This is a genomic window from Paraburkholderia sp. BL23I1N1 (assembly GCF_003610295.1).
In the GTDB taxonomy this organism is placed as follows: Bacteria; Pseudomonadota; Gammaproteobacteria; order Burkholderiales; family Burkholderiaceae; genus Paraburkholderia.
This window is the reverse complement of sequence record NZ_RAPV01000001.1, coordinates 1,033,466-1,091,136: the sequence shown is the minus strand read 5'-3', so window position 1 is coordinate 1,091,136 and position 57,671 is coordinate 1,033,466. Positions and strand designations below refer to the sequence as shown.

The following is a 57,671-nucleotide window of genomic DNA, read 5'->3' as shown; positions in this document are numbered from 1 at the left end:
GGTCGATCTGATCGGCCGATATAAACGCCGGCGCATGCCCGACGCCCGCAATCTCCGTGCTCGATACCGCGCGCCCGGTCTCGATCATTTTCGCGACGGTCTCGCGAGAAAGCAGATCCGATTGCTCACCACGCACCACCAGCACCGGCCCCTGAAACGCAGCTAGTGAATGCCACAGCGCGGCCTCGCCGAGTTTGGTCGCCTCTTCGCTTGTCGCGACAAACGGCTGGGCAATGCGCGGATCGTAACGGAACAGCCACGCGCCGTCCTGCTCGTGCAAAAGCGGCGTATTGATCTCACGCCACTCCTCCGGCGTGAGCGGCCCAAAAGTTTGCGCAAGCAACGCGGCGTAATCAATGCCCTGTTGAAGCGAGTCGAAACGCACGGGCTTGCCGAGGTAATCACCGATACGCTGCACGGCCACCGGCTCCAGATGCGGACCAACGTCGTTCAACAGCATTTTACGAATCGGCGTTTCCGGCAGACCGGCCAGCGCAAGTCCGATCAGACCGCCCATCGAGGTACCGAACCAGTCGACTGTTTCGACATTCAGGCGCGCGATCAACGTGACCATGTCGGCCACGTACTGCGGCACGCTATAGAAGTTGGGGTTCGCGAGCCACGAAGACAAGCCCCGCCCCGCCACGTCCGGACACACCACGCGATAAGTACCGGCGAATTCCGCCGCGAGACGGTCGAAATCGCGCCCCGAGCGCGTCAAGCCGTGCACGCACAGCAGCACACGCGGGTTGGCCGGGTCGCCCCACTCGGTGTAAGCGATACGATGCAAGCCACCAGCGCTTGCGCACTGCACATAACGTTGGCGCGGCGCAAGCCGCCCGGCGGTGGAAGCGGACGTTTCGGTCATCTGGGTTCCTTGCAATAGCGCCGTGGGCTCGGCGCAGACCAAGCGGCGGGAAATGAACGTCGAATCTTCAAACGATTGTAAACCGCTTTGCAGCGCGGCAAGGATCGGCCAAACGGCCTAAGATTAACCAGAAAGCCTCGAGGTAAAAGCCGCAGCGCAGGCGCCCCAACACAGGCAGCGCAAAACGGCACGAAAAGACGGCACCAAAACGAAACGGGCGAGACTCGCGCCTCGCCCGTTTTTTACAGCTCGCTTCAACTCGCTTCGTAAGCCGCCCACAACCCACAAGGCAACGTACGTTACCGCCAACTGCCGTCACAAAGACAGAGTCGGGCGGCTCACAAGGCCATTCACTTCACCGCGCTGACATCCAGCGGCGCGCCCGTCTTCGCCTTGATTTCCTCGACGCTCACGCCCGGCGCCAGCTCAGTCACCTTCAGACCGTCTTCCGTGACTTCGATCACACCGAGATCGGTGATGATCTGATCGACCACGCCGACGCCCGTCAATGGCAACGTGCATTCTTCGAGGATCTTGTGCTGGTCGCCCTTCGCGACATGTTCCATCAGCACAACCACGCGCTTGACGCCCGCGACCAGATCCATCGCGCCGCCCATGCCCTTGATCATCTTGCCGGGGATCATCCAGTTGGCCAGATCGCCCTTCTTGCTGATCTGCATCGCGCCCAGAATCGCCAGGTTGATGTGCCCGCCGCGAATCATCGCGAACGAATCCGCCGACGAGAAGATCGACGAGCCCGGCAACGTGGTCACCGTCTGCTTGCCGGCGTTGATCAGGTCGGCATCCACTTCTTCTTCGGTCGGCGAGGGGCCGATGCCGAGCAGGCCGTTCTCCGACTGCAGCCACACCTCGACGCCGGCCGGCACGTGGTTCGCCACCAGCGTCGGCAAGCCGATGCCGAGGTTCACGTAGAAACCGTCCTGCAATTCCTTCGCCGCGCGTGCGGCCATTTCGTCACGAGTCCATGCCATGATCAGTCTCCTTTCGCGCGGACGATGCGTTGTTCAATGCGTTTTTCCGGATTCGCATTGAGCACAATGCGCTGCACGAAAATGCCCGGCGTGTGGATCGCATCCGGATCGAGTTCGCCCACTTCAACGATTTCCTCGACTTCCGCGACCGTGATCTTGCCGGCCATCGCGCACATCGGGTTAAAGTTGCGCGCGGTGCGGCGATAGATCAGGTTGCCCGATTTGTCGGCTTTCCACGCCTTGACGAGCGCGACGTCGGCCGTCAGCGAATGTTCGAGCACGTAGTGGTTCTCGCCGAACTGGCGGGTTTCCTTGCCCTCGGCGATCAACGTGCCGTAACCGGTGTTCGTGAAGAAGGCCGGAATGCCCGAGCCGCCGGCGCGCAGCTTTTCGGCGAGCGTGCCTTGCGGCGTGAATTCCAGTTCGAGTTCGCCGGCCAGATACTGGCGTTCGAACTCCTTGTTCTCGCCCACGTAGGACGAAATCATCTTCTTGATCTGGCGCGTTTCGAGCAACAGACCGAGGCCGAAACCGTCGACGCCCGCATTGTTGCTGATGCAGGTGACGTTCTGCACCTGCGTATCGCGCAGCGCCGCAATCAGCGCCTCGGGAATGCCGCACAACCCGAAGCCGCCGACGGCAAACGTCTGCCCGTCCTTGACGATGTCTTTCAGCGCCTCGGCGGCGCCTGGATAGACTTTGTTCATCAGTATGTCCCTTCCTTTATGGAAACCCGAATCCGGATTTGCGACTTTGATGTGACGCTCGGCGGGCAACCGCCCGACACGTCATTCTAGTCATCTGTGGCCGGCCCTGCGCTCAGCTTGCCGTGCCTCGCGCCAATGCCTGCCACGGATGCTACGCCGCGTTGTCATGTGCCCGAAAGAGTACGCTGGGCGCGCCATACGGCACAATACGCAAAAATACATAAGTACTTGCCGCCAGCCCATGTCCGCACTGGATTACCAAACCGCGTTTCACCTCGCCCCGATCGGACTCGTGCTGTCGCGCGAACGGATCATCGAAGACTGCAATGACGAGCTGGCGTCGATATTCGCCTGCCCGCGCGAGGCGCTGCTCGGCCAGTCGTTCCAGGTGCTGTACCCGTCGACGGACGAATTCGAGCGGATCGGCGCCCGGATTCCACCGATCATGACCGCGCAAGGCAGTTACGCGGACGACCGGATCATGAAGCGGGCCAACGGGGAATTGTTCTGGTGTCACGTGACAGGCCGCGCGCAGCAACGCGCCGACCCACATGCAGCGGGTGTCTGGACCTTCGAGGATTTGAGCGCGACGCGGCGCGTGGCGGTCGAATTGACGCCGCGTGAGCGGGAAATCGCCGCGCAACTGGTGACGGGCAAAACCAGCAAGCAGATTGGACGGGTGCTGGATATCAGCCCGCGCACGGTCGATGTCTACCGCGCGCGGCTGATGCGCAAATACGATACGGGAAATGCGACCGAGCTATTGCAGCGTTTGCTCGGGAATTAAAGTCCTTTACTGAACGATTGCGGCTCAGAACGCTCTTGCATCAGGCGCTCCGGCCTTGGGAACTCGGGACGGCGCCGAGGCGGCCCGCGGCGGCCGCTTGAACGGCCGCTCGTATTGCAGGGTTCAGCCAGGCTCGGCGATCAAGCCGCTTTAACCAGCGCCCCGCTCTCGATGGTCGCGCGCAACTGATCCGGAACCGGCACCGACTTGCCGGCGGCGTAGTCGATCCACACGCAGCGCGCGGCGCCACGGGCATAGACGGTGTTCGGGTCGTCGGCGCGCACGAGTTCGAACCCCGTGTCAAAACTGCTGCGCCCGGGCGTCGCCACGGACATCCGGCCGATCACGTCGCCGGGATAGTGCAACTGCTTCAGAAACTCCATCGATGCATTGACGATCACCGGTCCCTGTCCGTCGGCGTTGCTGCCGGCCAGACCCATTTGTTCGAACCAGGAAATCCGCACCTGTTCCATGTAACGGAAATAGACCGTGTTGTTCACATGGCCGAATGCGTCCATGTCGCCCCAGCGGATCGGCATCGACATCTCAAAAACTGCGTGAAAATCGCTCATCGCACTTCTTTAACAGGTTGAAACGAGGGGGAAACCGGCCAGTGAGCCGGAACAAACAGTGTGAAGCGGTGAAGCGCGGCAAGTCGCCGCGGCGGCGATGCAAAAGGTGCATCAAGCCCGCAACGGCGCCCCAAAACCATGTTCAGGCGAGCCCGAACCCATCGTCGGCGGCAATCACCGAGCCATTGATGAACTGCGATTCGTCGGCCGCCAGCAGCAGCAACAGCCCATCCAGATCCTCCGGCTTGCCGACGCGATGACGCGGCAGCATCGACACCAGCTTCTGCCCCTGCTCGGTCGACCAGTGATGATGGTTGATCTCGGTATCGATATAACCCGGGCAGATGGCGTTCACGTTAATGCCGTGCTTGCCCCATTCCAGCGCCATGGCTTTCGTCATGTGGACGACGGCGGCCTTGCTCATCGAATACAGGCCAATCTGCGGCAGCACCCGCAAACCCGCCATCGACGCGATATTAATGATCCGGTACGACGGCTTCTGCGCACTATTGCCGCGCATGATCATGCGCTTGGCGACTTCCTGGGCGACGAAAAAAGCGCCACGCGTGTTGGTGTCGAACACGTATTCGAAGTCGGCCGGCGTGACTTCCGAAAGCTTCTGCGTGGTCGACACGCCCGAATTGTTCACCAGAATGTCGATCGTGCCCGCCTCGGTTTCAGCGTGGGCGACGGCCGACTTGATGCTCTGATAATCCGTGACATCGAGCGAGACAACGTGCGCCGCGCCGCCGGCGGCCTCGATTTCGGCGCGCAACTCCTTCAGCCGCTCGGTGCGGCGGCTCGCCAGCACGACCTTGGCGCCGGCCTGCGACAACACTTGAGCAAAGCGCTTCCCCAACCCGCTCGAGGCGCCGGTAATAAGCGCGACCTTGCCTTCCAGATTGATCGAACGGCCCATAGTCGTTCCCTTGTTCGGTTGTTGTTACAGACGCGGTTGACAGACGCGGCAAGACCGTTACTGCGGGTCATACCGTATCACAGAAATAGAACGATCGTGCTAATCTCTGCTCATCGGGTTGCAGTGGCGGAGACCATCGCCCACAATACGATCCCGAAAAAAGCATTCTAACGGTAAGAAGAGGAGCATCAATGACCCCCGCAAGTCTCATTGAGCAATACGGTCCACGCGAGTCGATGGAATACGACGTCGTGATCGTCGGCGGCGGCCCGGCAGGCCTCGCCGCAGCGATCCGCCTGAAGCAGCTGGCGGCTGAACAAGGCGCTGAAACAAGCGTGTGCGTACTGGAAAAAGGCTCGGAGATCGGGGCGCATATCCTGTCGGGCGCGGTGATGGATCCGCGCGCGATCACCGAACTGATCCCCGACTGGAAGGAAAAAGGCGCGCCGCTGACGGTCGACGTGACCGAAGACAGGTTCCTCTTCCTCACCGAAACCGGCTCGAAGAGCGTGCCGACCTGGGCGTTGCCGGACAACTTCAAGAACCACGGCAACTATGTGATCAGCCTCGCAAATGTCGCGCGCTGGCTGGGTCAGCAGGCGGAAGCCCTGGGCGTCGAAATCTTCCCGGGCTTTCCGGCTGCCGAGATTCTGTACAACGACGACGGCTCGGTTAAAGGCGTCGCCACCGGCAATCTGGGTATCGGCAAGGACGGCGAGCCGACCGAAAACTTCCAGCTCGGCATGGAGTTGCACGCGAAGTACACGCTCTTCTGCGAAGGCGCGCGTGGGCACCTCGGCCGTCAACTAAACGACAGATTCAAGCTGCGCGACGGCGTCGATCCGCAGGTGTACGGCATCGGCATCAAGGAACTGTGGGAAATCGATCCGTCGAAGCACAAGCCGGGTCTGGTGATGCACACCGCCGGCTGGCCGCTGGAAAACGACACCTACGGCGGTTCGTTCCTCTATCACATGGACAACAACCAGGTGGTGGTGGGCTTCGTGGTAGGCCTCGGCTACACGAACCCGTACCTGTCGCCCTTCGAGGAATTCCAGCGCTACAAGACGCATCCGGCGATCCGCGCGGTGCTCGAAGGCGGCAAGCGGGTGTCGTACGGCGCGCGGGCGATTACCGCGGGCGGCCTGATGTCGCTGCCGAAGCTGGTGTTCCCGGGTGGCGCGCTGGTGGGCGACGATGCGGGCTTCCTGAACGCATCTCGGATCAAGGGTTCGCACGCGGCGATCAAGACCGGGATGCTGGCGGCCGAAGCGGCATTCGACGCGGTGCAGGCGGGACGCACCAGCGATGAACTCACGGCCTATCCGGAGTCGTTCAAGACCTCGTGGCTGCACACCGAACTGCATCGTGCGCGCAATTTCAAGCAGTGGATGAGCAAGGGTCTGTACCTCGGCACGCTGATGGTGGGCATTGAGCAGAAGCTGCTGGGCGGCAACGTGCCCTGGACGCTGCATCACCAGCATTCCGATCACGAGATGCTGAAACCCGCTTCGCAGAGCAAACAGATTGTCTATCCGAAGCCGGATGGCAAGCTGACGTTTGACCGGCTCTCCTCCGTGTTCATCTCGAACACCAACCATGAAGAGAATCAGCCGGCTCATCTGACGCTGAAAGATCCGTCGGTGCCGGTGAGCGTGAACTGGCAGACGTACGCCGGTCCGGAGTCACGCTATTGCCCGGCTGCGGTGTACGAGTTCGTGAAGAACGACGACGGCAGCGAGCGGCTGGTGATCAACGCGCAGAACTGCGTGCATTGCAAGACCTGCGATATCAAGGATCCGACGCAGAACATCGTGTGGGTGACGCCTGAGGGCGGTGGTGGGCCGAACTATTCAAACATGTGATTCGGTGTTTGTTTGCCGTGCGCGGAGCTCGTTTGTCTGTCCGCGTGCGGTACGTCGTCAGTCGCGCTGAGCAAACAATAAATCCGCTGCAGGCCTATTACGGGCGCCACCGCATCGCAAAAGCTCAAACACTCCGCATCATTTCAATCCGCTCTCGCACGTTAGCCAGCACCGGCGCCCACGCGCCAATCTCAGGCTGTCGAAAGAGCTCAATAGAATCGTACCAGGGCGTGGTGCGCGATTCGTCGCCCCAAAACCATGCCGACACATGATCGATCATCAAACACGTCGGCACGCCGAGCGCCCCCGCCAGATGCGCGGGCCCGCTATCAATCGTGACGACGAGATCCAGATTCGCCAGCAACGCGGCGACGTCGTCGAATCCGGACTGAAAATGGTGGGTCAAGTCGACCACATCGAGACCTTGGGCCCGCCACTGCGCGACCGTCTCGCTGCGCCCGGGCGACAACGCAAACCAGGTCACGCCCTGCACGTTCAATAGCGGCTCGAGTTGCTCGACGGGCACTGAGCGCCGCCGATCGCGGATATGGTCGGGATTCCCGTTCCACACTAAACCGACGTTGCGATTACCCGGCTTGCCGGCCGCGTGCGCATGAACCCGCTCGCGCCATGCCTGCACACGCGCGGGCTCGGCATTCAGATACGGCGCACCCCACGCCGCTGGATCGAAGACGCCAAGCCGCAACGGCAAGCTCATTAACCCGCAATGGAAATCAGGCTGTGTTTTCAAGGCTCGTTTCGAGCGGCAAGTCGGCAGGCAGCATCCGTTCGAATAGATGCCGCAATGGCCCGTCGTGACCGAAAATCACCTGGCCGCCCTCGCGGCGCGCCCGCTCGGCCAGCAGCGGCAAAAAACGCACCGCCCAAAGACAATCGCCGTTGCCTTGCTCGCCGTACACGATCAGCGTTTTGCCTTCCAGCGATTCGCCCTGCCAATGCGCGCTGATGGACGCAAGCGCATGCTGTGCGTTGTTCAACTCATCCGCGAACGCAACGCGTGACTCGTAACGCGGCCAGCCTTCGGCGAAACGCCCGGTGCGAATTTCGAGTTCCGACAGATCGAACAGCGCATGCGCATTGTTCGGCGACAACACCAGCACCTGCCTGAGCAGGGCTTCCGCTTCCTGGAAACGCGCCTGCACCTTGACGCACAATGCGAGCTTGTGAAGCGCCACCGGATTCCCGGGCACGATACGCACCGCCTCGCGCAACAGCCTCTCGGCCGCGTCGAAATCGTTGCGTTGTTGCACAGCGGCGGCGCGCCAGATCAGCGCATTGGCATCTTCGGCGTTCTGTTCGAGAAGCAGCGTAGTGGCCGAGTCGACGAGTGCCCAGTCGCGTACGATGAACGCCGTCTGCGCGATCGTGTGAAGCAGTGTGGGTTCACAGGAAGGATCGAGCTGATACGCGCGCACGAGCGCTGCAAGCGCTTCGCGCTGGCCGGCTTTGTCGCGGCCGGCGTGCTGCAGCAGCGTGTGTCCGAACGCCAGGCAATCGGCCGCGCGCGCAGGTCCGCGAGTGGGTTTTCCGCCGGTGCGATGTTCGTATTGGTCATCAGGACGACGCGACGCGCGCAGAACGAAGACGTTCAGAGCACGCTAAAGCGCACCCCGAGCGTCCCCTTTAAGGCGCGCTCGCCGCGATCTTCGGCGTGCTGACGGCGACGTCGCCGCATTGCGCACGATGGCGCAGCGCGTGGTCGATCAGCACCAGCGCGAGCATGGATTCGGCGATCGGCGTGGCCCGGATGCCGACGCAAGGGTCATGCCGTCCGAATGTTTCGACGATCGCCGGCTGCCCGGCCTTGTCGATCGAACGGCGCGGAGTCCGGATGCTCGAAGTCGGCTTGATCGCGATGGAAACCGTGATGTCCTGCCCGGTCGAAATACCGCCGAGCACACCACCCGCGTGATTGCCGACGAAGCCCTCCGGCGTCAATTCGTCGCCATGCACCGAGCCGCGTTGCGCGACGCTGGCGAAGCCCGCGCCGATTTCGACGCCCTTCACCGCATTGATGCCCATCATGGCGTGCGCGATGTCCGCATCAAGACGGTCGAACAACGGTTCGCCAAGCCCGACCGGCACGCCGGAAGCCACGACGTTGATACGCGCGCCGATCGAATCGCCGTCTTTGCGCAGCGCGTCCATGTAGTTTTCGAGTTCCGGCACGATCTCAGCATTCGGCACGAAGAACGGGTTCTCGCGAACGTGCGCCCAGTCGACGAACGGCACGTCGATCTCGCCGAGCGCCGCCATGTAGCCGCGGATCTCGGTACCGAATTTTTCTCGCAACCATTTCTTCGCCACCGCGCCGGCCGCCACCGTAGGCGCAGTAAGACGAGCCGACGAACGGCCGCCGCCGCGATAGTCGCGAATGCCGTATTTTTGCCAGTAGGTGTAATCGGCGTGACCCGGCCGGAAGGTGTCGGCGATATTGCCGTAATCCTTGCTGCGCTGGTCTGTATTGCGGATCAGCAGCGCGATTGGCGCGCCGGTGGTCTTACCTTCGAACACGCCCGACAGGATCTCGACCTTGTCTTCTTCCTGACGCTGCGTGACGTGGCGCGACGTGCCCGGCTTGCGACGGTCGAGTTCGAGCTGGATGTCGGCTTCGTCAAGCGCCATGCCCGGCGGGCAGCCGTCAATCACGCAGCCGATAGCGGGGCCGTGCGATTCGCCGAAGGTCGTGACAGTGAAAAGCGTACCGAGCGTGTTGCCGGACATGGGCGTCGTCCAAAGAAATGCGGGGAAGGCACTATTATGCCAGCCCGCAAGGGGCTAGGGCCGCCGCGCGCGCCGGTCTATGCCTTCTGACGCTCTACTTGCGCGCCCCGCGCAACTCGGTGACGATCTGCTGCAGCAATTCCGGCGTCGCCTCGGCTGGCTCGATCGGCTCGCCTACGGCCAGCGTCAACCGGCTCATCACGCCCTTCTGGATCGGCCGCGGCCAGCGAGTATCGTTGGCGCGCGAAAACACGCTGCCCCACAATCCGCGCAGCGCCATGGGTATGACCGGCGCCGGCGTGCGGTGGATGATCTCGCTCACGCCGTGGCGGAACGGATTCATCTCGCCGGTTTTTGTAATCTTGCCTTCCGGGAAGATGCAGACCAGATCGCCCTCGGCGAGCGCCTCGGCGCAGCGCTCATAGGCGCGCGCCAGCAACGCCGGATCCTGATGGGCGGGCGCAATCGGAATAGCTTTCGCGTGACGGAACACCCAGCCGGCAAACGGCGACTTGAAGATCTGATGGTCCATCACGAAGCGGATCGGCCGCGGGCTCTCGGCCATGATGACGATCGCGTCGACGAAGCTCACGTGGTTGCACACCAGCACGGCCGCGCCCTCTTCCGGAATCCGTTCGGCATGCACCAGACGAATCCGGTAGAACGTGTGCACCAGCACCCAGGCGATAAAGCGCAGCAAAAACTCGGGCACGAGCGAATAGATGTACGTCGCGACGACAATGTTCAGCAGCGCGGTCACGAGGAAAATCGCCGGAATGCTGAAACCCGCCGCGGTCAGCCCCATCGCCATCAAGGCCGAAACGATCATGAACAGCGAATTCAGAATATTGTTTGCCGCGATGATGCGCGCGCGGTGGCTGGGCTGGCTGCGGCTCTGGATCAGGGCGTAGAGCGGCACGCTATAAAAGCCGCCGAACATGGCCAGCAGAAACAGATCGGCCAGCACGCGCCAATGGGCCGGCCGCACGAGAAATTCGCCGACGCTCAGCAGATGCCCGGCGGCCGGCAGCGCGTGACTCGCGAAGAATAGATCGATCGCGAACACGCTCATGCCGATCGAGCCGAGCGGCACGAGGCCGATTTCGATGCGCCGCTTGGAGAGCTTTTCACACAGTAGCGAGCCGATGCCGATGCCGATCGAGAACGTACCGAGGAGCACGGTAACGACATCGGGATCGGCGGACAGCACGTTTTTTGCGAAACTGAAAAACGAGGAGAGAAAGGTCGCGCCCACGAACCACAGCCAGGAAATACCTAGCAGGCTCAGAAACACCGTGCGGTTTTCGCGGGCGAGCTTCAGGTTGCGCCACGTCTCGCTGACCGGATTCCAGTTGATGCGCAGATCGGGCTGCGGCGCCGCCGTGACCGGTACGTAGTTCGACACCAGCCGCCCCACCAGCGCCATCCCGACGCATGCGCAGGCCAGCACCACGGCGCCATGCTCGACGAAACCCGCGCCCACGCCACCGACGATCGTGCCGATCAGGATCGCGACGAAGGTGCCCATCTCGACCATGCCGTTACCGCCGACCAGTTCCGACTTCGACAGATGCTGCGGAAGGTACGAATACTTGACCGGTCCAAACACCGTCGAATGGACGCCCATCAAAAACGTGCACAGATACAGCAGCGGCGCGCTATGGAGCCAGAAACCCGCGCCGCCGATCAGCATCACGACGATTTCGAAGGTTTTGACGAAGCGCGTGAGCATCGCCTTGTCGTACTTGTCCGCGATCTGGCCGGAGGTGGCCGACAGCAGCACAAACGGCAGAATGAAAATCGCTGAAATCAGGAACGCGGCCGTTTTCGGATCGACCCCGGAAAAGCGCGCCCCCTGATACGTCACGAGCGACGTGAAGCCGATCTTGAACACGTTGTCGTTCATCGCGCCGAGGAACTGGGTCCAGAAAAACGGTGCGAAACGGCGCTGGCCCAGCAGGCGGACCTGCGACTCGTGCGCTTCTTGAGGGCGCGCGGCACGGCGGGCAGCAGGTATTGGACGATCGCTCATGAAGTTCGGAAATGGGCTAAAAGCGGCCTAAAAGAGCAACAAAGGGGCAAGAGCCGGGCACAAAAAAAGCGCACGCTTTCGCGCGCGCCTTGATCGCATTTTCACACTCACGGCAACGGCGCGAGCGCCGCGGTGAGCCACGCGCGTTAGCGCGTCTGTTGCTGTTCCTGCTGTTCTTCCGGCCAGTCGCGGATGTAGGCCTTGAGCATGCGGTTCTCGAAACCCTGCTCTTCGACCACCGCCTTCGCAACGTCGTAGAAGGAGATCACGCCCATCAGCGTGCGGCTTTCCAGCACCGGCAAATAGCGCACATGATGCTCGAGCATCATGCGGCGAACTTCGTTGACGTCCGTTTCCGGCGTACAGGTGAGCGGATGGTCGTCCATCAGCTTGCGGATCGTGGAGGTGCCGAGGCTGCCGCCGTGCTTGCTCAGGGTCAGAATAATTTCGCGAAACGTCAGCATGCCGACGAGGTCGCCGTATTCCATCACAACCAGCGAGCCGATATCGTGCTCGGCCATGGTGTTCACTGCGTCGTGCAGCGTTGTATCTGGCGTGACCGTAAAAAGGGTGTTGCCTTTGACTTTAAGAATGTCGCTGACTCGCATGATCTGTCTCCGTGATGCCCGCCAGGCTGATAGTGCCTGATTGACTTTCGATCCTAGCGGAAAGGCTCATAAAAGGAAAGCGGCCCGGCCACCAAGGCGCAACGGGCGTTTGCAAGCCGGCTTCGGCGCCGTCCGGTGCGCGCGCATCGGGAAAACCGCGCTTGAAGCGATCCATGCCGGTGATAGGATGGCCGCCACTTTCACCTTTCGCGAGGCCGTCCGTGGCCTCGCCGCCCAGGATGTCCGCCAACCGTTTCGATACGCTTGCGCTGCACGCCGGCGCAGCGCCCGACCCGACCACCGGCGCGCGCGCCACGCCCATCTACCAGACTACCTCGTTTTCGTTCCGCGACTCGGACCACGCCGCGGCGCTCTTCAATATGGAGCGTGCCGGCCACGTCTATTCACGCATCTCGAACCCGACCGTGGCTGTGTTCGAGGAGCGCGTGGCCGCGCTTGAAAACGGCGCGGGCGCGATCGGCACAGCCAGCGGCCAGGCCGCGCTCCATCTGGCGATCGCCACGTTGATGGGCGCAGGCTCTCATATTGTCGCCTCCAGCGCGCTGTACGGCGGCTCGCACAACCTGCTGCACTACACGCTGCGGCGCTTCGGTATCGAGACGACCTTCGTCAAACCGGGTGATGCCGACGCGTGGCGCGCGGCGCTGCGCCCGAACACCCGCCTGCTGTTCGGCGAAACGCTCGGCAACCCGGGCCTCGACGTGCTCGATATCGCCGCGGTGGCGCAGCTCGCGCACGAGCACGGCGTGCCGCTGCTGGTCGACTCGACCTTCACCACGCCTTATCTGCTCAAGCCGTTCGAGCACGGCGCCGATTTCGTCTATCACTCGGCGACCAAATTCCTCGGTGGTCACGGCACCACGATCGGTGGCGTACTCGTGGATGGCGGTACTTTCGACTTCAACGCATCCGGCCTTTTCCCCGAATTTACCGAACCGTACGAGGGCTTTCACGGCATGGTCTTCGCCGAGGAAAGCACGGTCGCGCCGTTCCTCCTGCGTGCGCGCCGCGAGGGCTTGCGCGACTTCGGCGCGTGCCTGCATCCTCAGGCCGCCTGGCAACTGCTGCAAGGCATCGAAACACTGCCGCTGCGGATGGAACGGCACGTCGCGAATACCCGCAAGGTGGTCGAGTTCCTGTGCGCGCATCCTGCCGTCGAAGCGGTCGCCTACCCGGAACTGCCGTCGCATCCGGACCATGCACTCGCAAAGCGTCTGCTGCCACGCGGCGCGGGCGCGGTGTTCAGCTTCAATCTGCGCGGCGACCGCGCCGCCGGACGCAGCTTCATCGAAGCGCTTTCGCTGTTCTCGCATCTCGCGAACGTCGGCGACGCGCGCTCGCTGGTCATCCATCCCGCCTCGACGACGCACTTCCGCATGGACGCCACCGCGCTTGCCGCAGCCGGCATCGCGGAAGGTACGATCCGCCTGTCGATCGGCCTCGAGGACCCCGACGATCTGATCGACGACCTCAAGCGCGCGCTGAAAGCCGCACAGAAAGCGAGCGGGACGACCGCGCCTCGGAGTGGACCATCTGGTCCGTCCAGTGCGGCAACAAACAGCCCTTCCGGGTCACCCGCTGCTTCGGCGCAAGGCAGCCCTTCCAACTCTTCCGCTGCTTCTACTCAAGGCAGCGTCTCCGGTTCATCCGTTGCTCCAGCTCACGGCAGCGCATCCGCCCCATCCGCCGATGCGGGCACCCCCCGCCCGGAGTCCGCATGATCCTCACCGTTCAAGGCAAGCCCGCCTACGCGTACACCGGCGGCAAACCATTCGACCCCAGCCTGCCGACTGCCGTGTTCATCCACGGCGCCGAGCATGATCATAGCGTGTGGGCGTTGCAAACGCGTTACTTCGCCCACCACGGTTTCGGTGTACTTGCCGTCGATCTGCCTGGACACTGCCGCAGCGCTGGCCCGGCGCTCACCACAGTGACGGCAATGGCCGACTGGCTGGCAGACCTGCTCGACGCCGCCGGCGCACAGCGTGCCTTCGTGGCCGGTCACAGCATGGGCTCGTTGATCGCGCTCGACTTCGCCGGCCGCTATCCGGAGCGCGTGACGCAGCTGGCGCTGCTCGCCTCCGCCGTGCCGATGGCCGTATCCGACACGTTGCTCGACGCGGCCCTGCATCGCGAGCCCGATGCAATCGACATGGTCAATCAATGGTCGCATTCGACGTTCGCCGCCAAACCTTCGTGCCCAGGCCCAGGCTTCTGGCTGCACGGCATGAACCAGCGGCTGATGGAGCGTGTTTCGGCGAGCGGCGAGCCGCACCTGTTCCACACCGACTTCACCGCCTGCAATAGCTATGCGGATGGCCTTGCACGCGCCGCCGAGGTGCGTTGCCCGACGCGATTGCTCGTGGGCCGGCGCGATGCGATGACGCCGCCGCGCGCGGCCAAAGCGCTCGCCCACGCGCTCTTGCAAGCCGGCGTCCCAGTCGACACGGTCACGCTCGAAGCCGGCCATGCCCTGATGACCGAGCAACCGGATGCCACGCTCGACGCGCTGTTCAGCTTCGCCTCGAAGGCCGCAAGCGCCGTTCAATGAACCGCTCATTGAACCGTTCAACGAGCCGTCTAATAGATGCTGGGAATAAGCACGATAACCGCACGGGTTGAAGCGCGCCATCGGCCGAATGGCCAGGTTGCGCGCATGGCCCGATAGCCGCACAATGGGTCAAGCCTGTCCTGTTTCAAGCGCGTTCCGGGCATGTCGGCGCGCGGCGAAACAACCTGGGAGCGACGGGCACGGAACCGAGTAGCGTCGACATCCGGAGGCTATGATGGCTCAAACCGCGCACACCGAACACTTCGCGAGTTTCGGGGAGTTTTATCCGTACTACCTGAGCGAGCATCGCAATACGGTATCGCGGCGGCTGCATTTCGTGGGTTCGCTCGGCGTGATCGGCTGCCTCGCCATGGCGCTCGCCACCGGTGACTGGCCATGGCTGCCGGCTGCTGTAGTCTGCGGATATGGCTTTGCCTGGGTCGGGCATTTCTTCTTCGAGAAGAACCGGCCGGCTACCTTCCGGCATCCGCTTTATAGCCTGATGGGCGATTGGGTGATGTTCAAGGACATCTGCGTAGGGAAGATATCGCTGTAGGATTGCCACCGCTTCAGGTGGCTTGCTCAGGCAGCCTGCTCAGGCAGCCTGATGAGGCATTGAAGAAGTACCCTGCTCGCTTTCCTGGGCACGTGCTGCCCGCGCGGCCGCTCGCGCCGCCAGCAGTGTAGCGAGCGTCACTTTCAGCTTGTCGTTTTCCAGCGCCGCCAGAAGCGTCGGGCCATCCACGCGCGTCGAGTTCAGTTCAAGCTGATATTCGAGTTCCGCGCGGTCGATCACGAACAGGTCGAACAAGCGCTCGACCGTAACCTGTGCCGGATTGGCCAGCAGCAGGAAGTGCGGGCGCGTGCCGTCTTCCCGCAAGCTCACGATCCACTCGATCTCCTCGAGCTTTTGCAGCAGGTTGATGGTGGTGTCCATCTCGCGACGAAGCATGCGCGAAAGCTCCTGCAACGTGTAGCCGCGCTTGCCCGCGTCGCGCGCTTCCGAGAGCCGCGCGAGGAGTTCCAGCGAATCGAACAGATTGCTGCCATCGAAAGTCGGCCGGTGAAACTGGCCAATGCGAATCGCCGGCAACGCCGACGCGATCATTGCGCCGGCCAGCGCGATGAACCAGCACAGGTACATCCACAGCAGGAATAAAGGCACCGCGGCAAAAGCACCGTACACCGCGGTGTAGGTCGGAATCCGCCGCACGTAATAGCCAAAGCCACGCTTGGCGAGTTCGAAGGCGATTGCGGCAGCAACCCCGCCGATCACCGCGTCGCGCCACTCCACCCGGCAGTTCGGCAGAAACACGTAAAGCATCGTGAAGGCGAGCGCCGTCAACGGCAGCGCCGCGCCGGTCAACGCCCAGTCGATCATTGCGGGAAAATGCTGGGTGGCCGTCAACGCCACGGACCGCGTGAACAGATAGGAGGAAATCGACAGGCTCACGCCGATCAGAATCGGACCCAGCGTAATGATCGCCCAGTAGACCAGGATGCGCTGCGCGATCGGCCGCGCCTTACGCACCCGCCAGATCACGTTGAAAGCGGATTCCACGGTCATCATCGTCATGACGGCGGTGACGAACAGAATAATCATGCCGATGGTCGTGAGGCCCTTGGCCTTCGACGCGAACTGGTTCAGATAATCGAAGATCTGACTGTTGAGCTGCGCAGGCATCAGATGGTCGGCGAGGAAAATCTGCAGCGACATCTGAAACGAGCTGAACAGCGGAAACGCGGTGAACAGCGCGAACGCGACCGTGGCGAGCGGCACGAGCGCAAGCATGGTGGTGAACGTGAGGCTGCCGGCCACCTGCGGAATGCGGTCTTCGCTGCTGCGCTTCGCGGCAAACTGCGCGAGCCGTTTGAGCACGTCGAGATCGAAACGCACCCTGGACAACAAACCCACCTTCTTACCTCCCGGCATCATAAAACGGCGTTTCAGGACCGTGCGCGAAGCCTGGCCGAATGGCTACGGGTGGCCTGTACAGCGGACCCAGCCCCTATAATACCCGTTCACCGATGAGGCCTATGAAAGACATTCTCGTGCTCTATTACAGCCGTCACGGCGCCACGCGCGAGCTTGCGCTGGCGATCGCGCACGGCGTCGACAGCGTCCCCGGCATGCAGGCGCGCGTGCGCACCGTGCCGGCAGTTTCCACCGTCTGCGAAGCGACCCAGCCGGATATTCCCGCTGAAGGACCGCCCTACGTCGAACTGCGCGATCTCGAAGAATGCGCCGGTCTCGCGCTCGGTTCCCCCACTCGCTTCGGCAACATGGCCGCGTCGCTGAAATATTTTCTCGACGGCACCACGCCGCAGTGGCTTTCGGGTGCGCTGTCCGGCAAACCGGCGTGCGTGTTTACGTCCACCGGCAGCTTGCACGGCGGCCAGGAGTCCACGCTGCTGTCCATGATGCTGCCGCTTTTGCATCACGGCATGCTGATCGTCGGCATTCCGTACACCGAGAGCGCGCTCTCCACCACGCAAACCGGCGGCACGCCTTATGGCGCCTCGCATTTCGCACGTGCCGGCACGTGCGAACAGGGCATCTCCGCCGACGAAAAGACGCTCGCAATTGCCCTCGGGGCGCGCGTTGCCCGCACGGCGGCGTTCATGAGCGAACGGCCGTGAACGAGCCGAACGCACCAAGGGCCGCGAACGACATCGATACCACGCTGTCCGTGAGCGATCGCCACGTGCAACAAACCGGCTCGTCCGCAGAGCAATCCGCAACGAACGCGCGCACGAACGCAACCGCCATGCCCGTGCAGCAAAAACGCGCCGCCGCTTTCGGCGCGACCGCCGCCCTGCTCGCGCTGATCGTTTTATCCGTCGCGTGGGAATGGTGGCTCGCGCCATTGCGTCCGGGCGGCTCGGCGCTGGTGCTCAAAGCCATGCCGCTCCTGCTCGCCCTGCCCGGCGTGTGGCGGCACCGGATTTACACGCTGCAATGGGCGTCGATGCTGATCCTCCTGTATTTTGCCGAGGGCATCGTCCGCGGCTGGAGCGATCGCGGTCTGAGCGCCCGCCTCGGCTGGCTCGAAGTCGCCCTCTCCGTCGTTTTCTTCGTTTGCGCGCTCGCGTATGTCGCACCGTTCAAGCGCGCGGCGAAACGGGCAGCAAAGCAGGCGGCAAAACGGGTGGCAAACGAAAACGCCCAACAGAACGCCGAGCAGGCCAAGGGAAGCGCACCATGAGAACCACGCTCGCCACCTAAGCTATCCGCCGAACACCCTGACCGACCAACATGACCCAAGCCGCTTTTCTCACCGCCTGCCGCGACGCCATCGGCGCCACTCAGGTGCTGACTGACCCGCACGATACCGCTCCCTACTTCACCGACTGGCGCCGCCGCTACACCGGCGCGGCCTGCGCGGTGCTCTGCCCGGCCACGCCGGAGGAAGTCGCGGCGCTCGTCAAACTTGCCGTCGAGCATCGCATTGCCCTGGTGCCGCAAGGCGGCAACACCGGCTTGGCCGGCGGCGCCACGCCCGATGCAAGCGGCGCGCAGGCGGTCATCAGTCTGCGGCGTCTGAACCGCGTGCGCGACATCGATCCGCACAACAACACGATCACCGTGGAGGCCGGCGTCATCCTCGCCGAAGTGCAGAAGCACGCCGAAAAGGCCGGTCGCCTGTTCCCGTTGAGCCTCGCTGCCGAAGGCAGTTGCACGATCGGCGGCAATCTTGCCACCAACGCGGGCGGCACCGGCGTACTGCGCTACGGCAACACGCGCGAGCTATGCCTCGGCCTGGAAGTGGTCACGCCGCAAGGCGAACTGTGGGACGGCCTGCGCGGACTGCGCAAGGACAACACCGGTTACGATTTGCGCGATCTGTTCATCGGCGCGGAAGGCACGCTCGGCATCATCACCGCCGCCGTGCTCAAGCTACATCCGCAGCCGGCCGCGCGCGTCACGGCGCTCGCCGCACTCACGTCGCCGCATGCAGCGCTCGATTTCCTGTCGCTCACGCAACGCGTCGCCGGGCCGCTTCTGACCGGCTTCGAACTGATGTCGGATTTCTGTCTGCGGCTGGTGGGCCGGCATTTCGAGCAGATGCGCTACCCGTTCGCCGAGCCGCATGCGCAAGTCGTGCTGCTGGAACTGTCGGACAGCGAGAGCGAGGCGCACGCGCGCGGACTGTTCGAACGCCTGATGGAAACCGCGCTCGAAGAAGGCCTGGTGGAAGACGCGGTGGTCGCGGAAAACCTCGGGCAGTCGCGGGCATTCTGGAATCTGCGCGAACACATCCCGCTCGCGCAGGCTGAGGAAGGCCTGAACATCAAGCACGATATCGCGGTGCCGGTTTCGCGCATTGGCCACTTCATCGAGGAAAGCGACGCGGCAATCGCGCAAGCCGTGCCGGGCGCGCGCATGGTCACGTTCGGCCATCTCGGCGACGGCAATCTGCACTACAACGTGCAGGCGCCCGAGGGCGTCGACGCGAAGGCGTTCCTCGATAAGTGGCAAAGTGCGATCAACCAGCTCGTCTACGACAGCGTGCATCGCCATCGCGGCAGCATCAGCGCGGAACACGGTCTGGGCCAATTGAAGATCGACGAGGCGATGCACTACAAGCAGGACGTCGAGGTGCAGTTAATGCGCGCCGTCAAACGCGCGCTCGATCCGCTCAACCTGATGAATCCGGGCAAGGTGCTACGCTAGGGTTAGAAGCCTTCGCCGTTTGGTGCGAGGCCCATTGCAGGAGTCGTTGTCGTGAAGATTCGAGTGCTGTCCGATTTGCATCTTGAGAACGACGAGCCCGAGCTGATCCCGCATGCGCATGCGGATCTGATCGTGCTGGCTGGCGACATCCACAATCATGCGGCCGGCCCGCGCTGGGCCGCGCAAACCTTCGACGGCGCCGTGCCGGTGGTCTACGTGCCCGGCAATCACGAGTATTACGACGGCGAATTCGGCGCGCTCGATACGGCCCTCTACGACGCAGCCGCGCAAGTCGACAACGTGCATGTGCTGAACAATGCCGCGCTGGTCGACCCGCAAGGCCGCTGGCGCGTGCTCGGCACCACTTTGTGGACCGACTTCGCGTTATTCGGCGCGGATCCCGAGACGATTGCCGATTCCATCGACGCAGCGCGCCGGGTGATGCTCGACTTCCGCGGGCTGATCCAGATGAACTGGCCGCACGACACCCAGGACTCGCCGCGCGACTTCACCCCTGACGATTCCCTCGCGCTGCACCGCCGGGCGCGCGCCTGGCTCGAAAGCGAACTCGCAAAGCCGTTCGACGGCAAGACGATCGTCGTCACGCATCACGCGCCGCATCGACTGAGTCTGGCCGAGCGCTATGCGGAAGACCTCGTGTCGGCCGGTTTCGTCAATCATTTGCCGGAGCTGGTGCGCTCGCCCGTGGCACTGTGGATTCACGGGCATACGCATACACCGTTCGATTACACCGTGAACGGCACGCGCGTGGTCTGCAATCCACGCGGCTATCTCGACCGGCGCACGCGTCAGCTGGAGAATCCGCAGTTCGCGTGGGACAAGGTCGTCGAAATATAGCGAGCGTCGGCTTGGGGCCAATCTGGGTAGCGCGGCCAGGCGCCGCGCACTACGCTGTGGTTGTCGTTGGGTTCGGGTTCGAATCGGTCAAACCCGCCAAGCCGGTGATCTCCGGAGGTCGCTCATGTGCGGTCGAATCAGCCAGTATCGCGATCCCCATCTGTACGCACGGCACCTCGGCCTCACCGATCCGCTGATGCTGTTCGACGCCGCCGATCGCCGCCCCGGCTACAACCTCGCACCGGGCACCCATCCGCTAGCGATCTACCCGGACCAAACGCTGCACGCGATCCACTGGGGCTATTGCCCGGATTGGGCACGCGCGCAGCATCTGCCGCAGACAATCAACGCGCGCGCCGAAACCGCGCCGCATACGCGCTATTTCGAAGACCTGTGGAAAACCGGACGGGTATTGGTGCCGGCGGACGGCTGGTTCGAATGGCGCATGGAAGCAGCGCCCGGAACATCAAAGGGGGATTACGCGGCGAAATCGGAAACGGAAGCTGAAGCCGACGCAACGATCCGCCAGCCCTACTTCGTGCATCTGAAAAGCGACCTACCGATGTACCTCGCGGCGCTATCGAGCGTACGCGGCACGGAACCGCAAACGGAAGGCATGGGATTGGTGATCGTGACGGCTACCGCCGACGCGGGTCTGATCGACGTACACGGCCGGCGCCCGCTGGTGTTCGCCCCGGAGGCGGCGCGCCGCTGGCTGGATCCGGCCCTGCAATTCGACGAACTCGAACAGCTTGCACGCAGCGCCTGCCTACCCGCCGCGCGGTTCCGCTGGCATCGGGTGAGTCCCGAGGTGGACCGCACGCTCAACGACGAACCGGGTCTGATCGAAGCGCTGCCCTGAACCTGCGGAGCGCGCGCGAGCTTCAGACCCTCAGCGATCGCCCCGTTGCCCCTGCGAATCGGCGCTCTCGACCTTGATCGGCACCAATTGCGGCTGCTGGTCACGCAGACGGCGCAGCAGATCACGCGATGCGGCGATTCCGATCAGTCCCAGCATGACGGCCACGCCGATCATCAGATGCGTATCCATGAGTTCCTCGTCCTTCAAGTATTGCGGTTGGTGCGATGTGCCGAACGGCGGCAAATTGAACGCGTCCGGCTGAATGCGGCAGCCCATGAACCACACGTTAACAAATCGACCGCGGTGCAGAAGTAAGGAAATGTTGCGGCGCGGTAGTTATGTAACAGGCTGTCACGCCATCCCGGCCTGAAACCGTCAACAATGGTCAACCGCGCGCGCGGTGCTGCCTCAGGTGCGTGCGAACTGGCGCAACTCTTCGTGATCGACGGCCAGCGTGACGGGCAGTTCTTCGCGCAGGAATTCGACCCAGGTCCGAATTTTCGCGTCCAGATACTGCCGGGACGGATACAGCGCATACAGATTCATTTCCTGCGATGTGTATTCCGGCAACAGCCAAACGAGTTCACCGCTACGCAAGCCGCTGATCGCCGAGTAGATCGGAATCAGTCCGATCCCCATGCCACTGCACGCCGCGACCGCCATGGCTTCGGCGACGTTCACCTGGAAGGTGGCTGGGCCGAGCGCGATGGTTTCTTCGCCATTCGGGCCGTCGAATACCCATTTGTCGGTCGGAAACACCGGCGTGACCATCTGCAGGCAGGTGTGGTGCGCGAGGTCCGCGGGCGTTTGGGGCACGCCGTGCCGCTCCAGATAAGTTGGCGACGCGCACGCGATGCTGAACGCGCTGCCCAGCCGCTGCGACACCAGCCCCGAATCCGGGAGACCGGTTGCCAGTGTCAGCGACACGTCAAAGCCTTCGTCGAGCAGATCGGGCATGCGCTGCGCGAGCGTCAGTTCGATATGCACGTCTGGATAGCGCTCCTGATAGCGGCCCACCGCCGGCACCACATAGTGCTGGCCGAAACTCGTCATGGCGTGGACCTTGAGCTTGCCGGACGGACGCGCATGGGCGTCGCCGGCCTCCGCTTCCGCCTGATCCACGTACGCGAGGATCTGCTCGCAGCGCTGCAGATAGCGCTCACCCGCCTCGGTCAAGGCGATCCGGCGCGTGGTGCGGTTCAAAAGACGCGTGCGCAGATGCGCTTCCAGGTCGGAAACCGCGCGCGACGCGTACGCCGTGGTCGTGTTCAGATGCTGCGCGGCACCCGTAAAGCTGCCCGCTTCGACGACTCGGACAAATACGCGCATGTTTTGAAGCGTATCCATACTTTTCCCTTGTGATCGGTAGCGATTGTTACACGATTCGCAAAGGCGATTGTCTCATATCCCGTAAAAAATGCCTTGCATCTTTACCGGTTATTCCCCAATCAATCAAAAAATATAATGACACACATGCTTCTATAGCCAATTTTGGAGGAAATCGTGCAGTCTCCGGTACAAAAAGGGATCGCCGCGACCGCGGTTCTTACGATCCTATTAACAATCGCCGGCTGTGCCAGTACCGGAGGCATCGCGCCGCAAGAGCGCGGAATCGAGCCCTCCTCGCTCGATGCAGGCAACGCCATCCGGGCCGCCAATGCGGACGCCCAATGGCCGGCCGCCGACTGGTGGCGCGCCTATAACGATCCGCAGCTCAATGAGTGGGTCGAAGCCGCACAGGCGGGCAATCCGAGTCTCGCGGTCGCTCAGGCGCGGGTGCGCGAAGCCGTGTCGATGGCGGGCGTGGCTCGCTCGGCACTCTCGCCGCAAGTCAACGGCAGCCTGTCGATCCAGCGTCAGAAATGGGCGGACAACCTCTATTACGGCCCGGGCCCGCTCGCGGGCGAGCAGTCGTGGAACAACACCGGCACGCTGGGCCTGTCGTACAACCTCGATCTGTGGGGCAAGGACAAGAACGCCGCCGAGCGCGCGCTCGACGCCGCCCATGCGAGCGCCGCTGACTTCCGCGCCGCCCAGCTCGAACTGGAAGGCAACGTGGTGCGCACGTACATCGAACTGTCGCTGAACTACGCGCTGCTCGATATCGCCAAATCCACGTTGCAGCAACAGCAGCAGATCGCCGACCTCGCGAACCGGCGTCTGAAAGGCGGCATCGGCACCCAGCTCGAAGTGAGCCAGGCCGAAACGCCGCTGCCGGAATACGAACGCCAGATCGACGCGATCGAAGAAAAGATCGCGCTCGGCCGCAATCAGATGGCCGCACTGGCCGGCAAGGGTCCGGGCGCCGGCGACGCGATCCAGCGTCCGACGCTCTCGCTCGACACCACGCCCGCCGGCCTGCCGAGCGCACTGCCCGCGGATCTGATCGGCCATCGGCCGGACGTGGTCGCGGCGCGCTGGACGGTCGCGGCGCAAGCGCGCGGCATCGACGTCGCCAAGGCCAACTTCTATCCGGACATCAACCTGCTGGCGTCGATCGGCGGCTATGCCGCGATGGGGCCGCTGTTCCAGTTCATGAAGGATCCGTCGCATAGCTGGAGCGCGGGTCCCGCGCTGTCGCTGCCGATCTTCGATGGCGGACGGCTGCGCTCGCAGCTCGGCGCGGCGTCGGCCGGGTATGACGAGGCGGTGGATCGCTATAACCAGTCGATCGTCGGCGCGCTGAAGGACATCTCCGATCAAGTGATCCGGATCCGTTCGCTCGCCACCCAGGCGCAAGACGCCGACCGTTCGGTCGCAGCGGCGCGCAAGAACTACGATCTGGCGCGCGAAGGGTATCGGCGCGGTTTGACCGACTATCTGAATGTGCTGATCGCGCAAAGCCAGTTGCTGCGCGCGCAGGAAGGCGTCGCGAAGATTCAGGCCGAACGGCTGGGCGCGCATGCGTCGCTGGTCACGGCACTGGGCGGCGGACTCGACGAACCCGCCAATGGTCCGCAGGCAAACGAGACGTTGCCGGCGCATGGGAAGGGCAAAGGCCAGCCGGCTGCGGCTGCGTCGGGCGCGTTGGCGCACACGGCCTCGGCTGACCGCGCCGGGACCACCGCACCGGCACCGGCCCAGTCCGGCACCACGCACGCCCAGGGGTCGTCCACCAACGCGCCCGCGGCTGAGTAAGGAAGCCGGCCATGTCAGCCTCTCCTTCTCCCACCCCGCGCCTGGCATCGTTTGCCGCGCTCTACTCGGCCGCCGCCGACTGGGCGCGCACCGACGGCCTCACGTGGATCTATCTGTTCAAAGCGCTCGCCGCCTGCTTCCTCGCGCTCGGCATCGCGATGAAGCTCGACCTGCCGCAACCGCGCACCGCGATGACCACCGTGTTCATCGTGATGCAGCCGCAAAGCGGGATGGTGTTCGCCAAGAGCTTCTACCGGATCTGCGGCACGCTGGTCGGTCTCGTCGTGATGCTTGCGTTGATCGGCCTGTTCGCGCAGCAGCCTGAACTGTTCATCGTCACGACCGCGATCTGGGTTGGCATCTGCACCGCCGGGGCCGCGCGCAATCGCAACTTCAAGTCGTACGGTTTCGTGCTGGCCGGCTACACCGCCGCGTTGATCGGCATTCCGGCCTCGCAGCATCCGGATGGCGCGTTTCTGAGCGCGCTCACGCGGGTGGCCGAGGTGGTGGTCGGCATCATCTGCGCGGGCGCGGTCAGCGGGCTGGTGTTTCCGCAATTCGCCGGCTTGCAGATGCGCGGCACCGTGCGCGCGCGGTTCTCGGCGTTCGTCGAGTATGTGTCGGCCTCCTTGGGCGGCCGCAACGACCGCGCGCAGATCGAAGCGACGAACGCACGCTTTGTCGCCGACATCGTCGGATTCGAAGCGGCGCGCAGTGTTGCCGTATTCGAAGGTCCCGATTCGCGGATGCGCGGTGGCCGTCTCGCGCGTCTGAACAGCGAGTTCATGACCGCTTCGACGCGCTTTCACGCGCTGCATCAGTTGATGAACCGGCTTCGCGATACGAATACAAGCGGTGCGCTCATCGCGATCGACGCGCTGGAGCCGTACTTCAAGGAAATCGCCCCGCTGCTCGCGAAATCCGGCGAACCGGTGCTGAGCGCGACAGATGCCGCCCACGCCGCCGCGCAACTCGACGCGTACAAGGCGGAGCTGCCCAAGCGGGTGCGCGCAACACGCGACGCGCTGGAAACGCAGCCGGACGCGCCGCTGCTCGACTTCGATACCGGCGCCGAACTGCTGTACCGCTTCATCGAAGATCTGCACGCGTACGTGGCCACCTATGCGTCGCTTGCGGTCGACACGCACGAACGCGAGCGCTGGATCGAGCGCTACGAGCCGAAGACGAACGGGATCGCGGCGGGCGTCGCCGGTGTGCGTGCGGCCATCGTCATGATGGTGCTCGGCGCATTCTGGATCGCGACCGCGTGGCCGAGCGGCTCGACTCTGACGTTGGACGCCGCGGCGGTGTGCGCGCTGGCGTCGTCCTCGCCGGATCCGAAGCGCACGGCATTCCAGATGGCGGGCGGCACGCTGGTCGCCTCGGTGATGGGCATGTTCGCGGTGTACGGCGTATATCCGCACATCGACGGCTTTCCGCTGCTGTGCACCGCGCTCACGCCGTTCCTGCTGCTCGGCGTGTTCATGACGACGCGGCCCGCGCTGGCCGGCTACGGCGTCGGCTACTGCATCTTCTTCTGCTTCCTCGCCGGCCCGGACAACCTGATTCACTACGACCCGAGCGGCACCATTAACGACGCGATTGCGCTGGTGCTGTCGATGCTGGTGTGCGCAATTGCCTTTGCCGTGCTGCTGCCGCCTTCGACGCCGTGGATGCGCAACCGTCTGCTGATGGACCTGCGCCGTCAGGTGGCGCTGGCAAGCCGTGCGGGGATGCGCCGGGTACGTTCACGCTTCGAGAGCGGCGCACGCGATCTGATGTCCCAGATCAACGCGCTCGCGCAGAACGAACCGGAGCTCAAACGTGACACCTTGCGCTGGCTCTTCTCGGTGCTCGAAGTGGGCAACGCGATGATCGATCTGCGCCGCGAGTTGGCGGCGCTGCCCGCCGACGCGCGCTACGCGAAGTCGATGCCGTGGCGCGTCACATTGCGTGCGATGCGCGATGCGGTGGCCGCACTTTTCGAACGGCCGCGCGCGGACCGCTTTGACCGCGCACTCGCCGCCACCACCGACGCGATTGCCGCGGTTCAACTGATGCTGGCCACCTTCACGCCACCACGTGAGGAACGGCATCAACTGCAACGCATTTTGAGTCAACTGCATTTCATTCGTACCGCGCTGCTCGATCCGCAATCGCCGCTTGAACCGCTGATGAGCGGACGGGCCGACGCGCCAGAAGGAGTTCGTCATGCCACGTGATATCGCCGTTTTCGACGCCTACGTGCCGGCCATTGTGCTGCTGTTCATCGCGGGCGCCGCGCTTACCTGGGTGTTGGACCGCGTGATTGCCTATACGGGCATCTATCGCGTGGTGTGGCATCCGTCCTTGTTCCGGGCCAGCTTGCTCGTGTGTGTGTGCGGCGTGCTGGGTCTCGCCGTTTATCGTTGATCAGAGTCGAAACATGACCATCCGAAATATTGTTGGCTTCGTCGCGACAGCCATTATTTTTATCGTCGCGATTTTGATTGGGCGCGCGTTGTGGGTTCATTACATGGATGAACCATGGACGCGCGATGGGCGCGTGCGCGCTGAGATTGTGAATGTGGCGCCTGATGTTTCCGGTGCGGTTGTGGATTTGCCTGTTAAGGATAACCAACTGGTTAAGAAGGGGGATCTGTTAATGCAGATCGATCCTTCGCATTATCAGATTGCTGTTGAGCAGGCTGAAGCTGCTGTTGCTGCGCGTAAGGCTGAGTTGCAGATGAAGCGGGATGATGCGCAGCGGCGGGCGGATATGGATGCTTTGGTTGTGTCCAAAGAGAGTCGTGAGAATGCTACTCATACTGCGTCTGCTGCTGAGGCTTCTTATCAGCAGGCTTTGGCTGCGCTTGATGCTGCCAAGTTGAATCTTGAGCGGACTCGGGTTGTTGCGCCGGTTGATGGGTATGTTACTAATCTGAATGTTTTTCGAGGGGATTATGCGACTGCTGGTTCAGCTAAGCTGGCGATTGTTGATAGTCATTCATTCTGGGTTTATGGGTATTTTGAGGAGACTAAGCTTCCTCATGTTCGGGTCGGTGATAAGGCTGAGGTTCGGTTGATGAGTGGGGGCACCTTGCAGGGGCATGTCGAGAGCATCTCTCGGGGAATCTATGATCGGGATAATCCCGAGAGCCGCGAACTGCTGGCTGATGTGAATCCCACCTTTAATTGGGTTCGGTTGGCGCAGCGCGTGCCCGTGCGGGTGAGGATTGATTCTGTGCCCGAGGGCGTCGTGCTGGCTGCTGGGATTACTTGTACTGTTGTTGTTACGCCAAGCTAAGTAATTTGCCTGCGCGGCGCTTGTTCCTGTGTGTGCCTGCGGTGTTGGCCTTTCCTTGTTTTGTTAGTGGTCTATTCGCGTTGCCCCTGTGCGGGGCGGCACTCACTTCTCTTAGCCGGCCGCAAAGAGAAGTAAGCAAGAGAAAGCGGCTCACACCGCTAACTCTTAAGCGGGTCCCCCGCGCAGCCACGGTAGTGGTGCATCTGGAATCCGTGCCCCCGCACATTCACCGTTAGTGACTAAGGGCTCATTCGCTCCCCCTCCGCACTGCGTGCGTCGCGGATGGATTTGCCTGGGAAACCTAAGGTTTAGATTGCGCGTAGCGGGTGCCATCGGCTTCGCCTCGGCAGCGCGGTGCGCGCCGAGGTGTTGCGTTAGTTGCGAAGCTTCAAGCGCAGGGCTTAATTTGCGGGTCCTCATCCGCGGCCCGTCATTTCCCGCGCTTCGCTGTTTATAGCCTGAACTTTCCAACCATCTGCTTCAGGCCGCGGGCCTGGTCGTCCAGCGATCTGGCGGCCGCTGTTGCCTGTTCCACCAACGCCGCGTTCTGCTGTGTGCCGGAATCCATTTGCGTTACCGCAAGATTGATCTCTTCAATCCCCGCGCTCTGTTCCGATGACGCCGCCGAAATCTCGCCCATGATGTCAGTCACACGCTTCACCGCCTTCACCACTTCGTCCATGGTCTGACCGGCATCCTGCGCCAATGTCGAGCCGTTGCTCACGCGCTCCACCGACGTGCTGATCAACCCCTTGATCTCCTTCGCGGCAGCCGCGCTGCGCTGGGCGAGATTGCGCACTTCCGCGGCGACCACCGAAAATCCTCGGCCCTCCTCGCCCGCTCGCGCAGCTTCCACCGCGGCGTTCAACGCAAGAATGTTGGTCTGGAATGCAATCCCTCAATCACGCCGATGATGTCGCCAATGCTGCGCGCGCTGTCATTAATCTCGTTCATCGTCGCAACCACGCGGCTCACCACGTCGCCGCCCTTCTCCGCAATCTCCGAAGCATTGTTGGCCAGCGTGCTCGCCTGCTTCGCGTTGTCAGCGTTCTGACGCACCGTGGAAGTCAATTGCTCCATGCTGCTAGCCGTCCGCTCGAGTGCCATCGCCTGCTGCTCGGTGCGCTGCGAGAGGTCGAGATTGCCCATCGAAATTTCGCCCGACGCAGTAGCAATCGCGTCCGCGCTGGACGCAATGTCGGAAACCGTCGTCGCGAGCCCGCTTTGCATGTCGTGTAGCGCGTACAGCATGCTCGACTTGTCCTTGCGGCCCAACGCGATCTGGTTCGACAGGTCGCCCGCGGCAATCCGGCTGGCAATTTCCTTCGCGTAAGCGGGCTCTCCGCCGAGCTGGCCGGCAAGGCGCCGCACCACCCACTCGCTAATGCCAAACGCCAGCGCGATCAGCGCCACGGTCATCACCGCAATCATCACGAACGACGAATGGAAGATGAAACCCGACGCTTCGATGGTCGCCTTCGCCGCGGTTCCGCGCTGCGCTACGAGTTCGTCAACGAGTTTTTCAAGCTTGCCGGTCTCGACCAGCAGCGAAACGTCCTGTGTGCCAACCTGCCAGTTCATCTGCGAAAGATCGAGCGGCTGTGCTTTCACAAGCGTCACAAAATCACGCAAGTGGCCGCTCCACACGGCAACGGCAGTGGCAAATTTCTTCTGCTGATCGACAGCCTTCGCGTCGGATGTGTCGACGTACTGCTGCAGCGTGCCGAGTTCCGTGGCGAGACCGCTCAAGCCCTTGTCGATGTCGGCGCCGAGGTCATCGCGCTCCTTGGCGGTGGTCGCGGTAAGCAGCATCTTTTGCGCGCGGCTTGCGCGCAGCATGTGGCCACGCGCTTCTTCAGCAGCGCGGCTCGCCACGTGGCCCTGGTCGTAGATCGATTGCGCGGAAGCATTCAGGCGGCTGATCTGGGTCAGCGAAAACACGCCAATCGCGAGCGTGCCAATCAGCAGCACGGCAAACGCAAGCCGCAGCATCGCCTTCACCGACAAACCCTTCAGCCGCACGGCACGCGAGCGGCCGCCCTGCCCATGCGACGGCGACGGCTTGCCCGTCGCTTCCCCTTCCGGTACGAACCCCGCGCCCGACTGACCGCCCAGCGAAACTGCTTTCATATTCCTCGTCCCCACGTATCGCACTGCCAGAAAGGTCGGTTCCGGCATTGATGCTTATCTCTCCGGGTCTACGGCATAAACGTCTGCGATCTTTAACGCCGCTTGCGTCATGCCGACCGTCGTGCCCGGTCCTCGACGCATCGCTTTGTAAGCTTCGCGCCCGCGACCGTTTTATACACGGCCAAAAATCCCCAAACCGCATTTATCCAATGACTTGCCAAAGACCCGTGGTAATGGCGACACACTCATCACGAGCACCGCCACGGTGCACCAGACATCCGCTTTCCGCGCAGCCGTGGTGCCCAGATAGATCCACAAATGTCCGATTCTCGACAAAACTTGTCCTTACATTTCGGATAGGCCACATTAAACTTCGACAATTGGCTGACAAAACCGGGCGCCGCGTCGAAATGCCGCACCATTCGAGCGGGCACGTGAACAGGCAGAACGACGCCGCACCGGCACCCCGAAATCGTTACTTTTCATCCTCTCCTCTCTCTCATCTAGCGTATGGAAACGAGCCTCGATAAAAGCGCCCTCGCCGGCGCCGCAGCTTCTCCCGCGGGTTCCACCAATCCCGCTACCCCTGCCGCCGCGCAGCCGGCCGCTAAAGTTCAGCGCACGGTCTACTCCGTGCTGGGCGCGATCAGCTTTTCGCACCTGCTCAACGACATGATCCAGTCGTTGATTCTGGCGATCTACCCGATGCTGAAAGACAACTTTTCGCTGTCGTTCGGGCAGATCGGGCTGATTACGCTGACCTACCAGATCACCGCGTCGCTGCTGCAACCGCTGGTCGGCAGCTATACGGACAAGCATCCGAAGCCGTATTCGCTGCCCGTCGGCATGGGCTTCACGCTCTGCGGCCTGCTGCTGATGTCGGTCGCGCCGAGTTTCGGCGTGCTGCTGGTCGCAGCGGCGCTGGTCGGCTGCGGCTCGTCGGTGTTCCATCCGGAATCGTCTCGGGTGGCGCGCATGGCCTCGGGCGGCCGCCACGGTCTGGCGCAGTCGCTGTTCCAGGTGGGCGGCAATGCGGGTTCGTCGCTCGGACCGTTGCTCGCCGCGTTGATCGTGATTCCGCACGGCCAGCGCAGCATCGCGTGGTTCTCGGTGGCGGCGCTGGTCGCGATCGTCGTGCTCACGCAGATCGGCCGCTGGTACAAGCAGCATCCGTCGGTGAAGAAGGTGCATGCGCAGACCGCTCACGCCACGCTCTCGCGCAACCAGGTCATGCTCGCGATGGGCGTGCTGATCCTGCTCGTGTTCTCGAAGTACTTCTACCTCGCCAGCATCAACAGCTATTTCACGTTCTATCTGATCGACAAGTTCCATCTGCCGGTACAGGCCGCGCAAATCCACCTGTTCGTGTTCCTCGCGGCGGTCGCGGCGGGCACGGTGATCGGCGGTCCGATCGGCGACAGGATCGGCCGCAAGTATGTGATCTGGGTGTCGATCCTCGGCGTTGCACCGTTCACGCTGCTGCTACCGTACGCCAACCTGTTCTGGACCGGCGTGCTGACGGTGATCATCGGTATCGTGCTGGCCTCGGCGTTCTCGGCGATCCTCGTCTATGCGCAGGAACTGATCCCCGGCAAGGTGGGGATGGTGGCGGGCCTCTTCTTCGGGTTCGCGTTCGGCATGGGCGGAGTCGGCGCTGCCGTGCTCGGGCAGTTGGCCGACGCCACCAGCATCGCCTATGTCTACAAGGTCTGCTCCTTCCTGCCGCTGATCGGCGTGCTGACGGTATTTCTGCCGAATGTCGAAGGCAAGCGCGCGAAAGCGTAGTGATGCTTCACGGGAAGTGAATGAGGGAAAGGCGCTTCGGCGCCTTTTTTCTTTCCCTCGCGCTTATGGTGAACCCGCGTTGTCCGCACGGCCGCGCGTGCTCTATGCTTGTGCGGAAGTACGCACCGCTTTCTCGCCAAATCCAACAGCCGTACGACTCGCCAACCGCTCACTCACGCAGCAGAAGGATCGCCGCCGATGACCACCTACCGCGACTTCCACCGCCGTTCGATCGAGAACCCCGAAGACTTTTGGCGTGAACAGGCGCAGCGGATTCATTGGCAAACGCCGTTCGATGCGGTGCTCGACCGCTCGAATCCGCCGTTCGCGCGCTGGTTCGTCGGCGGCCGCACGAATCTTTGTCATAACGCGGTGGACCGGCATCTGGCCGAGCGCGCACAGCAGAACGCGCTGGTGTACGTGTCGACGGAAACCGGTATCGAGCGGCGCTACACCTACGCCGAGCTGCACGCGGAAATCAACCGCATGGCCGCGGTGATGCGCTCGCTAGGCGTGAAGCGCGGCGATGTGGTGCTGCTCTATCTGCCGATGATCCCCGAAGCGCTGTTCGCGATGCTCGCGTGCGCGCGGCTCGGCGCGATTCACTCGGTGGTGTTCGGCGGCTTCGCGGCGCCCAATCTGGCGGCGCGCATCGACGATGCGAAACCGGTGCTGATCGTGACTGCCGACGCCGGCGCACGCGGCGGCAAGGTGATCGACTACACGCCGCTGGTGGACGAGGCGCTTGCGCGTGCAACCCACAAGACGCCGCACGTGCAGCTGATCGACCGACAGCTCGCGCCCGAGCGCCTGAACGCAAGCTACCTCGTCGCCTACGAGCCGTTGCGCGAACAGTTTTTCGACGCGCATGTGTCATGCGAATGGCTCGAATCGAACGAGCCTTCGTATGTGCTGTACACCTCGGGCACCACCGGCAAGCCGAAGGGCGTCCAGCGCGACGTCGGTGGCTATGCGGTGGCGCTGGCGGCGTCGATGGAACACATCTTTCAGGGCAAGCCCGGCGACACGATGTTCACCGCGTCGGACGTGGGCTGGGTGGTCGGCCACAGCTACATCGTCTATGCACCGCTGATCGCGGGCCTCACGACGGTGATGTACGAAGGCACGCCGATTCGTCCGGACGGCGGCATCTGGTGGCGCCTCGTCGAACAGCACAAGATCAATCTGATGTTCACCGCGCCGACCGCGCTACGGGTGCTGAAAAAGCAGGATCCAGCGCTGCTGAAAAAATCCGATCTGTCGAGCCTGCGCGCACTGTTCCTGGCCGGCGAGCCGCTCGACGAACCAACCGCGACATGGATCGCCGATGCGCTCGGCAAACCTGTGATCGACAACTACTGGCAGACCGAAACCGGCTGGCCGATGCTGGCGATTCCACGCGGCGTCGAAGCGCTGCCCACCAAGCTCGGCTCGCCGGGCGTGCCGTCGGCCGGGTTCAATCTGACCTTGCGTAACGAACTGACGGGTGAGCCCTGCCCGACCGGCGAAAAAGGCGTGCTCACGCTGGAATATCCGCTGCCGCCGGGCTGCATGTCGACGGTGTGGGGCGACGACACGCGCTTCATCAGCACTTACTGGTCGAGCATTCCCAACCAGGAGGTCTACTCGACCTTCGACTGGGGCATTCAGGATGAAGACGGTTACGTGACGATCCTCGGCCGCACCGACGACGTGATCAACGTCGCCGGCCATCGGCTCGGCACGCGCGAAATCGAAGAAGCGTTATCGAGCCACGCGGCGGTCGCGGAAGTGGCCGTGGTCGGCGTGACCGATGCGCTGAAGGGTCAGGCGGCCATGGCCTTCGTCGTGCTGCGCGACGCGCAAGCCTACGCGGACGACAAGGCGCGCGCCAAGCTCGAAGCCGAACTCACCGCCACCGTCGATCGCCGGCTCGGCGCGATTGCGCGGCCGGCGCGTGTGGTGGTGGTATCGATGCTGCCGAAGACCCGCTCGGGCAAGCTGCTGCGCCGCGCGATTGCCGCGCTCGCGGAAGGACGCGAACCGGGCGATTTGCCGACGATCGAGGATCCGTCGGCGTTGCAGCAGGTGCGCGAGGCGTTGGGAGACTCAACGAAACACTAGTCAGCGCCAAAGCGGCGAGCAGGTCACGCCACCCGGCGCGCCGCTAAAAACCGCGTCAGAATCGCATTCGAATACGTCCCCGCGATCTCTGTGAGAAACGACACGAACGATTGCGGCGCGTGATCGTCAGCGGTGTCGGAGATGGTGCGCACCACTGCGCACGGCACGCCGTACTCGTAACAAACCTGCGCGATCGCCGCGCCTTCCATCTCGACCGCGAGCGCGTCCGGCAGCGCATCGCGCAAGGCTTTGACGCCTGTTGCACTCGCGACGAACTGATCTCCGCTGATGATCAAGCCGCGATGCACGCGCGGCTCGCGCGTGCCGAGGCGCGCAGCCGACGCGGCACCCTCTTCAGCGACAAAACGCTCGCAGGCCGCGGCCAGTTGATCGGCGAGCGCCCCATCGGCTGCGAAGCGCGATACGCCGAGCAGCGGCACCTCGAATCGCGGAAACAACGGCGACGCGTCGAGATCGTGCTGCATCAGCACGTTGGCAACGACGATATCGCCGACCCGCACCTCGGTCCCCACTCCGCCCGCGACACCTGTAAACACGATCGCTTCGACATCGAACGCATGAATCAAGGCACTGACCGTGGCCGCCGCCGCGACCTTGCCGACGCGCGCCAGTGTCACAACGCAAGGCGCGCCGTGCACGGTGCCGAGGTGATAGTCACGCTGACCGTGAGTGATGGTGCGTACGCCGGATTCGGCGCGCATCGCTTCGATCAGATCGCCGAGTTCCTGCGGCAAGGCCGCCAGAATCCCGAGCGGACGATGGGAGACCGGCGCGCCGCTGCGCGCTGGATCGATGCCGGTTGTAGCCGCAGCCGCACCTGTCACGCGTGCACCGTCCGCCCCTGCTCCGTGTATCCCGCCCGTGCTCATTCGACCGCCTGCAATTTGGCGACCGCGAGTGCCAACCATTTCTCGCCGTGCCGTTTGAATTTGACCTGGGCCTTGGCATCCGTGCCGCCACCTTCCAGCGCCGTGATCGTGCCTTCCCCAAACTTGGTGTGGAACACCTGCTGCCCCACGCGAAAACCTGTTTCCGCTGCGCGCTGTTCGTTCGCGAAGGCCGGCAACGGCGCCGGCGTCGACGACGAAGGCCCCGTGTAACCCGGCCGCGCGAACCAGTCGCGACCGTAGCCGGCGTTATCCGAACGGCCGCCCCAACGCGCGCCCGCCTCGACCTTCGGCGTGAGCCACTTGAGGGTTTCCTGCGGCAGTTCGTCGAAGAAGCGCGAGCGGATGTTATAGCGCGTCTGGCCATGCAGCATCCGGCTCTGCGCAAACGACAGATACAACCGCTCCTTGGCCCGCGTGATCGCCACGTACATCAGACGGCGCTCTTCTTCCAGGCCGTCCGACTCCATCGCGCTGTTTTCATGCGGGAACAGCCCTTCTTCGAGCCCGGTGATGAACACCGCCGTGAACTCCAGGCCCTTGGCCGCGTGCACCGTCATCAATTGCACGGCCTCCTGACCGGCTTGCGCCTGGTTGTCGCCCGCTTCAAGCGAGGCGTGCGACAGGAAACCGGCGAGCGGTGTCATCGTGTCCGGGTTTTGCGCCGGATCGGCGATGCCGGGGGCATCCAGCACGACGATATTCGGATCGTCGGTAGCGACAGCCAACTCGGGCGCCGCGGTTGTGCCCGGGCGCAGCGGAATCGAGCGCGCCGGCGTATCCATGCCGTAGCCTTCTTCGCTGACGAAAGCCGCCGCCGCGTTGACCAGTTCCTGCAAATTCTCGAGCCGATCCTGGCCTTCGCGTTCGTTCTGATAGAACTCCGTGAGACCACTCGTGCTAACCACGTATTCGACCGTTTCCGGCAGGCTCATCTGCTGCGTTTCCGCGCGCATCCTGCCGATCAGGTTCGCGAAACTCGCCAGGCTCGACCCCGCCTTGCCCGCGACATACGGAATTGCCGCAGCCATCGAGCAGTTGTACAGACGCGCCGCATCGGCCAGTTGCTCGATCGAGCGCGCGCCGATGCCGCGCGTGGGGAAATTGACGACGCGGGCGAACGCGGTGTCGTCGTTCGGATTGTCGATCAGGCGCAAATAGGCGAGCGCGTGCTTGACTTCCTGACGTTCGAAAAAGCGCAGACCGCCGTACACCCGGTACGCGATGCCCGCGTTGACCAGCGTGTGTTCGATGGTGCGCGACTGCGCGTTGCTGCGATACAGGATGGCGACTTCGCTGCGCGACGTGCCGGTGCTGATCAGCGCCTTGATTTCCTCGACGATCCAGCCGGCTTCTTGTGTATCGGTGGCGGACTCGTAGACGCGTACCGGTTCGCCGTGACCCGCGTCGGTACGCAGATTCTTGCCCAGACGCCGCGAGTTGTTGGCGATCAGTTGATTGGCCGCGTCGAGGATATGGCCGTGCGAGCGGTAGTTCTGTTCCAGCTTGATCATGTGCCGGACGTTGAACTCGTGTTCGAAGTCGCGCATGTTGCCGACGTTCGCGCCGCGAAACGCGTAGATCGACTGGTCGTCGTCGCCGACGGCGAAGATCGAGTTGGTCTGCCCGGCCAGCAACTTCAGCCACGCATATTGCAGCTTGTTGGTGTCCTGGAACTCGTCGACGAGGATGTGCCTGAAGCGCGCCTGATAGTGGGCGCGCAGCGGCGGGTTGTGCGCGAGCAGTTCAAAGCAGCGCAGCAGCAGTTCCGGAAAGTCGACGACGCCTTCGCGCTGGCATTGCTGGTCGTAGGCTTCGTAGAGTTCGACGAATTTGCGGTTGAAGTTATCCGTGGCGTCGACGTCTTTCGGCCGCAGGCCTTGTTCTTTGGAATTGTTGATGAAGTACTGGAGGTTTTTCGCCGGGTACTTTTCATCGTCGATGTTGAGGCCCTTCATGAGGCGCTTGATCGCGGAGAGCTGGTCCGCGGTATCGAGGATCTGGAAGGTGGCGGGCAGGCCTGCGTCGCGATGGTGCGCGCGGAGCATGCGGTTGCACAGGCCGTGGAAGGTCCCAATCCACATGCCGCGTGTGTCGATGGGCAAGAGTGCCGACAGACGCGACATCATTTCGCGGGCGGCTTTATTGGTGAAGGTCACCGCCAGGATGGTGGCGGGTGACGCGAGGCCGTGCTGGATGAGCCACGCGATCCGCGTGATGAGGACGCGGGTTTTGCCGCTGCCCGCGCCTGCAAGGATGAGCGCTGGCTCGTTGGGGAGCGTGACGGCAGCGTGTTGTTCGGGGTTTAGATTGGCTAGCAGATCGGGCATTTTTTGGGAGGACGGCGAGGGCGTTCGATATTATATGCCCCTGCGGGGTTAGGGTTTTTTTGCGGTTTTTGCCTGTGCGGCGCTTTTTGGTTGTTCGCCTGCGGGGTTGGCCTTTCCTTGTTTTCTTATTGGTTTATTAGCGTTGCCCCTGTGCGGGGCAACCTACTTTTCTTTGCCTGCCTGCCGCAAAGAGAAGCAAGAGAAAGCGGCTCAAACCGCTAACCCTTAAGCGGGTCCCCCGCGCAGCCACGGTAGTGGTGCATCTGGAATCTGTGTTCTCGCACACTCCGCGTGAGTGACAAGGCAGTCATTCTTCCGGCGGCGCTGCGCGCGCCGACGCGGTAGTTCATCAAACCGTGGGCTATCGGCTATTGCCGATGCCTCGCCCCGCGCCGTCAAGCCGCAGGTGTTGCCGGCCCTTAGCGGAAATTCGGCAACCACCAGCTATCACGCGCTTACCGCAACTTCTTTGGGCCGATGGCCGCTTCGGGTGTTAGGGGTGCGCAAGTGGCCGCTAGCCGCTCGGACACCCGGCGGTACTCCCGCGGCCATCCGACGTTTTCAGCGCGTGGCCGAAGGCCCCCACCCAAGCCAATCGAATCCGGCGGTTCGGAGCGGCCCCTTCCGGCGAGCACGTAGTGCGAGGCGGGAAGTATGACTGCCTTGTCACTACCGCGGAATGTGCGAGAACACAGATTCCAGATGCACCACTACCGCATCTGCGCGGGGGACCCGCTTAAGAATTAGCGGTTTGAGCCGCTTTCTCTTGCCTCTCTTTGCGGCAGGCAAAGAGAAGTGAGTGCCGCCCCGCACAGGGGCGACGCTAATAAACCAATATCAAATCAAGGAAAGGCCAACGCCGCGGGCATGTAGACAAAAAGCACCGAGTAGGCAACCAATTCAAGAAAAGGCCAAACCGGACCGCTCCCGGCGCCACCCCCCCGCCTGCTGTAGAATTTGACCCTCTGTCCGGCGTCGCGCAACGACGCCCCCTCCCGAAGGTCATCGTCGATGCAAATTCAGATTCACAAGGAAGTCGATGCGCGCGGGCTGATGTGCCCGCTCCCCATTTTGCGCGCCAAGAAAGCGCTCGCCGACATGGAAAGCGGCCAGATTCTCAAAGTGCTTGCCACCGATCCCGGCTCGCAGCGCGATTTCGCCGCGTTCGCCAAGCAAACCGGCAACGAAATCGTCGAAAGCTCAGTACACGACAAGATTTTCACGTTTCTGATGAAGCGACGCTGAAATACGCGTATCAAAGCTCGCGTGTGAAGAAAACCTCACGCACCGAGTCACGCGCGACAAGAGGCGTCCCCGGTGAGAGACGCCCCTGGCCAACCACTCCTGGCCGCGCGCCCCGTAGGCAGGCTCCACTAAACGGTGTTCCTCGGCCCCCCAAAACAAAAGGCGCTGTACCCGCAAATCCGGGACACAGCGCCTTTTTAACGTCTGACTGACGTGTATCAACGAGAGGCTAACAGCGCAAGGAATTCTGCGCGACTACCCAGTTGCTCAGCCTTCCAGCACCGGCGAACGGGTACGCAAATACTCTTCGAAATCCGCTGCCACTTCCGGGTGACGCAGCGCGAACTCGACCGTCGCCTTCAGATAACCCAGCTTGCTGCCGCAGTCGAACCGCGTGCCGTGGTACTTGTACGCCAGCACCTGTTCATCGGCGAGCAGCGATTGAATCGCGTCCGTCAGCTGCAATTCGCCACCCGCGCCCGGCTTCAGCGCGCGCAGATGTTCGAAGATCCGCGGCTTCAGCACATAGCGGCCCACCACGCCGAGATTCGACGGCGCAACAGTCGGCTCCGGCTTTTCGACGATGCCCGACATCTTGATGATCGAGTCTTCCCACTCCTTGCCGTCGACGATGCCGTACGACTTGGTCTCCGCCGCCGGGATCTCTTCCACGCCGATCACCGAGCTGTGATAGTGGTCGAACACCTCGATCATTTGCGTCATCACGGGCGGCGTGCCGTACAGCAAGTCGTCCGCGAGGATGACGGCGAACGGGTTGTCGCCCACCAGCTTTTCGGCGCACATCACCGCATGGCCGAGGCCGAGCGCTTCCGGCTGACGCACGTAGAAGCAATCCACATGACTCGGCTTGATGCTGCGCACCAGTTCCAGCAACTTTTGCTTGCCACGCGCCTCGAGTTCCGCCTCGATTTCGTATGACTTATCGAAATGGTCCTCGATCGCGCGCTTGCTGCGGCCCGTGACAAAGATCATTTCAGTGATGCCGGCCGCCATTGCCTCTTCCACCGCGTATTGAATCAGCGGCTTGTCGACGATCGGCAGCATCTCCTTCGGGCTCGCCTTCGTGGCAGGGAGGAACCGGGTGCCAAGACCTGCTACTGGAAAGACTGCCTTTGTAACTTTTAGCATGTGATTACCCTGAATCCTCTGGTTTAGCATTTGATCCGCGCCAGCCCACAATGGGGCGGACACGGAGCGTCGATCAGGCTGGCAAACGAGCCAATTGGGCCTTCAGCTTGCCGATAGTCATTTCGAATTCTGCCAGTCTTTTCTGCTCCTGCTCAACGACCGTCGGCGGGGCCTTTGCAACAAAGCTTTCATTCTGCAACTTGGCATTGCACTTGGTGACCTCGATGCCAAGCCGCGTAATCTCTTTCGACAGACGCTCGCGCTCCACAGCGACGTCGATTTCCACCTTCAGCACTAGCTTGTCGTTGCCTACGATAGCAATTGGCGCGCCATCTGCTTGCGCATCCAGAGTTGCCTCGTCGGTCATGATCCGGACCTCCGACAAACGCGCCAATGCCTGAGCGTACGCAGCGAAGGTGCGCAAGCGCTCCGCGTTGCCAGTAGCGAGCAACGGCACCTTGACCGCCGGCGACAGATTCATCTCGCCGCGCAGATTCCGGCACGCATCGATCACTGCCTTCAGGTCGGCCGCCCATTGCTCCGCGTCTTCGTCGATCTTCGACGGTTCTGCAATGGGGTAGGGCTGCACCATAATGGACGCCTCGCCCTCGGCTTTGCCTTCGGGGTAACGGGCCGCCAATGGCGCAACTTTTTGCCACAACGCTTCGGTAATGAACGGAATCACCGGATGCGCGAGGCGCAACACCGTCTCGAGTACGCGCAGCAGCGTGCGGCGTGTTGCGCGCTGCTGGTTCGGCAGACCCGTCTGGATCTGAACCTTGGCGAGTTCGAGATACCAGTCACAGTATTCGTCCCACACGAACTTGTATAGGGCGTTGGCCACATTGTCAAAACGATAGTCGGCGAAACCCTTGGCGATTTCGGCTTCCACGCGTTGCAGGCGCGACACGATCCAGCGGTCGGCCGCCGAGAAATTCAGGTGGCCGTCCGGGCCGCACTCGCCGCATTGCTCGGGTTTGCCGAAACCGCAATCGTGGCCTTCGCAATTCATCAGCACGAAACGGGTCGCATTCCACAGCTTGTTGCAGAAGTTGCGATAGCCTTCGCAGCGCGCGAGGTCGAAGTTGACGTTGCGGCCGAGCGTGGCCATCGACGCCATGGTGAAGCGCAGCGCATCCGTACCGAACGCCGGAATGCCGTCCGGGAATTCCTTGCGGGTTTTCTTTTCGATCGACGCAGCCTGCTTCGGATTCATCAGACCGGTGGTGCGCTTGGCAACCAGCGCGTCGAGGTCGATGCCGTCGACGATATCGATCGGATCGAGCGTATTACCCTTGCTCTTCGACATCTTCTGGCCTTCGGCGTCGCGCACGAGACCGTGCACGTAGACCGTGTCGAACGGCACCTTGCCCGTGAAGTGCGTGGTCATCATGACCATGCGTGCGACCCAGAAGAAAATGATGTCGAAGCCAGTGACCAGCACCGACGAGGGCATGAAGTGTTTCAGCTCAGGCGTTTCGGCTGGCCAGCCGAGCGACGAGAACGGCACCAGTGCCGATGAGAACCACGTGTCGAGCACGTCTTCGTCGCGCTTGAGCGAGCCCGTGTAACCGGCCTCGGCGGCCTTCTCGCGCGCGCCTTCTTCGGTCTTGGCGACGAAGATTTCACCGTTTTCGCCGTACCACGCCGGGATCTGATGGCCCCACCAGAGTTGGCGCGAGATACACCAGTCCTGGATGTTTTCGAGCCACTGGTAGTACGTGGTGCTCCAGTTCTCCGGCACGAATTTGATTTCGCCGCTGCGAACCACGTCCAGTGCGGTTTCAGCGATCGATTTGCCCGGATTGAAGGTGCCTTCCGGCGCCGGCTTGCTCATCGCGACGAACCACTGGTCCGTCAGCATCGGCTCGATCACGACGCCCGTGCGGTCGCCGCGCGGCACCATCAGCTTGTGCGGCTTGACCGATTCGAGTGCGCCGAGCGCTTCGAGGTCCATCACGACCTGCTTGCGGGCTTCGAAACGGTCCAGACCCCGGTATGTTCCCGGCGCGTTGTCGTTGATCTTCGCGGCGAGCGTGAGGATTTCGATCATCGGCAGCTTGTGGCGCAGGCCGACCTGATAGTCGTTGAAATCGTGTGCGGGCGTAACTTTGACCACGCCGGTGCCGAATTCGCGATCGACGTAGCCGTCGGCGATGATCGGGACTTCGCGGCCGGAGAGCGGCAGCGTGACGGTTTTGCCGATCAGGTGCGCGTAGCGTTCGTCTTCCGGATGAACCATCACGGCGGTGTCGCCGAGCATGGTTTCCGGGCGCGTGGTGGCGACCGTCAGATGGCCGGAGCCGTCCGTGAGCGGATACTGGATGTGCCAGAGGTGGCCGTTTTCTTCTTCGCTGACCACTTCGAGGTCGGAGACGGCGGTAAGCAACACCGGGTCCCAGTTCACGAGGCGCTTGCCGCGATAGATCAGACCCTGTTCATACAGGCGTACGAACACGTCGCGCACGGCGGCCGACATTTTGTCGTCCATCGTGAAATATTCGCGCGACCAGTCGATCGACGCGCCCAGTCGGCGCACCTGATTCGTGATGGTCGAGCCGGATTGCTGCTTCCATTCCCAGACGCGTTCGGTGAATTTTTCGCGGCCGAGATCGTGGCGCGAGACGCCTTGGGCGTCCAGCTGGCGTTCGACGACGATTTGCGTGGCGATGCCCGCGTGGTCCGTGCCCGGCACCCACAGGGTGTTTTCGCCGAGCATGCGGTGATAGCGGGTGAGGCCGTCCATGACCGTCTGGTTGAACGCGTGGCCCATGTGCAGGGTGCCAGTGACGTTCGGCGGCGGGAGCTGGATCGAGAAGTCTTTTTTGTTCTCGTCGAAGCTTGGCGCCGCGTAGGCGCGCTTTTCCCATTCGGGGCCCCAGTGGGCTTCGATGGTGTGGGGCTCGAAGCTTTTGGCAAGCGTAGAGGTGGTGTCGCTCGGGGTCTCGCTCATTTGTCGGTCTGCTGGTGGATGCGGAGAATGCTCGATTATAAGGGGCGCTGCGCGCGGGGGGCTTTGGGGGGCGGTTTTTGCCTTCGCGGCGCTTGTCTGTGTTTTTATGGTGTTGGCCTTTCCTTGATTTGTTAGTGGTTTATTAGTGTTGCCCCTGTGCGGGGCAATGCTCTCAACTGAAATGACTTTCCGTGTCAATCGGGATCGGTTTTCGTTTTCCATCCATAGGTGCGTGAATTTCCTGAGGGCGACGTAGCAGTAAGTCTCGACGGTGGATCACACTTCTATGAAGCGAGGCCCTCGACAAGCTGAGGCCTAAAATTAGCGTGCTGAGGTTTGTTCACAGGAGAACATCATGCGTACCGATCAGGCATATACGGGTAGTGGCGACGTACCGGTGCTGGCAGTGTCGCTGGAACTCGCGGCGGCCAAATGGAAAGTCGCGCTTCACGACGGCCGGCGCGAGAAGCCGGCCGTGCACACGGTCGCACAACCGCAGGCCGCGGCGCGTCTGCAGGCGGTGCTGGACCTGATCGAGGCACACAAGGAGAAGTGGTCATTGCCGGCAGACGTGCGAGTCGTCGTGAGCTATGAGGCAGGGCAGGATGCGTTCTGGATCTGTCGCGCGCTGCAGCGTCGACACATCGAGTGCTATGTTGTCGATCCGGCAAGCATTCCGGTCGAACGCCATCAGCGGCGCGCCAAGACCGACCGGCTCGATGTGATCAAGCTCGTCATCAACCTGCGCGCGTGGCTGCGCGGCGAGCGCGACCCCATGCACGTGGTGCACGTGGTGCACGTGCCGTCACCGGAGGACGAGGCATCGCGCCAGTTGATGCGCGAGCGCGGGCAACTGCAGAAGGAAGTCCTGCAGCACCGCGACCGGATGCGCAAGCTGCCGGCCACGCTCGGCTGCTGGGATGCGGTCGATCACCGGACCTTCGCCGGCCGGCTCGAGCGCGAGGAGGTGCGCTGCCACGACGGTGCGCCGTTACCGTGCGAGATGCGTGAGCGGTTACTGCGCGAGTGCGAACGGCTGGCACTCGTCGAACAGCAACTTGCGGCGCTGGAGAAGACGCGACAGACAAACGTACCGGCACACGCGCGCCAGCGTTGCGATGCGCTGGCGCGCCTGCAGGGGATTGGCGAAGTAGGCGCTTCACGCCTTGCCCTCGAACTGTTCTGGCGGGACTTCAACAACCGCCGCGAAGTCGGCGCGTGCGTCGGGCTGGTGCCGCAGCCCTACGACAGCGGCGAAAGCCAGGTCGACCAGGGGATCAGCAAACAGGGAAACCGGCGGGTACGCGCGCTGCTGATCGAGATCGCATGGACCTGGCTGCGCTACCAGCCTGGCAGCGCATTAACGAAATGGTTTGGCCAGCGCACACAGGGCACGGGGCCGAATCGACGCGCGCGACGCATCGCCATCGTCGCGGTAGCGCGACGTCTTGCCATTGCGCTGTGGCGTTATCTGAAAGACGGAGTCATTCCCGAAGGCGCGCACCTTAAGTCAACCTAAGTCGCCTTCAGGTTCGCAGCATGGACGTACAGGCTTGGCCAGGCAGAGACGTAGCAAACACGGTTGGAGTGAACATGCCCGTGATCACGCTGGGTTGCAGAAGCAACCGAATATTTTCAGATGGGGCATGTTCCCGGAAATGACTCCGGCGTAACGCGCATGCAGGATGAGGCTGGTGACACGCCAGCGGATAGAAGGTGGTGAGATGCTGGTTATTCTCACGAGCGCAACGGCGACTTCAGTCCAAACACGGAGACATGTTATGAAAATTTCGGCGAAGTAATCTTGACAGAATTTCGCTCATAGAAGTGTGATCCACCGTCGAGACTTACTGCTACGTCGCCCTCAGGAAATTCACGCACCTATGGATGGAAAACGAAAACCGATCCCGATTGACACGGAAAGTCATATCAGTTGAGAGCATTGCCCCGCACAGGGGCAACGCTAATAAACCAATAAGAAATCAAGGAAAGGCCAACACCATAAAAACACAGACAAGCGCCGCGAAGGCAAAAAAACCTAAGACCTCTCTTAACTACAAAACAACAGCCTCCCCACTCTGCAGCGACTGCCGCAACGCCATCCCAATACGAGTCGCTTCAAGCGCATCGGCCATCGTGGCGCCTGCTTGCGCATTCGATGCCGCACCGCCCTGCACCGCCGCGACGAAGGCCCTCGCCTCATACAAAAACGCGTCCTCAAACCGATCAAAGAACGTCGGCGTACATTCATTCCGAACGCCTGTGGCATCATAAATCTCAACGCGATTCGCCCGCGGATTATGGCCTATGGCCAACGCCCCAGAAGTCCCAATCACTTCGCTATTCGTATCATTCCCATGCGCCTGCGTCCTCGACGCATAAAACATAGCAAGCTTCCCGTCCTCGAACTCGCAGATTGCCACGCCATTATCGACGTCGCCGAATTCACACAGCCCCTCGTGCAATGCAACCGCGCCCGCCGCAAACACGCGTTTGGCTCGTGGCTTCCCAAGCAACCATCGCGCGACATCGATATCGTGCACGGTGCAGTCCAGAAAAATGCCACCCGAGGTTGCCGCGAAACGCACGAAAAAACCATCGGCATCGTTTTGGTCAGTAGTCTGCGAGCGCACAAGAAAAGGCCGGCCGATCACACCAGACTGAATCTTGTCGAACGCATCCTTATAGCTCGGATCAAAACGCCGCATAAAACCGATAGTCGCCTGCAAATGCGGATAACGTGCGGCCTCGGCCAATACCCGCTCGCACTCGGCAAGATCCAACGACAACGGCTTCTCGCAGAACACATGTTTGCCCGCACGCAACGCGTCAATAATCTGCTGCGCGTGCAACGACGACGGCGTGACGAGCCACACCGCATCCACATCGCGATCGGCGAGCAGATCCGCGTAATCGTCGTAAAGACGCGGTTCGGGCAGCGCCTCGCGCGCCCACGCCCGCTCCTCGTCCACCGGACTGCAAGCGGCCACGAGCGCCGCCCCCGGCACGCGATACGCCAGATTCTCCGCGTGACGCTTGCCCAAACGCCCCAAGCCCACCACGCCCAAACGAAGCCGCCCAGCCGTCGCCTTCATCACAATGCCTCACCCAATTTCACCGCGCGGCCCTCGCGCCACGAGCGCGTCGCGGCATCGGCGAGTTCGAGCGCTTTCAGGCCGTCGGCGACGGTGGTTCGCACCGGCTTGCCGCGCGTCACCGCGTCGAAGAAATGCGCGATTTCCAATGCGTACGCCGCGCGATAACGCTCGAGGAAAAACGCCTCGGGCACGTCGCTCGATACTTCGGTTTTCGAATATGCAGTGACTTCGGTGGGCCGGACGTTGCCCGCCTGCAGCATGCCGGTGCTGCCAAGTACCTCGAAGCGCTGGTCGTACCCATAGGCCGCACGCCGCGCGGTGTTGATCTGGCACAGACGGCCGCGCTTCGTGCGAATCGTCACCGCGGTCGAATCGATATCGCCCGCTTCGGCAATCACCGGATCGGAAAGACAACTGCCAGTGGCGTGCAGCGTGTCGGCCTCGTCGTCGAGAATCCAGCGGAAAATGTCGAAGTCGTGAATCAGCATGTCCTTGAAAATGCCGCCCGAGTGCTTGATGTACTCGACCGGCGGTGCGCCCGGATCGCGGCTCGTCACCACGAGCATTTCAGGCGTGCCGATTTCACCCGCGTCGATGCGTGCTTTCAACGCGGAAAAGGTCGGATCAAAGCGACGCTGAAATCCGATCATGCAAACCACGCCCGCACATTCCACCGCCTCGGCACAGGCACGCGCCCGCTCCAAAGTCAGATCGACCGGTTTTTCACAGAACACATGTTTCTGCTGCGCGGCCGATTTCACGATCAGATCCGCGTGCGTGTCCGTGCTCGAACAGATCACCGTCGCGCCGATCGACGCATCGCCCATCGCGCCATCGATATCCGCAACCTGCGCGCCATGCTCGACCGCCAGCGCCGCGGCCGCCTCGCGATTCACGTCGACCACATACTTGAGCCGCACGCCCGGTTGCCGCGCCAGATTCGCCGCATGAATCTTGCCGATGCGTCCCGCGCCGAATACGGCTACGTCAATCGTCTTTACTGCATCAGTCATCGTATCCTCCAGTGTCTTTGGATTCTTCAACGTTCAGTTCGAGCTTGTACGCAAGCGCGATGAACAACGCCTGGCACAAACAGATCGTGCTGGTCAGCGAGCGGAACGCAAACGCGCTGCCCTCTTTCACATACAGTTGGGTGGTGGCATAACGCGCCAGCGGAGATAGTTGGCTATCCGTAATAACCAGTGTCTTCGCCTGGTGATGATGCGCGACACGAAGGCAATACTGCGTTTCCTTGCCATACGGCGCAAAGCTGATCGCGATCACAACGTCGCCCTTCTTCACGCTGCGAATCTGTTCGCGGTACATGCCGCCGAAACCGGACACCAGATGCACGCGCTTCGGCGTGTGCTGCAAAGCGTAGACGATGTAGCTCGCCACCGGAAACGAACGCCGCACGCCGATCACGTAGATGTTGTCGGCCTGCTGCAGCATCTTCACGGCGGCGTCGAATTGCGCGTCGTCGAGCCCGGCTTCGAGTTCTTCCAGCCCACCTCGTGAGGCCGCGATGAATTCACGTGCCACCGCGCCGCCGGATAACGCACCCGGTTTCTCGTCGATCAGCTTGCGAATCCGCTGCTGATAACTCGGCGACGAAGTGCCCTGGCCCGTATAAGCCTGGCGGAACACGGCCTGCAGATCGGAGAAGCCGGAAAAACCGAAGCGCTGCGCAAAGCGCACCACCGCGGACGGATGCACGCCGCAGCTTGTGGCGATGTCGCTGGTGCGATCCACCATCACGCTCGATCGATGCTGCTCGATATACGTCGCGACGTTTTTCAACTGACGCGGCAACGCTTCGTAGTTTTCCGCGATGCGTTGCATCAATTCTTCGACGCTCGGCAAGTCTTCTGTGCTCTCTTCCGCCATGGCTCTCTCTTCGTTGCTTTATTGCAGTGCGCAAAGCGTTTTCAGCGCGTGCCGCACAGTGTCCTGACGTTGCCGATTATAGGCAGGCGCCCCAGCAAATGGAATGTATTTTCCATTTTTATTTGCCATGAAATTTTCATTGCAACGCTAGAGAAGATGGCCTAATCTTGTTCGTGAGCGATGGTGCATCGGCTGACGTATGCCGCAACGCACGCAATCGGAAGGCCGCCCGCCAGACGCTCCCTTCAATAACGACAGACCGAGAAAGGTGGAGACAATGAGACTTTGCAAGGGCAAGGCTACGCTCAGGATTCTGGTGACGGCATTGACGTTGGCGACGGGATTCGGTGCGGCGTCGACCGCCCGCGCGGCTGACGCGCACTTCGTGCTGATCAGCCACGCGCCGGATTCCGATTCGTGGTGGAACACCATCAAGAACGCCATCAAACAGGCCGACGAAGATTTCAACGTCGAGACCGACTATCGCAATCCGCCGAATGGCGACATCGCCGATATGGCACGCCTCGTCGAACAGGCGGCGGCGCGCAACTACGACGGCGTGATCGTCTCGATCGCCGACTTCGACGTGCTCAAGAGCGCGATCGCCAAGGTCACCGAGAAACACATCCCGCTCGTCACGATCAATTCCGGCACTGAGGCGCAAAGCGCGCAGCTTGGCGCACTCATGCACGTCGGCCAGCCTGAATACACCGCGGGCAAGGCAGCGGGCGAAAAGGCGAAGGCAGCGGGCATCAAATCGTTCCTGTGCGTCAACCATTACGCGACCAACCCGGCTTCGTTCGAACGCTGCCGCGGCTTTGCCGAGGCGATCGGCGTCGACTTCAAGTCCTCCACGCTCGACGCAGGCCAGGACCCGACCGGCGTGCAATCGAAAGTGAGCGCGTATCTGCGCAATCACCCGAACACCCAGGCGGTGCTCACCCTCGGTCCGTTGTCGGCAGCGCCGACGATCAAGGCGCTGCAGCAGATGGGCCTCGCCGGCAAGGTCTGGTTCGCGACCTTCGACTTCGACAGTGACATTGCGAAGGGCATCCAGGACGGCACGATCCAGTTCGCGATCGATCAGCAGCCCTACCTGCAAGGCTATATCCCGGTCGCCGTGCTGGCCATCGTGAAGAAGGAACACACCACGGATCCGGCGAAGATCCGCCAGATCCTGGAGGCCAATCCGAAGTTCCAGCAACGCCTCGCCACCTATGGCCTGGCACCCGCCTATGGGCCGCGCAATATCGGTTCCGGCCCGGGCTTCATCACCAAGGCCAATATCGACAAGGTGGTCAAATACGCCGGGCAGTATCGCTAACGCATTTCGCTGGAAGTGCGGATACGGGAAATCCGTTCCGGCAGGTATGAAGAAAGTGGAAGCGGCCGGCCGCCACCGGCTCGGCCGCCCCACGCCTGCGTTCGTCACGTTTTACGTGCATTACGCGCTATAGGGGCCGATTGCGGTCCGCTCGCGGTCCAGTTCCGGGCCGCGATAGCAACCGCCACCAACCGCCACCTCAAGGCGCATCAAGGAGAGCTTCAATGGGCGTAGCCAACCCCTTTCATCCCCATCCCCGCAAGCAGCCCGCTTCCGACACTCCGGCGGCATCAGCGTCGACGTCCAGCGGTGCGCCCGCAGCGGCCGATGAGCGCGTGCGCCAGGAATCGTGGTTCCGGCATCTGCTGAACCGTCCGGAATTCGCCGCCCTCGCCGGCACGGTGATGGTGTTCCTCGTGTTCGGCATTGCGGCCGGCAACTCCGGCATGTTCAACCTCGACGGGGTGATGAACTGGTCGCAAGTGGCTGCCTATCTTGGCCTGATCGCAGTCGGCGCATGCCTGCTGATGATTGCCGGCGAATTCGATCTGTCGATCGGTTCGATGATCGGTTTTTCGGGGATGATGGTCGCGCTGCCCACAATGTACTTTCATTGGCCGATTGCCTTGTCGATCGTGTTTGCGTTTGCCGGATCGATGCTGCTCGGCGCACTCAACGGCTATCTGGTGATGCGCACGCGCCTGCCGTCATTCATCGTGACGCTGGCATTTCTGTTCATCCTGCGCGGGCTCACGCTGGCCCTGTCGGTCATGTTCGCCGACCGCACGATCATCTCCGGCGTGGGCGACGTCGCCGCTCACGACTGGCTCGCCCATACGCTGTTCCAGGGTGTCGCGTTCAAGGGCCTGTTCGTCTGGCTCGGCCACATTGGTGTCGTCAAGTTGCTCGACAACGGCAATCCGCTCGTGCCGGGCATTCCGAAAGTTCTCCTCTGGTGGTTCGCGCTTGCCGCGGTCTGCGCGTTCACCCTCGCCAAGACCCGCTTCGGCAACTGGATTTTCGCGGTCGGCGGCGACGCCAATGCGGCGAAGAACGTCGGTGTGCCGGTGCGTCGCGTGAAGATTTCGCTGTTCGTGCTGACCGCGTTCTGCGCGTGCCTGTTCGCCGTGCTACAGGTGTGCGACATCGGTTCGGCCGCGGCCGACCGCGGCCTTCAAGCGGAATTCGAAGCCATCATCGCGGCGGTGATCGGCGGCACGCTGCTGACCGGCGGCTACGGCTCGGTGATCGGCGCCTGCTTCGGCGCACTGATCTTCGGCGTCGTGCAGATCGGCATCACTTACACGAACGTCGACTCCGACTGGTTCCGCGTGTTCCTCGGCGTAATGCTGCTGATCGCCGTGCTGTTCAATCACTATGTGCGCCGTCGCGTCGCGCAGTCGTAACGAGGAGACGACCATGTCCGATACGAATACCGTCAACACCGCGGCTGAGGCGCAGGACGATCTGATCCTGTCGCTCGAAAACGTCAGCAAGTACTTCGGCCAGGTCATCGCACTGAGCGGCGTGACCTTGCATCTGAAGCGCGGTGAAGTGCATTGCCTGCTCGGCGATAACGGCGCGGGCAAATCGACGCTGATCAAAACGTTGGCCGGAGTGCATCAACCCTCTTCCGGCCAGTATCTGGTCGACGGCAAACCCGTGCTGTTCGACTCGCCGAAAGACGCGCTCGATCTCGGTATCGCTACCGTCTATCAGGATCTCGCGCTCGTGCCGCTGCTCTCCGTGGCGCGTAATTTCTTTATGGGCCGCGAGCCGCAAAAGAAACTGTTCGGTTTCCTGACCGTGATGGATCTCGAAACCAGCGCGACCACCGCACGCGAAAAGCTCGCCGAAATGGGCATCAACGTGCGCGACCCGCATCAGCCGATCGGCACCATGTCCGGCGGCGAGAAGCAATGTCTGGCGATCGCGCGGGCGATTCACTTCGGCGCGCGCGTGCTGATTCTCGACGAACCGACCGCCGCCCTCGGCGTCAAGCAGAGCTTCAACGTCCTGAAGCTGATCCACACGGCCCGCGCGAAAGGCATCTCGGTGATCTTCATCACGCACAACGTGCATCACGCGTATCCAATCGGCGATTCGTTCACGCTGCTCAATCGCGGCAAATCGCTCGGCACGTTCACGAAGGACACCATCAGCAAGGATGAAGTGCTCGACATGATGGCCGGCGGCGCCGAAATGCAGAAGATGATCGGCGAACTCGAAGGCGCGACGATCTGATTCATTCGCGCGGGTCGGCGGCGCTTCGCTGCGCCTCACGCCCGCGCTCAGTCATTCAGGAATATTCATGGATCATTCCAGCACATCAAGCGGAACTGAGAACGCGAACGGCAACAGTCCCGCGTCGGCTTCAGCGGCAAGCGCCAGCCGTTTCGCGCCGGGCCGCAGCCGCGACATCGTCTGTCTTGGCCGTCTTGCCGTCGATCTGTACGCGCAGCAAGTCGGCGCTCGGCTCGAAGACGTGTCGAGCTTCGCGAAGTATCTCGGCGGGTCGTCGGCGAATATCGCGTTCGGTTGTGCGCGGCTCGGGCTTGCCTCGGCGATGCTGGCGCGCGTCGGCAACGATCACATGGGCCGTTTTCTCACCGAGACCTTGACGAAGGAAGGCTGCGACGTCAGTCATGTCCGCGTCGATCAGGGGCAGCTGACCGCGCTCGTTCTGCTCGGCCTGAAAGATCGCGATACGTTTCCACTGATCTTCTATCGTGAGAACTGCGCGGATATGGCGGTGGATGAAGCGGATTTCGACGAGGCGTACATCGCGTCCTCGAAAGCACTGCTGATTACCGGCACGCACTTTTCGACCGAGCAGGTGAATCGCACGAGCCGCCGCGCACTGGATTACGCGCGGCGCAATAACGTGCGCACCGTGCTCGATATCGATTATCGCCCTGTGTTGTGGGGTCTCACGGGCAAGGCGGATGGCGAAACCCGCTTCGTCGCGAGCGAAGGCGTGACCGCGCATCTGCAGCGCATTCTGCCTTTGTTCGATCTCGTGATCGGCACCGAAGAGGAGTTCCGCATCGCCGGCGGCAAACCCGAACTCGTTGACGCACTCGCGATGGTGCGTGCCGTAACGCCGGCCACGCTGGTCCTGAAGCGCGGACCGATGGGCTGCCAGATCATCGACGGCAAAGTGCCCGCCACGCTCGACTATGTGCCGGTTCACGGCGGAGTCGAAGTGGAAGTGTTGAACGTGCTCGGCGCGGGCGACGCCTTCGCCTCGGGCTTTCTCTCCGGATGGTTGCACGATCAATCGCTCGAAGCGTGCGCGCGCGCGGCCAATGCGAGCGGCGCGCTGGTCGTCTCGCGTCACGGCTGCGCGCCCGCGATGCCGACGCCCGCCGAACTCGACTACTTCCTGCGCGAAGCGAAAGCCGATCCGCAGCGCATGCGCCGCCCCGACCGTGACGCGACACTCGCCCGCCTGCATCGCGTCTCCGCTGCCCGCAAACAATGGGACGAAGTACTCGGATTCGCGTTCGACCACCGCAACCAGTTCTTCGAACTCGCCCAGCAGACCGGCGCCGACGAAGCACGCATCGCGCACCTGAAGGGATTGTTCGTCGAAGCTGTCGCGCAGACGGAAACCGCCTTAGGCTTGCAAGGCCGCATCGGCATATTGAGCGATGACCGCTACGGTCAGGACGCCTTGAACGCCGCCACCGGCCGCGGCTGGTGGATCGGCCGGCCGGTCGAGCTGCCGGGCTCCGTGCCGCTCGTGTTCGACCACGGCCGCTCGATCGGCACGACGCTGATCGCGTGGCCGCAGGAACACATCGCCAAGTGCCTCGTGCAATTTCATCCCGACGAACCGGTCGAACAACGCCTCGAACAGGAAGCACAATTGCGTGCGCTTTACGACGCGACACAAGCGAGCGGCCACGAATTGCTGCTCGAAGTGATTCCGCCGAAGCACGCAAATCTCCCGCAGGCGCCGGACGTCGTCTATCGCGCGTTGAAGCGCTTGTACAACATCGGCATCTATCCGGAATGGTGGAAGCTCGAACCGATGGACGCCGCCCAATGGCAAGCCGTCGATGCGCTGATCGCCGAGCGCGATCCGTACTGCCGGGGTGTGGTGCTGCTCGGTTTGTCGGCGGCAGTCGAGCAATTGGACGAGGGCTTTCGCGCGGCTGCACAATCGGCGACGTGCCGGGGCTTTACCGTGGGCCGCACGATTTTTCACGAGCCGAGCCATGCCTGGCTCGCCGGTGAAATCGGCGACGACGAACTGATCGCGCGCGTGCGCCGCACGTTCGAAACGCTGATCGCGTCGTGGCGTGCGACGCGTGGAGCAGCGAGCGTGCAACCCACCACGGCGAGTCATGCACATCAGGAGCAGGCGGCATGAACCAGCGCGTATTGCATCATGACGCGGCGTCCGCCAACGACGCCACTCAGGCACACGCACCATCCGGCACCGTCCGCTTGACGACCGCGCAGGCGCTCGTTCGTTACCTCGCGGCACAACGCGTCGCGACCGAAGACGGCAGCGGCACCGAGGCGCTCTTTGGCGGCGTGTTCGCGATCTTCGGGCACGGCAACGTGGCCGGCATGGGCGAAGCCTTGTATCAGCATCGCGAAGCGTTGCCCACCCTGCGGGCGCACAACGAACAGGCGATGGCGCACAGCGCGATCGCCTACGCGAAGGCACATTTCCGTCGCCGCATGATGGCCGTTACGACATCGATCGGACCCGGCGCGACCAACCTGATCACCGCCGCTGCGCTCGCGCATGTGAACCGTCTACCCGTGTTGCTGCTGCCCGGCGATGTGTTCATCTCGCGCGCGCCCGATCCGGTGTTGCAGCAGGTGGAAGATTTCCATGACGGCGCAGTCTCCGCCAACGACGCGTTCAAGCCGGTGTCGCGCTACTTCGATCGGATCGTGCATCCGGCGCAGTTGCTCAATGCGTTGCCGCGCGCGTTGCGTGTGATCACCGATGCGGCGCTATGCGGTCCCGTCACGCTCGCATTGCCTCAGGACGTGCAAACGCAGGCATGGGATTTCCCGGTTGATTTCTTCGCGCCGCGCGTCGTCACGTTTCACTCGCCTGCACCGCGCGCCGAAGAGATCGACGCGGCGGTTGCCCATCTGCGCCGCGCGAAGCGTCCGCTGATCGTCGCGGGCGGCGGCGTGCTCTATGGCCGCGCGACCGATGCGCTGCACCGCTTCGCCGCCGCGCATGGTATTCCGGTGGCGGAAACGCAGGCCGGCAAGGGGTCGCTCGCTTGGAACGATCCGTTGAACGCCGGCGCGTTGGGCGTAACCGGCTCGCCGGCCGCCAACGCGCTCGCGCACGATGCAGACTGCGTGCTGGCGATCGGCACACGCTTGCAGGACTTCACCACCGGGTCGAACACGTTGTTCACGCAGGCCAACGTGATCGGCATCAACGCGAATCCGTTCGACGGCATCAAGCATCGCGCGCTGGCGGTTGAAGCCGACGCACGTCTTGCACTGGATGCGCTCGCCGAACCGCTACAAGGCTGGCACGCGGAGCGCGCATGGACCGCGCGCGCGCACAAACTCGCGGCGAGCTGGCGCGATACCGTGAGCACCCTCACGCATGCGCCGCAACGCGACACCGTGCTGCCGTATGAAGGCGACGTGATTGGCGCGGTGCAGCGTTCGAGCGCACGTTCCGCGATGGACGACATCGTCGTATGCGCAGCGGGCACCTTGCCGGCCGAATTGCACAAGCTATGGCGCGCCGGCAAACCGGGCGCGTATCACGTCGAATACGGCTACTCGTGCATGGGCTACGAAATCGCCGGCGGCCTCGGCGTCAAACTCGCTCGGCCCGCGCGTGAAGTGATCGTGATGCTCGGCGACGGCGGCTATCTGATGATGAACAGCGAGATCGCGACCTCGGTGATGATCGGCGCGAAGCTGATCGTGGTGGTGCTCGACAATCGCGGCTACGGCTGCATCAACCGCTTGCAGCAGGCTTGCGGTGGCGCGCCGTTCAACAACCTGCTCGAGGACTGCATGCAGGGCCCGCTCGGCGCACCGAAGATCGACTTCGCCGCGCATGCACGTGCGCTCGGCGCGCAAGCCGAGCACGTTGCGAATATCGCCGAACTTGAAAGCGCGCTGCAACGTGCGCGCGCGGCCGATCGCACCTACGTGATCAGTATCGACACCGACCCTGCCCGCACCACGGACGACGGTGGCTGGTGGTGGGAAGTCGCCGTGCCCGAAGTATCCGCGCGCGACACCGTGCGCGCCGCCCGTTTGCAATACGACGCGCAACTCGCAGCCCGTGCGGCGCCCGCCGAACCTGGCGAGCGCGCCGGTCACATCGACAACGAATGAGAGGATGCCCGCATGACTGCTTTCGACGTACGTATCGGCATCAACCCTTTATCGTGGATGAACGACGATCTGCCTTCGCTCGGCGGTGAAACGCCGCTTGAGGTCGCGCTGACCGAAGGACGCCAGATCGGCTATCAGGGCTTCGAGCTCGGCAACAAGTTTCCGCGCGAGCCGCAGGCGCTGAAGACGCTGCTCGCTCAATACGATCTGGCGTTGGTATCTGGTTGGTACTCCGGACGACTCGCGCGACGCAGCGTGGAAGAGGAAATCGCCTCGGTCGGCCCGCATCTCGACCTGCTCGCGCAAAACGGCGCGACGGCGATGGTCTACGGCGAAGTCGCCGATTCGATTCAGGGCGCACCGCAACCGCTCTATCAACGACCGCGTTTTTTCAGCGACGCGCAGTGGGCCGCGTATGCGGCGCGCGTCGACGAATTCGCTCGCTATACGTTAAGCCGCGGCGTGCGGCTTGCGTACCACCATCACATGGGCGCGTATGTCGAAACGCCCGCTGACGTCGATCAATTGATGTCGCGCACGAGCGACGCCGTCGGCCTATTATTTGACGCAGGGCACATCACGTTTGCGGGTGGCGATCCGCTCGCGGTGCTCGACAAACACATTGGCCGCGTATGCCACGTGCACTGCAAGGACGTTCGACCCGCGGTGATGAAGCTGGCTCGTAATCGGAACTGGAGTTTTCTCGACGCGGTGATCAACGGTGCATTCACGGTACCGGGCGATGGCGCGGTGAACTTCCCGGCGATCATCGATCGATTGAAGCGGCATGGTTATCGTGGCTGGCTCGTGGTTGAAGCGGAACAGGACCCGGTGGTGGCGCCATCGTACGACTATGCGCAAAAAGGATTCCGGACGTTGCGAGCATTGGTCGATGCACCGCTCGATGCCGGAGACAAGATTGGGCAGGAGGCAGCATGAGTTTATTGGTGAAGGGACAGCGCGAAGGCCAGACGATCGCGCGGGTGACGCCTGAGTCGGCGTGCTGGCGGTATGTGGGATTCGCCGCTTACCGGCTGGGCGCGGATGAAGTCGTTCATGTGTTTGAGCCCTCGCGAGAGGTGTGTATTGTGGTGCTCACAGGCGCGGTGGATATTGAAACGGCTGACACCACGTGGCGTTCATTGGGTTCGCGCGATAGCGTGTTCGAGGATTCCGCGCCGTATGCGGTGTATTTGCCGCCTGGCGTGCGGACGACGGTTCGCGCCTGTCGCGATGCGGAGGTTGGTGTGGCGAGTGCGCCTGCCAAGGGCGCGTACCCCGCGAGGTTGATCGAGCCTTCCTCTATGAAGCGTTCCACGCGCGGGAAAGGGCTGAATACGCGATATGTATGCGATATTCTTCCGCAGACTGAGCTTGCGGAGTCTTTGCTGGTTGTTGAGGTGAGGACGCCCGGTGGGCATGCTTCAAGCTATCCGCCGCATAAGCATGATACGGATAACGTGCCTCATGAGAGTTCGCTTGAGGAGACTTACTATCATCGGCTCGATCCGCCGCAAGGGTTTGCTTTTCAGCGTGTGTATACGGATATGCGCGATATCGATGAGTCGATGGCTGTTGAGGATCACGATGTTGTGATGGTGCCGCGTGGGTATCATCCTGTGGTTGTTCCCTATGGGTATGAGTCTTATTATTTGAATGTTATGGCGGGAGGACAACGCGTCTGGCATTTTCGTAATGATCCGGCGCATGAGTGGATTATTAATAAGGATAGTTAAGGGGTTTTCCTGCGGAGGGCTTGTTCGTTTTGTGTGCCTGCGGCGGTGGGGTTTTCTTGATTTGGCTGCCTGCGGGGCGCTTTTGCGTCTGTATGCCTGCGGTGTTGGCCTTTCCTTGCTTTGTTAGTGGTCTATTCGCGTCGCCCCTGTGCGGGGCGGCACCTACTTCTCTTTGCCGGCCGTGTATAGACCGGAGACATGGCTGACAGGTGTGCGGGGACATGGTTGACACTTCCGGGTATTAAAACGCCCGGTCCCAACCATGCCCTGGAACGCAAGAGACACCATGAGCCTCCGAGAGGAATTTGTTCATCTGGCCAGTCAGGACACGCTGACGATCACCGAGCTGTGCCAGCGCTTTAACATCAGCCGGCAGACCGGCTACAAATGGCTCAGGCGCGGCGAGAATGCGCTGTCAGATCAATCCCGACGCCCTGCCAGCAGTCCCTCGAAGACACCCGCTGCGATGGAGCAGGAAGTGGTGCGGCTGCGTCAGGCACATCCGCGTTGGGGTGGGCGCAAGATCAGCCGACGCCTGCGGGATCTGGGCTTTGAGGCGGCGCCACAGCCCAGCACCGTGACCGACATCCTGCACCGGCACAACCTGATCCTGCCGGCCGATTCCGCGATGAGCGAACCCTGGAAGCGCTTTGAGCACGAGCAGCCCAACGTACTCTGGCAGATGGATTTCAAGGGACACTTCGAGACCCTTCAGGAAGGGCGTTGAAATCCCCTGACCGTGCTCGACGACCACTCGCGCTTCAGCATCCTGCTGCGCGCCTGTGGGCCAACCGATACCGCAACCGTGCAGGCGGGGTTACGGGAAGCGTTCGGGCACTACGGTTTGCCGTTGCGCATCAACACCGATAACGGCTCGCCGTGGGGTTCGCCCGGCAGTCCGGGGCAACTCACCGAGCTGGCCGTCTGGCCGTCTGGCTGATCCGGCTGGGTATCCGCATCAGTTACAGCCGGCCTTACCACCCGCAGACCAACGGCAAGGACGAGCGGTTTCACCGTACGCTGAAGGCTGAAGTACTGAACGAACGAAGCTTCGCCACCCAGCAGCACGTGCAACACGAACTGGACCGCTGGCGCACCGTCTATAGCTGCGAGCGCCCGCATGAGGCGATCGGTATGGACACGCCGATCAGTCGCTACCGGCCGAGCCCCCGGGCGTATCCCTCGATCCTGC

Annotated in this window: 44 protein-coding genes and 3 pseudogenes (2 of these 47 running past the window's edge); 26 read left to right on the top strand and 21 right to left on the bottom strand. The window is 62.5% G+C overall.

Going from position 1 to position 57,671, the window contains the following annotated elements; all coding sequences use genetic code 11:
* From B0G76_RS05165 to B0G76_RS05155, 3 genes are all read right to left on the bottom strand, one after another.
* On the bottom strand, window positions 1-868 hold the 5' portion of the coding sequence (locus tag B0G76_RS05165) for an alpha/beta fold hydrolase (protein ID WP_120290618.1). It extends 44 nt beyond the left edge of the window; 868 of the gene's 912 nt are visible here — the first part of the coding sequence; its start codon is at window positions 866-868; the stop codon falls past the left edge of the window.
* Window positions 869-1,218: 350 nt separating this feature from the next.
* Window positions 1,219-1,860, bottom strand: a complete 642-nt coding sequence (locus B0G76_RS05160; RefSeq protein WP_120290616.1) for a CoA transferase subunit B — start codon at window positions 1,858-1,860, stop codon at window positions 1,219-1,221.
* Window positions 1,861-1,862: 2 nt separating this feature from the next.
* Window positions 1,863-2,567: a CoA transferase subunit A gene (locus B0G76_RS05155; protein WP_120290614.1), complete on the bottom strand. Its 705-nt coding sequence runs from the start codon at window positions 2,565-2,567 to the stop codon at window positions 1,863-1,865.
* 241 nt (window positions 2,568-2,808) lie between these two features.
* Between B0G76_RS05155 and B0G76_RS05150 the strand changes: the two genes are divergently transcribed.
* Window positions 2,809-3,354 carry a LuxR C-terminal-related transcriptional regulator gene (locus B0G76_RS05150; protein ID WP_120290612.1) on the top strand — a complete coding sequence of 182 codons (546 nt, stop codon included), beginning with the start codon at window positions 2,809-2,811 and terminating at the stop codon, window positions 3,352-3,354.
* A gap of 140 nt (window positions 3,355-3,494) precedes the next feature.
* Here the strand turns inward: B0G76_RS05150 and B0G76_RS05145 are convergent, their stop codons facing one another.
* Window positions 3,495-3,926, bottom strand: coding sequence for a thioesterase family protein (locus B0G76_RS05145; RefSeq protein WP_120290610.1), 432 nt, complete (start codon window positions 3,924-3,926; stop codon window positions 3,495-3,497).
* A gap of 142 nt (window positions 3,927-4,068) precedes the next feature.
* Window positions 4,069-4,845 carry an SDR family oxidoreductase gene (locus B0G76_RS05140; RefSeq protein ID WP_030101420.1) on the bottom strand — a complete coding sequence of 259 codons (777 nt, stop codon included), beginning with the start codon at window positions 4,843-4,845 and terminating at the stop codon, window positions 4,069-4,071.
* A 191-nt stretch (window positions 4,846-5,036) separates the two neighbouring features.
* On the opposite strand from B0G76_RS05140, the gene B0G76_RS05135 reads away from it, so the two are divergent.
* The gene (locus tag B0G76_RS05135) at window positions 5,037-6,710 is read left to right on the top strand and encodes an electron transfer flavoprotein-ubiquinone oxidoreductase (protein WP_120290608.1); all 1,674 of its coding nucleotides are present in this window, start codon (window positions 5,037-5,039) and stop codon (window positions 6,708-6,710) included.
* Between the two features lie 124 nt (window positions 6,711-6,834).
* Here B0G76_RS05135 and B0G76_RS44505 read toward each other — a convergent pair.
* The 5 genes and pseudogenes from B0G76_RS44505 to B0G76_RS42740 form a co-directional block, all read right to left on the bottom strand.
* Window positions 6,835-8,239, bottom strand: a pseudogene (locus tag B0G76_RS44505) (glycosyltransferase family 9 protein); the annotation flags it as partial.
* A 115-nt stretch (window positions 8,240-8,354) separates the two neighbouring features.
* Entirely contained in the window at window positions 8,355-9,455 is a 1,101-nt protein-coding gene (aroC, locus tag B0G76_RS05125) for a chorismate synthase (RefSeq protein WP_120290606.1), read from the bottom strand.
* Between the two features lie 94 nt (window positions 9,456-9,549).
* Window positions 9,550-11,487, bottom strand: coding sequence for an MFS transporter (locus B0G76_RS05120; RefSeq protein ID WP_120290603.1), 1,938 nt, complete (start codon window positions 11,485-11,487; stop codon window positions 9,550-9,552).
* A 146-nt stretch (window positions 11,488-11,633) separates the two neighbouring features.
* On the bottom strand, window positions 11,634-12,095 hold the full coding sequence (locus B0G76_RS05115; RefSeq protein ID WP_120290601.1) for a CBS domain-containing protein: 462 nt from the start codon (window positions 12,093-12,095) through the stop codon (window positions 11,634-11,636).
* Window positions 12,073-12,345, bottom strand: a complete 273-nt coding sequence (locus tag B0G76_RS42740) for a hypothetical protein (protein WP_183082244.1) — start codon at window positions 12,343-12,345, stop codon at window positions 12,073-12,075. Before B0G76_RS42740 ends, B0G76_RS05115 begins: the two co-directional genes overlap by 23 nt.
* Between B0G76_RS42740 and B0G76_RS05110 the strand changes: the two genes are divergently transcribed.
* The 3 genes from B0G76_RS05110 to B0G76_RS05100 all read left to right on the top strand — a co-directional run bounded on the left by B0G76_RS05110 (window position 12,335) and on the right by B0G76_RS05100 (window position 15,223).
* Complete coding sequence (locus B0G76_RS05110; protein ID WP_259460506.1) at window positions 12,335-13,837, top strand: O-acetylhomoserine aminocarboxypropyltransferase; 1,503 nt, start codon at window positions 12,335-12,337, stop codon at window positions 13,835-13,837. The genes B0G76_RS42740 and B0G76_RS05110 overlap by 11 nt on opposite strands.
* Window positions 13,834-14,667, top strand: a complete 834-nt coding sequence (locus B0G76_RS05105) for an alpha/beta fold hydrolase (protein ID WP_120290597.1) — start codon at window positions 13,834-13,836, stop codon at window positions 14,665-14,667. The genes B0G76_RS05110 and B0G76_RS05105 overlap by 4 nt, the downstream gene beginning before the upstream one ends.
* 235 nt (window positions 14,668-14,902) lie before the next feature.
* On the top strand, window positions 14,903-15,223 hold the full coding sequence (locus B0G76_RS05100) for an Mpo1-like protein (protein WP_120296212.1): 321 nt from the start codon (window positions 14,903-14,905) through the stop codon (window positions 15,221-15,223).
* Between the two features lie 39 nt (window positions 15,224-15,262).
* Here the strand turns inward: B0G76_RS05100 and B0G76_RS05095 are convergent, their stop codons facing one another.
* Entirely contained in the window at window positions 15,263-16,576 is a 1,314-nt protein-coding gene (locus tag B0G76_RS05095) for a YihY family inner membrane protein (protein ID WP_259460807.1), read from the bottom strand.
* Window positions 16,577-16,704: 128 nt separating this feature from the next.
* Between B0G76_RS05095 and wrbA the strand changes: the two genes are divergently transcribed.
* The 5 genes from wrbA (at window position 16,705) to B0G76_RS05070 (ending at window position 21,062) form a co-directional block, all read left to right on the top strand.
* The gene (gene wrbA, locus B0G76_RS05090) at window positions 16,705-17,307 is read left to right on the top strand and encodes an NAD(P)H:quinone oxidoreductase (RefSeq protein WP_120290595.1); all 603 of its coding nucleotides are present in this window, start codon (window positions 16,705-16,707) and stop codon (window positions 17,305-17,307) included.
* A 128-nt stretch (window positions 17,308-17,435) separates the two neighbouring features.
* Window positions 17,436-17,873, top strand: coding sequence for a DUF2069 domain-containing protein (locus B0G76_RS05085; protein WP_120296210.1), 438 nt, complete (start codon window positions 17,436-17,438; stop codon window positions 17,871-17,873).
* A gap of 50 nt (window positions 17,874-17,923) precedes the next feature.
* Window positions 17,924-19,342 carry an FAD-binding oxidoreductase gene (locus B0G76_RS05080; protein ID WP_120290593.1) on the top strand — a complete coding sequence of 473 codons (1,419 nt, stop codon included), beginning with the start codon at window positions 17,924-17,926 and terminating at the stop codon, window positions 19,340-19,342.
* Between the two features lie 51 nt (window positions 19,343-19,393).
* On the top strand, window positions 19,394-20,200 hold the full coding sequence (locus B0G76_RS05075) for a metallophosphoesterase (protein WP_120290591.1): 807 nt from the start codon (window positions 19,394-19,396) through the stop codon (window positions 20,198-20,200).
* Between the two features lie 124 nt (window positions 20,201-20,324).
* Window positions 20,325-21,062, top strand: coding sequence for an SOS response-associated peptidase (locus B0G76_RS05070; RefSeq protein ID WP_120290589.1), 738 nt, complete (start codon window positions 20,325-20,327; stop codon window positions 21,060-21,062).
* Window positions 21,063-21,092: 30 nt separating this feature from the next.
* Here the strand turns inward: B0G76_RS05070 and B0G76_RS05065 are convergent, their stop codons facing one another.
* Entirely contained in the window at window positions 21,093-21,338 is a 246-nt protein-coding gene (locus B0G76_RS05065; RefSeq protein WP_147394005.1) for a hypothetical protein, read from the bottom strand.
* 132 nt (window positions 21,339-21,470) lie between these two features.
* Complete coding sequence (locus B0G76_RS05060; protein ID WP_120290585.1) at window positions 21,471-22,409, bottom strand: LysR family transcriptional regulator; 939 nt, start codon at window positions 22,407-22,409, stop codon at window positions 21,471-21,473.
* A gap of 156 nt (window positions 22,410-22,565) precedes the next feature.
* On the opposite strand from B0G76_RS05060, the gene B0G76_RS05055 reads away from it, so the two are divergent.
* The 4 genes from B0G76_RS05055 to B0G76_RS05040 are packed head-to-tail and all read left to right on the top strand — an operon-like array spanning window position 22,566 to window position 27,486.
* The gene (locus tag B0G76_RS05055; RefSeq protein ID WP_120296209.1) at window positions 22,566-24,200 is read left to right on the top strand and encodes an efflux transporter outer membrane subunit; all 1,635 of its coding nucleotides are present in this window, start codon (window positions 22,566-22,568) and stop codon (window positions 24,198-24,200) included.
* Between the two features lie 11 nt (window positions 24,201-24,211).
* On the top strand, window positions 24,212-26,422 hold the full coding sequence (locus B0G76_RS05050; protein ID WP_120290583.1) for an FUSC family protein: 2,211 nt from the start codon (window positions 24,212-24,214) through the stop codon (window positions 26,420-26,422).
* Entirely contained in the window at window positions 26,412-26,612 is a 201-nt protein-coding gene (locus B0G76_RS05045) for a DUF1656 domain-containing protein (RefSeq protein WP_120290581.1), read from the top strand. Before B0G76_RS05050 ends, B0G76_RS05045 begins: the two co-directional genes overlap by 11 nt.
* A gap of 13 nt (window positions 26,613-26,625) precedes the next feature.
* A complete protein-coding gene (locus tag B0G76_RS05040) occupies window positions 26,626-27,486 on the top strand; it encodes an HlyD family secretion protein (protein WP_120290579.1) in 861 nt (286 codons plus the stop codon).
* A 451-nt stretch (window positions 27,487-27,937) separates the two neighbouring features.
* Here B0G76_RS05040 and B0G76_RS05035 read toward each other — a convergent pair.
* Window positions 27,938-29,616, bottom strand: a pseudogene (locus tag B0G76_RS05035) (methyl-accepting chemotaxis protein).
* Window positions 29,617-30,126: 510 nt separating this feature from the next.
* Between B0G76_RS05035 and B0G76_RS05030 the strand changes: the two are divergent.
* Both B0G76_RS05030 and B0G76_RS05025 read left to right on the top strand, forming a co-directional pair.
* Window positions 30,127-31,401: an MFS transporter gene (locus B0G76_RS05030; protein WP_120290577.1), complete on the top strand. Its 1,275-nt coding sequence runs from the start codon at window positions 30,127-30,129 to the stop codon at window positions 31,399-31,401.
* A gap of 108 nt (window positions 31,402-31,509) precedes the next feature.
* Window positions 31,510-33,504, top strand: coding sequence for a propionate--CoA ligase (locus B0G76_RS05025; RefSeq protein ID WP_259460505.1), 1,995 nt, complete (start codon window positions 31,510-31,512; stop codon window positions 33,502-33,504).
* Between the two features lie 23 nt (window positions 33,505-33,527).
* Here B0G76_RS05025 and B0G76_RS05020 read toward each other — a convergent pair whose 3' ends face one another.
* Together B0G76_RS05020 and B0G76_RS05015 are read right to left on the bottom strand one after the other, a co-directional pair.
* Window positions 33,528-34,394 carry a 5'-methylthioadenosine/adenosylhomocysteine nucleosidase gene (locus B0G76_RS05020; RefSeq protein WP_259460504.1) on the bottom strand — a complete coding sequence of 289 codons (867 nt, stop codon included), beginning with the start codon at window positions 34,392-34,394 and terminating at the stop codon, window positions 33,528-33,530.
* Window positions 34,391-36,742, bottom strand: a complete 2,352-nt coding sequence (locus tag B0G76_RS05015) for a UvrD-helicase domain-containing protein (RefSeq protein WP_120290573.1) — start codon at window positions 36,740-36,742, stop codon at window positions 34,391-34,393. The genes B0G76_RS05020 and B0G76_RS05015 overlap by 4 nt, the downstream gene beginning before the upstream one ends.
* 1,017 nt (window positions 36,743-37,759) lie before the next feature.
* Here B0G76_RS05015 and B0G76_RS05010 point away from each other — a divergent pair.
* A complete protein-coding gene (locus tag B0G76_RS05010) occupies window positions 37,760-37,987 on the top strand; it encodes a sulfurtransferase TusA family protein (protein WP_120296207.1) in 228 nt (75 codons plus the stop codon).
* 267 nt (window positions 37,988-38,254) lie between these two features.
* Here B0G76_RS05010 and galU read toward each other — a convergent pair whose 3' ends face one another.
* Window positions 38,255-39,136, bottom strand: a complete 882-nt coding sequence (gene galU / locus B0G76_RS05005; protein ID WP_120290572.1) for a UTP--glucose-1-phosphate uridylyltransferase GalU — start codon at window positions 39,134-39,136, stop codon at window positions 38,255-38,257.
* Window positions 39,137-39,209: 73 nt separating this feature from the next.
* Window positions 39,210-42,089 carry a valine--tRNA ligase gene (locus B0G76_RS05000; protein ID WP_120290570.1) on the bottom strand — a complete coding sequence of 960 codons (2,880 nt, stop codon included), beginning with the start codon at window positions 42,087-42,089 and terminating at the stop codon, window positions 39,210-39,212.
* 355 nt (window positions 42,090-42,444) lie between these two features.
* Between B0G76_RS05000 and B0G76_RS04995 the strand changes: the two genes are divergently transcribed.
* Window positions 42,445-43,608, top strand: a complete 1,164-nt coding sequence (locus B0G76_RS04995; protein ID WP_120290568.1) for an IS110 family transposase — start codon at window positions 42,445-42,447, stop codon at window positions 43,606-43,608.
* 535 nt (window positions 43,609-44,143) lie between these two features.
* Here the strand turns inward: B0G76_RS04995 and B0G76_RS04990 are convergent.
* The 3 genes from B0G76_RS04990 to B0G76_RS04980 are packed head-to-tail and all read right to left on the bottom strand — an operon-like array spanning window position 44,144 to window position 47,074.
* Window positions 44,144-45,184: a Gfo/Idh/MocA family oxidoreductase gene (locus B0G76_RS04990; RefSeq protein WP_120290566.1), complete on the bottom strand. Its 1,041-nt coding sequence runs from the start codon at window positions 45,182-45,184 to the stop codon at window positions 44,144-44,146.
* Entirely contained in the window at window positions 45,184-46,200 is a 1,017-nt protein-coding gene (iolG, locus tag B0G76_RS04985; protein WP_120290564.1) for an inositol 2-dehydrogenase, read from the bottom strand. The genes B0G76_RS04990 and iolG overlap by 1 nt, the downstream gene beginning before the upstream one ends.
* Complete coding sequence (locus tag B0G76_RS04980; RefSeq protein ID WP_120290563.1) at window positions 46,193-47,074, bottom strand: MurR/RpiR family transcriptional regulator; 882 nt, start codon at window positions 47,072-47,074, stop codon at window positions 46,193-46,195. The genes iolG and B0G76_RS04980 overlap by 8 nt, the downstream gene beginning before the upstream one ends.
* Window positions 47,075-47,351: 277 nt before the next feature.
* Between B0G76_RS04980 and B0G76_RS04975 the strand changes: the two genes are divergently transcribed.
* From B0G76_RS04975 to B0G76_RS04940, 8 genes and pseudogenes are all read left to right on the top strand, one after another.
* Entirely contained in the window at window positions 47,352-48,398 is a 1,047-nt protein-coding gene (locus tag B0G76_RS04975) for a sugar ABC transporter substrate-binding protein (RefSeq protein WP_120290561.1), read from the top strand.
* A 224-nt stretch (window positions 48,399-48,622) separates the two neighbouring features.
* The gene (locus tag B0G76_RS04970) at window positions 48,623-49,804 is read left to right on the top strand and encodes an ABC transporter permease (RefSeq protein ID WP_120290559.1); all 1,182 of its coding nucleotides are present in this window, start codon (window positions 48,623-48,625) and stop codon (window positions 49,802-49,804) included.
* Between the two features lie 13 nt (window positions 49,805-49,817).
* Window positions 49,818-50,642, top strand: a complete 825-nt coding sequence (locus B0G76_RS04965) for an ATP-binding cassette domain-containing protein (protein ID WP_120296206.1) — start codon at window positions 49,818-49,820, stop codon at window positions 50,640-50,642.
* 67 nt (window positions 50,643-50,709) lie between these two features.
* The gene (iolC, locus tag B0G76_RS04960) at window positions 50,710-52,776 is read left to right on the top strand and encodes a bifunctional 5-dehydro-2-deoxygluconokinase/5-dehydro-2-deoxyphosphogluconate aldolase (RefSeq protein ID WP_120290557.1); all 2,067 of its coding nucleotides are present in this window, start codon (window positions 50,710-50,712) and stop codon (window positions 52,774-52,776) included.
* The gene (gene iolD / locus B0G76_RS04955; protein WP_120290555.1) at window positions 52,773-54,743 is read left to right on the top strand and encodes a 3D-(3,5/4)-trihydroxycyclohexane-1,2-dione acylhydrolase (decyclizing); all 1,971 of its coding nucleotides are present in this window, start codon (window positions 52,773-52,775) and stop codon (window positions 54,741-54,743) included. Before iolC ends, iolD begins: the two co-directional genes overlap by 4 nt.
* 12 nt (window positions 54,744-54,755) lie before the next feature.
* Window positions 54,756-55,682 carry a myo-inosose-2 dehydratase gene (gene iolE / locus B0G76_RS04950; RefSeq protein ID WP_120290553.1) on the top strand — a complete coding sequence of 309 codons (927 nt, stop codon included), beginning with the start codon at window positions 54,756-54,758 and terminating at the stop codon, window positions 55,680-55,682.
* Window positions 55,679-56,479, top strand: a complete 801-nt coding sequence (gene iolB, locus B0G76_RS04945) for a 5-deoxy-glucuronate isomerase (RefSeq protein ID WP_120290551.1) — start codon at window positions 55,679-55,681, stop codon at window positions 56,477-56,479. Before iolE ends, iolB begins: the two co-directional genes overlap by 4 nt.
* 262 nt (window positions 56,480-56,741) lie before the next feature.
* Window positions 56,742-57,671 (top strand): annotated as a pseudogene (locus B0G76_RS04940) (IS481 family transposase) (it continues 209 nt past the right edge of the window).

What these genes read in the sequence shown, in the direction of transcription:
- B0G76_RS05160 (WP_120290616.1), bottom strand. Translation starts at nt 1,860, where the DNA reads ATGGCATGGACTCGTGACGAAATGGCCGCACGCGCGGCGAAGGAATTG.
- B0G76_RS05155 (WP_120290614.1), bottom strand. Translation starts at nt 2,567, where the DNA reads ATGAACAAAGTCTATCCAGGCGCCGCCGAGGCGCTGAAAGACATCGTC.
- B0G76_RS05150 (WP_120290612.1), top strand. Translation starts at nt 2,809, where the DNA reads ATGTCCGCACTGGATTACCAAACCGCGTTTCACCTCGCCCCGATCGGA.
- B0G76_RS05145 (WP_120290610.1), bottom strand. Translation starts at nt 3,926, where the DNA reads ATGAGCGATTTTCACGCAGTTTTTGAGATGTCGATGCCGATCCGCTGG.
- B0G76_RS05140 (WP_030101420.1), bottom strand. Translation starts at nt 4,845, where the DNA reads ATGGGCCGTTCGATCAATCTGGAAGGCAAGGTCGCGCTTATTACCGGC.
- B0G76_RS05135 (WP_120290608.1), top strand. Translation starts at nt 5,037, where the DNA reads ATGACCCCCGCAAGTCTCATTGAGCAATACGGTCCACGCGAGTCGATG.
- aroC (WP_120290606.1), bottom strand. Translation starts at nt 9,455, where the DNA reads ATGTCCGGCAACACGCTCGGTACGCTTTTCACTGTCACGACCTTCGGC.
- B0G76_RS05120 (WP_120290603.1), bottom strand. Translation starts at nt 11,487, where the DNA reads ATGAGCGATCGTCCAATACCTGCTGCCCGCCGTGCCGCGCGCCCTCAA.
- B0G76_RS05115 (WP_120290601.1), bottom strand. Translation starts at nt 12,095, where the DNA reads ATGCGAGTCAGCGACATTCTTAAAGTCAAAGGCAACACCCTTTTTACG.
- B0G76_RS05110 (WP_259460506.1), top strand. Translation starts at nt 12,335, where the DNA reads ATGTCCGCCAACCGTTTCGATACGCTTGCGCTGCACGCCGGCGCAGCG.
- B0G76_RS05105 (WP_120290597.1), top strand. Translation starts at nt 13,834, where the DNA reads ATGATCCTCACCGTTCAAGGCAAGCCCGCCTACGCGTACACCGGCGGC.
- B0G76_RS05100 (WP_120296212.1), top strand. Translation starts at nt 14,903, where the DNA reads ATGGCTCAAACCGCGCACACCGAACACTTCGCGAGTTTCGGGGAGTTT.
- wrbA (WP_120290595.1), top strand. Translation starts at nt 16,705, where the DNA reads ATGAAAGACATTCTCGTGCTCTATTACAGCCGTCACGGCGCCACGCGC.
- B0G76_RS05085 (WP_120296210.1), top strand. Translation starts at nt 17,436, where the DNA reads ATGCCCGTGCAGCAAAAACGCGCCGCCGCTTTCGGCGCGACCGCCGCC.
- B0G76_RS05080 (WP_120290593.1), top strand. Translation starts at nt 17,924, where the DNA reads ATGACCCAAGCCGCTTTTCTCACCGCCTGCCGCGACGCCATCGGCGCC.
- B0G76_RS05070 (WP_120290589.1), top strand. Translation starts at nt 20,325, where the DNA reads ATGTGCGGTCGAATCAGCCAGTATCGCGATCCCCATCTGTACGCACGG.
- B0G76_RS05065 (WP_147394005.1), bottom strand. Translation starts at nt 21,338, where the DNA reads ATGGGCTGCCGCATTCAGCCGGACGCGTTCAATTTGCCGCCGTTCGGC.
- B0G76_RS05060 (WP_120290585.1), bottom strand. Translation starts at nt 22,409, where the DNA reads ATGGATACGCTTCAAAACATGCGCGTATTTGTCCGAGTCGTCGAAGCG.
- B0G76_RS05050 (WP_120290583.1), top strand. Translation starts at nt 24,212, where the DNA reads ATGTCAGCCTCTCCTTCTCCCACCCCGCGCCTGGCATCGTTTGCCGCG.
- B0G76_RS05045 (WP_120290581.1), top strand. Translation starts at nt 26,412, where the DNA reads ATGCCACGTGATATCGCCGTTTTCGACGCCTACGTGCCGGCCATTGTG.
- B0G76_RS05040 (WP_120290579.1), top strand. Translation starts at nt 26,626, where the DNA reads ATGACCATCCGAAATATTGTTGGCTTCGTCGCGACAGCCATTATTTTT.
- B0G76_RS05030 (WP_120290577.1), top strand. Translation starts at nt 30,127, where the DNA reads ATGGAAACGAGCCTCGATAAAAGCGCCCTCGCCGGCGCCGCAGCTTCT.
- B0G76_RS05020 (WP_259460504.1), bottom strand. Translation starts at nt 34,394, where the DNA reads ATGAGCACGGGCGGGATACACGGAGCAGGGGCGGACGGTGCACGCGTG.
- B0G76_RS05015 (WP_120290573.1), bottom strand. Translation starts at nt 36,742, where the DNA reads ATGCCCGATCTGCTAGCCAATCTAAACCCCGAACAACACGCTGCCGTC.
- galU (WP_120290572.1), bottom strand. Translation starts at nt 39,136, where the DNA reads ATGCTAAAAGTTACAAAGGCAGTCTTTCCAGTAGCAGGTCTTGGCACC.
- B0G76_RS05000 (WP_120290570.1), bottom strand. Translation starts at nt 42,089, where the DNA reads ATGAGCGAGACCCCGAGCGACACCACCTCTACGCTTGCCAAAAGCTTC.
- B0G76_RS04995 (WP_120290568.1), top strand. Translation starts at nt 42,445, where the DNA reads ATGCGTACCGATCAGGCATATACGGGTAGTGGCGACGTACCGGTGCTG.
- B0G76_RS04990 (WP_120290566.1), bottom strand. Translation starts at nt 45,184, where the DNA reads ATGAAGGCGACGGCTGGGCGGCTTCGTTTGGGCGTGGTGGGCTTGGGG.
- iolG (WP_120290564.1), bottom strand. Translation starts at nt 46,200, where the DNA reads ATGACTGATGCAGTAAAGACGATTGACGTAGCCGTATTCGGCGCGGGA.
- B0G76_RS04980 (WP_120290563.1), bottom strand. Translation starts at nt 47,074, where the DNA reads ATGGCGGAAGAGAGCACAGAAGACTTGCCGAGCGTCGAAGAATTGATG.
- B0G76_RS04975 (WP_120290561.1), top strand. Translation starts at nt 47,352, where the DNA reads ATGAGACTTTGCAAGGGCAAGGCTACGCTCAGGATTCTGGTGACGGCA.
- B0G76_RS04970 (WP_120290559.1), top strand. Translation starts at nt 48,623, where the DNA reads ATGGGCGTAGCCAACCCCTTTCATCCCCATCCCCGCAAGCAGCCCGCT.
- B0G76_RS04965 (WP_120296206.1), top strand. Translation starts at nt 49,818, where the DNA reads ATGTCCGATACGAATACCGTCAACACCGCGGCTGAGGCGCAGGACGAT.
- iolC (WP_120290557.1), top strand. Translation starts at nt 50,710, where the DNA reads ATGGATCATTCCAGCACATCAAGCGGAACTGAGAACGCGAACGGCAAC.
- iolD (WP_120290555.1), top strand. Translation starts at nt 52,773, where the DNA reads ATGAACCAGCGCGTATTGCATCATGACGCGGCGTCCGCCAACGACGCC.
- iolE (WP_120290553.1), top strand. Translation starts at nt 54,756, where the DNA reads ATGACTGCTTTCGACGTACGTATCGGCATCAACCCTTTATCGTGGATG.
- iolB (WP_120290551.1), top strand. Translation starts at nt 55,679, where the DNA reads ATGAGTTTATTGGTGAAGGGACAGCGCGAAGGCCAGACGATCGCGCGG.